49 protein-coding genes and 1 tRNA gene (1 of these 50 running past the window's edge) are annotated in these 57,671 nt (G+C 69.8%); 24 read left to right on the top strand and 26 right to left on the bottom strand.

All coding sequences use genetic code 11. The annotated features are described in order from the left end of the window. From metK to FRADC12_RS00220, 3 genes are all read right to left on the bottom strand, one after another. Nucleotides 1–978, bottom strand: partial view of a methionine adenosyltransferase gene (gene metK, locus FRADC12_RS00230; RefSeq protein WP_045875104.1) — the 5' portion only. The gene continues 276 nt to the left of window position 1, outside the view; 978 of the gene's 1,254 nt are visible here — the first part of the coding sequence; its start codon is at nt 976–978; its stop codon lies beyond the left edge, outside the window. Between the two features lie 428 nt (nt 979–1,406). Beyond that, entirely contained in the window at nt 1,407–1,817 is a 411-nt protein-coding gene (locus tag FRADC12_RS00225) for a nitroreductase/quinone reductase family protein (protein ID WP_045875103.1), read from the bottom strand. Between the two features lie 142 nt (nt 1,818–1,959). Next, complete coding sequence (locus tag FRADC12_RS00220; RefSeq protein WP_232303499.1) at nt 1,960–2,388, bottom strand: pyridoxamine 5'-phosphate oxidase family protein; 429 nt, start codon at nt 2,386–2,388, stop codon at nt 1,960–1,962. 454 nt (nt 2,389–2,842) lie between these two features. On the opposite strand from FRADC12_RS00220, the gene FRADC12_RS00215 reads away from it, so the two are divergent. Together FRADC12_RS00215 and FRADC12_RS00210 are read left to right on the top strand one after the other, a co-directional pair. Next, the gene (locus FRADC12_RS00215) at nt 2,843–3,751 is read left to right on the top strand and encodes a Dyp-type peroxidase (protein ID WP_045875102.1); all 909 of its coding nucleotides are present in this window, start codon (nt 2,843–2,845) and stop codon (nt 3,749–3,751) included. 49 nt (nt 3,752–3,800) lie between these two features. After that, nucleotides 3,801–4,274 carry a nuclear transport factor 2 family protein gene (locus FRADC12_RS00210; RefSeq protein ID WP_045875101.1) on the top strand — a complete coding sequence of 158 codons (474 nt, stop codon included), beginning with the start codon at nt 3,801–3,803 and terminating at the stop codon, nt 4,272–4,274. A gap of 14 nt (nt 4,275–4,288) precedes the next feature. Here the strand turns inward: FRADC12_RS00210 and FRADC12_RS00205 are convergent, their stop codons facing one another. From FRADC12_RS00205 to FRADC12_RS00195, 4 genes are all read right to left on the bottom strand, one after another. Next, nucleotides 4,289–5,128, bottom strand: a complete 840-nt coding sequence (locus FRADC12_RS00205) for a DUF427 domain-containing protein (protein WP_084010357.1) — start codon at nt 5,126–5,128, stop codon at nt 4,289–4,291. Between the two features lie 86 nt (nt 5,129–5,214). Further along, on the bottom strand, nt 5,215–6,084 hold the full coding sequence (locus FRADC12_RS34660; RefSeq protein WP_283215135.1) for an AMP-binding protein: 870 nt from the start codon (nt 6,082–6,084) through the stop codon (nt 5,215–5,217). Then, nucleotides 6,027–7,025 (bottom strand): AMP-binding protein, encoded by a 999-nt coding sequence (locus tag FRADC12_RS34655; protein WP_283215111.1) that lies wholly within the window; start codon nt 7,023–7,025, stop codon nt 6,027–6,029. The genes FRADC12_RS34660 and FRADC12_RS34655 overlap by 58 nt, the downstream gene beginning before the upstream one ends. A gap of 74 nt (nt 7,026–7,099) precedes the next feature. Continuing rightward, nucleotides 7,100–7,633 (bottom strand): cupin domain-containing protein, encoded by a 534-nt coding sequence (locus FRADC12_RS00195; protein ID WP_045875100.1) that lies wholly within the window; start codon nt 7,631–7,633, stop codon nt 7,100–7,102. Nucleotides 7,634–7,770: 137 nt separating this feature from the next. Here FRADC12_RS00195 and FRADC12_RS00190 point away from each other — a divergent pair, with 137 nt between their 5' ends. Both FRADC12_RS00190 and FRADC12_RS00185 read left to right on the top strand, forming a co-directional pair. Then, complete coding sequence (locus FRADC12_RS00190; protein ID WP_045875099.1) at nt 7,771–9,024, top strand: amidohydrolase family protein; 1,254 nt, start codon at nt 7,771–7,773, stop codon at nt 9,022–9,024. A gap of 18 nt (nt 9,025–9,042) precedes the next feature. Then, complete coding sequence (locus tag FRADC12_RS00185) at nt 9,043–9,579, top strand: MarR family winged helix-turn-helix transcriptional regulator (protein ID WP_045875098.1); 537 nt, start codon at nt 9,043–9,045, stop codon at nt 9,577–9,579. A gap of 29 nt (nt 9,580–9,608) precedes the next feature. Here the strand turns inward: FRADC12_RS00185 and FRADC12_RS00180 are convergent, their stop codons facing one another. Further along, nucleotides 9,609–10,400 carry a GNAT family N-acetyltransferase gene (locus FRADC12_RS00180; protein ID WP_045875097.1) on the bottom strand — a complete coding sequence of 264 codons (792 nt, stop codon included), beginning with the start codon at nt 10,398–10,400 and terminating at the stop codon, nt 9,609–9,611. 148 nt (nt 10,401–10,548) lie between these two features. Between FRADC12_RS00180 and FRADC12_RS00175 the strand changes: the two genes are divergently transcribed. The 3 genes from FRADC12_RS00175 to FRADC12_RS31895 all read left to right on the top strand — a co-directional run bounded on the left by FRADC12_RS00175 (nt 10,549) and on the right by FRADC12_RS31895 (nt 12,368). Next, on the top strand, nt 10,549–10,974 hold the full coding sequence (locus tag FRADC12_RS00175; protein WP_045875096.1) for a cupin domain-containing protein: 426 nt from the start codon (nt 10,549–10,551) through the stop codon (nt 10,972–10,974). Nucleotides 10,975–11,255: 281 nt separating this feature from the next. Continuing rightward, complete coding sequence (locus tag FRADC12_RS00170) at nt 11,256–11,723, top strand: NUDIX hydrolase (RefSeq protein WP_045875095.1); 468 nt, start codon at nt 11,256–11,258, stop codon at nt 11,721–11,723. A 453-nt stretch (nt 11,724–12,176) separates the two neighbouring features. Further along, on the top strand, nt 12,177–12,368 hold the full coding sequence (locus FRADC12_RS31895; protein ID WP_232303498.1) for a hypothetical protein: 192 nt from the start codon (nt 12,177–12,179) through the stop codon (nt 12,366–12,368). Between the two features lie 585 nt (nt 12,369–12,953). On the opposite strand, the gene FRADC12_RS31890 is transcribed toward FRADC12_RS31895, so the two are convergent. Continuing rightward, nucleotides 12,954–13,823 carry a hypothetical protein gene (locus FRADC12_RS31890; RefSeq protein WP_502685297.1) on the bottom strand — a complete coding sequence of 290 codons (870 nt, stop codon included), beginning with the start codon at nt 13,821–13,823 and terminating at the stop codon, nt 12,954–12,956. 457 nt (nt 13,824–14,280) lie between these two features. Continuing rightward, a complete protein-coding gene (locus FRADC12_RS33710; protein ID WP_255355158.1) occupies nt 14,281–14,412 on the bottom strand; it encodes a hypothetical protein in 132 nt (43 codons plus the stop codon). A gap of 289 nt (nt 14,413–14,701) precedes the next feature. Here FRADC12_RS33710 and FRADC12_RS00155 point away from each other — a divergent pair, with 289 nt between their 5' ends. Together FRADC12_RS00155 and FRADC12_RS00150 are read left to right on the top strand one after the other, a co-directional pair. Then, complete coding sequence (locus FRADC12_RS00155) at nt 14,702–15,499, top strand: P-loop NTPase family protein (protein ID WP_232303497.1); 798 nt, start codon at nt 14,702–14,704, stop codon at nt 15,497–15,499. A 212-nt stretch (nt 15,500–15,711) separates the two neighbouring features. After that, a complete protein-coding gene (locus tag FRADC12_RS00150) occupies nt 15,712–16,434 on the top strand; it encodes a ribose-phosphate diphosphokinase (protein WP_045878840.1) in 723 nt (240 codons plus the stop codon). A gap of 9 nt (nt 16,435–16,443) precedes the next feature. On the opposite strand, the gene FRADC12_RS00145 is transcribed toward FRADC12_RS00150, so the two are convergent. After that, nucleotides 16,444–18,288: a hypothetical protein gene (locus tag FRADC12_RS00145; protein ID WP_045875092.1), complete on the bottom strand. Its 1,845-nt coding sequence runs from the start codon at nt 18,286–18,288 to the stop codon at nt 16,444–16,446. Between the two features lie 209 nt (nt 18,289–18,497). On the opposite strand from FRADC12_RS00145, the gene FRADC12_RS28900 reads away from it, so the two are divergent. From FRADC12_RS28900 to FRADC12_RS00125, 5 genes are all read left to right on the top strand, one after another. Then, nucleotides 18,498–18,752 (top strand): ribose-phosphate diphosphokinase, encoded by a 255-nt coding sequence (locus FRADC12_RS28900; RefSeq protein ID WP_198153072.1) that lies wholly within the window; start codon nt 18,498–18,500, stop codon nt 18,750–18,752. 529 nt (nt 18,753–19,281) lie between these two features. Further along, nucleotides 19,282–20,280 (top strand): IS30 family transposase, encoded by a 999-nt coding sequence (locus FRADC12_RS00140; protein WP_045875091.1) that lies wholly within the window; start codon nt 19,282–19,284, stop codon nt 20,278–20,280. A 770-nt stretch (nt 20,281–21,050) separates the two neighbouring features. Continuing rightward, complete coding sequence (locus FRADC12_RS00135) at nt 21,051–21,311, top strand: hypothetical protein (RefSeq protein ID WP_045875090.1); 261 nt, start codon at nt 21,051–21,053, stop codon at nt 21,309–21,311. A 124-nt stretch (nt 21,312–21,435) separates the two neighbouring features. Next, nucleotides 21,436–21,864 carry a hypothetical protein gene (locus FRADC12_RS00130; protein WP_045875089.1) on the top strand — a complete coding sequence of 143 codons (429 nt, stop codon included), beginning with the start codon at nt 21,436–21,438 and terminating at the stop codon, nt 21,862–21,864. Between the two features lie 88 nt (nt 21,865–21,952). After that, the gene (locus tag FRADC12_RS00125; RefSeq protein WP_232303495.1) at nt 21,953–23,488 is read left to right on the top strand and encodes a hypothetical protein; all 1,536 of its coding nucleotides are present in this window, start codon (nt 21,953–21,955) and stop codon (nt 23,486–23,488) included. Nucleotides 23,489–23,900: 412 nt separating this feature from the next. On the opposite strand, the gene FRADC12_RS00120 is transcribed toward FRADC12_RS00125, so the two are convergent. Continuing rightward, entirely contained in the window at nt 23,901–24,353 is a 453-nt protein-coding gene (locus tag FRADC12_RS00120) for a type 1 periplasmic-binding domain-containing protein (RefSeq protein ID WP_198152733.1), read from the bottom strand. A gap of 528 nt (nt 24,354–24,881) precedes the next feature. Here FRADC12_RS00120 and FRADC12_RS00115 point away from each other — a divergent pair. Beyond that, nucleotides 24,882–24,955: transfer RNA gene (locus tag FRADC12_RS00115), tRNA-Ile, on the top strand. A gap of 146 nt (nt 24,956–25,101) precedes the next feature. On the opposite strand, the gene FRADC12_RS00110 is transcribed toward FRADC12_RS00115, so the two are convergent. The 4 genes from FRADC12_RS00110 to FRADC12_RS00095 form a co-directional block, all read right to left on the bottom strand. After that, a complete protein-coding gene (locus FRADC12_RS00110) occupies nt 25,102–25,569 on the bottom strand; it encodes a hypothetical protein (protein ID WP_157488641.1) in 468 nt (155 codons plus the stop codon). 130 nt (nt 25,570–25,699) lie between these two features. Then, nucleotides 25,700–26,995: a tyrosine-type recombinase/integrase gene (locus tag FRADC12_RS00105; RefSeq protein ID WP_045875087.1), complete on the bottom strand. Its 1,296-nt coding sequence runs from the start codon at nt 26,993–26,995 to the stop codon at nt 25,700–25,702. After that, on the bottom strand, nt 26,995–27,258 hold the full coding sequence (locus FRADC12_RS00100) for a hypothetical protein (RefSeq protein WP_045875086.1): 264 nt from the start codon (nt 27,256–27,258) through the stop codon (nt 26,995–26,997). The genes FRADC12_RS00105 and FRADC12_RS00100 overlap by 1 nt, the downstream gene beginning before the upstream one ends. Nucleotides 27,259–27,514: 256 nt before the next feature. After that, nucleotides 27,515–27,811, bottom strand: coding sequence for a hypothetical protein (locus tag FRADC12_RS00095; protein WP_045875085.1), 297 nt, complete (start codon nt 27,809–27,811; stop codon nt 27,515–27,517). A gap of 122 nt (nt 27,812–27,933) precedes the next feature. On the opposite strand from FRADC12_RS00095, the gene FRADC12_RS00090 reads away from it, so the two are divergent. Next, nucleotides 27,934–28,293 carry a helix-turn-helix transcriptional regulator gene (locus FRADC12_RS00090; protein WP_045875084.1) on the top strand — a complete coding sequence of 120 codons (360 nt, stop codon included), beginning with the start codon at nt 27,934–27,936 and terminating at the stop codon, nt 28,291–28,293. 74 nt (nt 28,294–28,367) lie between these two features. Here FRADC12_RS00090 and FRADC12_RS00085 read toward each other — a convergent pair whose 3' ends face one another. From FRADC12_RS00085 to FRADC12_RS00065, 5 genes are all read right to left on the bottom strand, one after another. Beyond that, nucleotides 28,368–28,559, bottom strand: a complete 192-nt coding sequence (locus tag FRADC12_RS00085) for a helix-turn-helix domain-containing protein (protein ID WP_045875083.1) — start codon at nt 28,557–28,559, stop codon at nt 28,368–28,370. Then, nucleotides 28,556–30,316 (bottom strand): replication initiator, encoded by a 1,761-nt coding sequence (locus FRADC12_RS00080; protein ID WP_045875082.1) that lies wholly within the window; start codon nt 30,314–30,316, stop codon nt 28,556–28,558. Before FRADC12_RS00080 ends, FRADC12_RS00085 begins: the two co-directional genes overlap by 4 nt. Continuing rightward, the gene (locus FRADC12_RS00075) at nt 30,313–32,010 is read right to left on the bottom strand and encodes an FtsK/SpoIIIE domain-containing protein (RefSeq protein WP_045875081.1); all 1,698 of its coding nucleotides are present in this window, start codon (nt 32,008–32,010) and stop codon (nt 30,313–30,315) included. The genes FRADC12_RS00080 and FRADC12_RS00075 overlap by 4 nt, the downstream gene beginning before the upstream one ends. 133 nt (nt 32,011–32,143) lie before the next feature. Then, nucleotides 32,144–32,497 carry a hypothetical protein gene (locus FRADC12_RS00070; RefSeq protein WP_045875080.1) on the bottom strand — a complete coding sequence of 118 codons (354 nt, stop codon included), beginning with the start codon at nt 32,495–32,497 and terminating at the stop codon, nt 32,144–32,146. Then, the gene (locus FRADC12_RS00065; protein WP_045878837.1) at nt 32,494–32,907 is read right to left on the bottom strand and encodes a hypothetical protein; all 414 of its coding nucleotides are present in this window, start codon (nt 32,905–32,907) and stop codon (nt 32,494–32,496) included. Before FRADC12_RS00065 ends, FRADC12_RS00070 begins: the two co-directional genes overlap by 4 nt. Before the next feature lie 251 nt (nt 32,908–33,158). On the opposite strand from FRADC12_RS00065, the gene FRADC12_RS00060 reads away from it, so the two are divergent. Continuing rightward, the gene (locus FRADC12_RS00060) at nt 33,159–33,467 is read left to right on the top strand and encodes a helix-turn-helix domain-containing protein (RefSeq protein WP_232303493.1); all 309 of its coding nucleotides are present in this window, start codon (nt 33,159–33,161) and stop codon (nt 33,465–33,467) included. Nucleotides 33,468–33,563: 96 nt separating this feature from the next. Here the strand turns inward: FRADC12_RS00060 and FRADC12_RS00055 are convergent, their stop codons facing one another. Beyond that, the gene (locus FRADC12_RS00055) at nt 33,564–34,070 is read right to left on the bottom strand and encodes a hypothetical protein (protein ID WP_045875078.1); all 507 of its coding nucleotides are present in this window, start codon (nt 34,068–34,070) and stop codon (nt 33,564–33,566) included. Nucleotides 34,071–34,267: 197 nt separating this feature from the next. On the opposite strand from FRADC12_RS00055, the gene FRADC12_RS00050 reads away from it, so the two are divergent. The 3 genes from FRADC12_RS00050 (at nt 34,268) to FRADC12_RS28890 (ending at nt 37,825) form a co-directional block, all read left to right on the top strand. Then, a complete protein-coding gene (locus tag FRADC12_RS00050; protein ID WP_045875077.1) occupies nt 34,268–35,635 on the top strand; it encodes a helix-turn-helix domain-containing protein in 1,368 nt (455 codons plus the stop codon). A 136-nt stretch (nt 35,636–35,771) separates the two neighbouring features. Further along, entirely contained in the window at nt 35,772–36,446 is a 675-nt protein-coding gene (locus FRADC12_RS00045; RefSeq protein WP_045875076.1) for a PhzF family phenazine biosynthesis protein, read from the top strand. A gap of 536 nt (nt 36,447–36,982) precedes the next feature. Continuing rightward, nucleotides 36,983–37,825, top strand: a complete 843-nt coding sequence (locus FRADC12_RS28890) for a toll/interleukin-1 receptor domain-containing protein (protein ID WP_084010354.1) — start codon at nt 36,983–36,985, stop codon at nt 37,823–37,825. A 618-nt stretch (nt 37,826–38,443) separates the two neighbouring features. On the opposite strand, the gene FRADC12_RS00035 is transcribed toward FRADC12_RS28890, so the two are convergent. Further along, entirely contained in the window at nt 38,444–40,051 is a 1,608-nt protein-coding gene (locus FRADC12_RS00035) for a site-specific integrase (RefSeq protein ID WP_052710589.1), read from the bottom strand. A gap of 1,230 nt (nt 40,052–41,281) precedes the next feature. Here FRADC12_RS00035 and FRADC12_RS00030 point away from each other — a divergent pair. Continuing rightward, nucleotides 41,282–41,647, top strand: a complete 366-nt coding sequence (locus FRADC12_RS00030) for a hypothetical protein (protein ID WP_045875074.1) — start codon at nt 41,282–41,284, stop codon at nt 41,645–41,647. Nucleotides 41,648–41,666: 19 nt separating this feature from the next. After that, nucleotides 41,667–43,301 (top strand): hypothetical protein, encoded by a 1,635-nt coding sequence (locus tag FRADC12_RS00025; RefSeq protein WP_045875073.1) that lies wholly within the window; start codon nt 41,667–41,669, stop codon nt 43,299–43,301. A gap of 207 nt (nt 43,302–43,508) precedes the next feature. Here FRADC12_RS00025 and FRADC12_RS33705 read toward each other — a convergent pair whose 3' ends face one another. Together FRADC12_RS33705 and FRADC12_RS27920 are read right to left on the bottom strand one after the other, a co-directional pair. Beyond that, a complete protein-coding gene (locus tag FRADC12_RS33705) occupies nt 43,509–44,657 on the bottom strand; it encodes a hypothetical protein (RefSeq protein WP_157488640.1) in 1,149 nt (382 codons plus the stop codon). Nucleotides 44,658–44,853: 196 nt separating this feature from the next. Continuing rightward, on the bottom strand, nt 44,854–46,350 hold the full coding sequence (locus tag FRADC12_RS27920) for a lytic transglycosylase domain-containing protein (protein WP_052710588.1): 1,497 nt from the start codon (nt 46,348–46,350) through the stop codon (nt 44,854–44,856). A 1,099-nt stretch (nt 46,351–47,449) separates the two neighbouring features. Between FRADC12_RS27920 and FRADC12_RS00010 the strand changes: the two genes are divergently transcribed. Beyond that, nucleotides 47,450–56,932, top strand: a complete 9,483-nt coding sequence (locus FRADC12_RS00010) for a DNRLRE domain-containing protein (RefSeq protein WP_198152730.1) — start codon at nt 47,450–47,452, stop codon at nt 56,930–56,932. Then, nucleotides 56,929–57,210, top strand: coding sequence for a hypothetical protein (locus FRADC12_RS00005; protein ID WP_045875071.1), 282 nt, complete (start codon nt 56,929–56,931; stop codon nt 57,208–57,210). The genes FRADC12_RS00010 and FRADC12_RS00005 overlap by 4 nt, the downstream gene beginning before the upstream one ends. 223 nt (nt 57,211–57,433) lie before the next feature. Here FRADC12_RS00005 and FRADC12_RS30735 read toward each other — a convergent pair whose 3' ends face one another. Then, nucleotides 57,434–57,622 (bottom strand): hypothetical protein, encoded by a 189-nt coding sequence (locus FRADC12_RS30735; protein WP_157488639.1) that lies wholly within the window; start codon nt 57,620–57,622, stop codon nt 57,434–57,436. Nucleotides 57,623–57,671: the final 49 nt, after the last annotated feature.

Here is a 57,671-nt window from a genome sequence, read left to right as displayed (position 1 = left end):
CCGGCGGGCGAGGCCGGCCGTCACCACGTTGCGGGCCACCCAGCGCAGCGCGTAGGCCGCCGACCGGTCGACCTTCGACGGGTCCTTGCCCGAGAACGCCCCGCCGCCGTGGCGCGCCGACCCGCCGTAGGTGTCAATAATGATCTTGCGGCCGGTGAGGCCCGCGTCGGCCGCGGGGCCGCCGAGCTCGAAGCGGCCGGTCGGGTTCACCAGCAGCCGGTAGCCGTCGACCTCCAGTCCGGCCCGGCCGCCGAGCTCCTCGGCGAGGCGCTTGAGCTCCGGCTCGACGACGTGGGCGCGGATGTCCGGGGCGAGCCGGCCGTCGAGGTCCAGTCCCGGCTCGTGGTGGGCCGAGACGACGACCGTGTCCAGCCGCGCCGGCCGGTCGCCGTCGTACTCGATCGTCACCTGGGTCTTGCCGTCCGGGCGCAGGTACGGCAGGGACTGGTCGTGCCGGACGGCGGCGAGCCGGATCGCCAGCCGGTGCGCGAGCGTGATGGGCAGCGGCATCAGGGCGGGTGTCTCGTCGCTGGCGTAGCCGAACATGATTCCCTGGTCGCCGGCGCCCTGGCGGGAGAGGTCGTCGGCCCGGCTATTGGTCCCGCGCGCGCCGCGCTGGGCTGACGGTCCCAGCCCGGTACGGGTCTCGTAGGCGTTGTCGACACCCTGGGCGATGTCCAGCGACTGCTGGCCGATGGACACCAGCACGTCGACCTTCGCCGCGTCGAAGCCGGTCGCCGCGTCATACCCGATGTCGGCGAGCGTGCGCCGCACCGTGCCGACGACGTCCACGTCGGCGTCGCTCGTCACCTCGCCGGCGACGTGCACCCTCCCGTTCGCGACGAGCGTCTCGACCGCCACCCGGGACCACCGGTCGGCGGCCAGATAGGCGTCCAGCAGGGCGTCGCTGACCTGGTCGGCCGCTTTGTCGGGATGGCCCTCGGTAACGGATTCGGACGTGAAAAGGCGCCTGGACATAAAACCTTCCTTCGGCCGGTGGGACAGCGCTGTCAGGTGCCCATCGTCACCCCGGCCACCCGCCTGGCCTGGGATTCGTCACGGCCCGGTCTCGGGTTCGTCAGCCCGGTCACCGGCGTTCCGCCCACCCGTGCCGAAGCGGCGAGATATACCTCGGTGAAGTGCTATCCCGGGTCGTCTCTCCGGAATGCCCGACCGCCGCCGGCAGGGCTCCGGCAAGAAAGCAATACGCCCTTTTGTCCGTTCTCGCGCTCCACTCGAGAGTGCATTGCGGCCGGCGACTTGGTTGATCCAAGCGTGCGACGCGGGCTCCCGGCGAGCCACCGAAACCAGGGCAGAAGGAGAACATGCCGGAGCCCGGCCGCCGCCGCCGGGGGCCTCCCGCCAGAGGAATCGCGCGACGGCCGTCAGACGGTGCTACGGCTGGCTCAGCCGCGTCGGCGCAGGCGGACCAGCGGGATCTTCCGGTCGCCCGCCTTCTTCTGGTATTCGGCGAAGGTCTGCGACTGCCCGACGAAGCCGGCCCATTCACGGTCGTAGTCGGGCCCGGTGAGCTCGCTGGCAGTGACCGGCACGGTCCCCTGATCGGCGGTCTCGATCGTGGTGTCCGGGTGGGCGACCAGGTTGTGGTACCAGGCCGGGTGCGAGGGCGCTCCGGCGAACGACGCGGCGACGACCCAGCCGTCCCCGGAACGGCGCCCGAGCACCGGGTTCACCCGTTCCACACCGCTCTTCGCCCCGACGCTGTGCAGCAGCACCAGGGCCCGGCCGAAACCACCGGTCGTCACCTCGCCGTGGTTCGCGCGGAACTCGGCAATGACGGTGTCGTTCCAGCTCATCGGAACGCTCCTCGCTCTCGGATGCCAGCACGGGTTCGGACGCCCAACGCCGCGGGCGGGAGAGCACCGCGCCGTCCGGTCGTCCTGGACCGTAACGCCGCGAGCCGCCCAAGCCGTCCCGCGCCACGGCGACGCCCGTCGACTACGCGAACGCCCAGCGGGTCGGCGAGCCGGTGAAGTTGGAGTCGGTGAGGGCGAAGGCGGTGCTGGGGCGCAGCCGGAAGGTCGCGTTGGCGGAGAAGAATGCGACTGGATAGTCGGTCCGGTACTTCGTGTTCACCGCGGCGGTGAACACGGCCGATCGTGGTGGCGCGCGAATCCGGTCGGTACGGCCCTCGACCATGACGGGTTCGGCCGCGTTGTCGGTGGTGAGCGTCGCGAAGGGGCGGATCGAGAGGTTGCGGGCCTTGCGGGACGCCTCGCCGGAGCTGAACCACAGGGCGTCGCCGAGCCAGACGCCCCAGACCGGCATGACATGCGGGCGCCCGTCCGGCCGGACCGTGGCCAGCCAGTAGTCGTGCGACGCGGCCAGTCGTTCGACGCGGCCAGTCGTTCGACCGCCCAGCTCCACGGCAGCAGACCGCCGCCCTCTTCGGCCGGCAGCGTCCCATAGCCCGGCATGTACGGCCTGCTCGCGATCGGTTCCTACTGCCTACCCATGATCGCCCCTCCCCGGCGGGATGTCGGCTCGAGGCCATCATGGCGCGCCGAGCCGCCTGGCGGTCGATATCCGGCGGATGGTTTGGCAGCCGCCCAGATCTTGCCCAGAGACCTGGGAGTACCCGGCTTCCAGCGGCCACGACGGCCAATCCGCGGCGCCCGGTGCGCTCGGGCCCGATTGCCCGCGCCGACGTCGCCGTGACGATCTCCATGCCCCCGGCGGACCTCGTCGGGCGCTGTGTAGCGTCGGCGCTGGGTGCCCCCGCGCCAGGTGTCCGGGCGTGCGCGGCCGTCGACGCCCCGGGGAGCCCGTGTCGGAACGCGCGCGCGGCCGAAGGCCGCCAGCGGAGGGAGCGGATGGGCACGTGACGCAAGCGGGGATCTTCGGGCTGGGCGCGCCGGAGCACAGCTACCTGGAACTGGACCTCGTCGACGGCGCGTCCGCCGTCGACCTCGTGAAGGCGGTCGCCGGTCTCGCCGGCCCGTTGTCGACCGGTGGCGGCGTCAACCTCGTCGCCGGTTTCCGGCCCGAGCTGTGGGCCGAGGCCGTGGCCGCTGGGCTGCCAGCCGGCGTCACCGGGTTCAACACGCCGATCGTCGGCGCCGACGGCTTCCAGATGCCCGCCACCCAGCATGACGCCTGGCTGTGGATCGCCGGCAGCGATCGGACCACGGTCTACACGAACTCCCGCGACGTGCTCGCCGCGGTCGTCGACGTGGCCACGGTCGCCACCGAGACCGGTGGCTGGGTCTACGCGCACAACCGGGACCTGACCGGCTTCGTCGACGGCACCGAGAACCCGTCGCTGCTGGACGCGCCGGGCGTCGTGATCGTCGCAGACGGGCCCGGTGCCGGCGGCAGCGTTCTCCTCTACCAGAAGTGGACGCACGCCACCGGCAGCTGGGAGGCGCTGCCCGTCGCCGAGCAGGAGAAGGTGATCGGCCGGACCAAGGCCGACAGCGTCGAGCTGGCCGAGGACGTCATGCCGGCGACGTCGCACGTCTCCCGCAACGTGGTCGAGGAGGACGGCGAGGAGCTGAAGATCTTCCGCCGCAACGTCGCGTACGGCACCGCGACCGACCACGGCACGATGTTCGTCGGCTTCGCCGCCCAGCAGCGCATCCTCGACCTGATGCTTCGGCGCATGGCCGGCGCCACCGAGGATGGCCTCCGGGACGCGCTGACCCTCTACACGACCCCGGTCAGCGGCGCCTACTACTTCATCCCCCCGGTCACCGCTCTGGCCGGCTTCGCGCCCGAGGACGACGACTAGGGCACAAGCCGCGCGACTGGGGGACGGCGGCGTCCTAGGCTGACCTGCCATGGAGCCCTGGGAACTGATCGCTCGCGAGCAGGTGCGGGACACTGTCGCCGCCTACAACCACAGCGGCGACCGGTTCCTGCTCGACGAGCTGGCCGCCTGCTTCACTGCCGACGGCGTGCTGGAGTCCAAGGGCTGGGCCGCGCACGGCCGGGCGGAGATCGTGCGGACCCTGTCGGGCGTCCGCGCGACCGAGCCGGCCGCCGCTGACGATGCCGCCGACGGCGACGCGGCCGCCGGCGCGCGCCGGCCGCCGTTCGTCCGGCACTTCGTGACGAACCTGCGGTTCGACGAGGTCACCCCGGAGCGCATTCGAGCGTCGGCCTACTTCGCGGTCCTGACCGCGGCGGGCCTCGACCACTGGGGCCGCTACCGCGACGTGCTGGTTCCCGCCGAGGGACGTTGGCTGTTCGCGCACCGCGTCGTGCGGACCGACGCGATGGTTCCCGACTCACTGTTCCAGCGGCGGGACTGACCCCAGGGCCCGGCTCAGGTGTGGACGCCGTCGACGAAGACGTCGACCTTCTCGTCGTAGAAGCAGACCAGGCCGGCCACCTTGATGCTCTCGGGCAGCGGGGTGCGGTAGATCCAGACGACGTCGTCGTGGACCGCGCCGTCGACCTCGACCGAGAAATACCCGGCGGTGCCCTTGTAGGGGCAGTGGGTGGCCGAGTCGGAGGGGCGCAACAGCTCGGTCTTCACGTCGGTCAGCGGCAGGTAGTACCGGGGCCGCAGGCCGGTCTCGAACAGGACCACCGGGCGGACCGAATCGGCGACCGCCACCCCGCCGATCTCGACGGTCACGTGCCGCGAGCTGGCCATGATGTCGACCCGGTGATACGGGTTGCGCGCGTGGCCGTAGACGATCTCGTCCTCCTCCAGCCAGGTGTCCATCGCGTCCCAGTCGAGGCGGACCAAGCCCTGGAACTCGGGGACCGGGGAGTCGGGGTAGGTGCCGGCCGCGTCCTGCGCCCGGTGGCCGCCGATCACCACGTCGTGGCGGGCTGCGTCGCCCCGGCTCGGTGACCGCACGGTCTTCCCGTTCGGCTCCAGGGTGGCCCGGACGTCCTCGGCGGGCACGTAGTACACGGGGTAGTGCGGGCCCTCCCAGACCAGGACCGGCCGGATCGTGTCGACGACGACGTGGCCGCCGAGCAGCGCCCGGACCCGCTTGTGCGCCTGCTCGGCGTGCACCCGGCCGCGGGCGTTCGCCGCCGACGGCTTGGCCGTGCCGGCCTCCGGCAGCGACCCCGCGCCGGTCGGGCCGGCGGCCGGCGCAGTACGGGTGGTCGAGTCGCTCGTGGTAGCTGAGCCGGTCGTGGTCGTCATGAGTGCCTCATCTCTGCCCTCGTCCGCTCCCTTGCGCAACCGCCGGCCCGCCCGCGTCGTTCCCGCACGACCCTGGCCGGCCCGGTTCAGCCCTTGAGCTCGGGGAACTGGTCGTCACGCCACTCGGCCGCGTCCGGCCCGCCCGCGTCGGAGCGCGCGGTCTCCTGCTCGCGCAGGTCGACCCGGCGGATCTTGCCGGAGATCGTCTTGGGCAGCTCGGCGAACTCCAGGCGGCGGACCCGCTGGAACGGGGTCAGGTGCTCGCGGGCGTACCGCAGGATCGACAGCGCGGTCTCCCGGTCCGGCGGGTGCCCTGCGCTCAGGGTGACGTACGCCTTCGGCACCGCGAGCCGCAGCGGGTCCGGAGCCGGCACGACAGCCGCCTCGGCGACCGCCGGATGCTCGATGAGCACGCTTTCCAGCTCGAACGGGCTGATCTTGTAGTCGGACGCCTTGAACACGTCGTCGGTGCGGCCGATGAAGGTGATGTAGCCGTCCTCGTCGCGGCTGGCGACGTCGCCGGTGTGGAAGAAGCCGCCGGCGTTCGCCTCGGCGTCGCGGGCCGGGTCGTCGGCGTAGCCGGTCATCAGCGGCAGCGGCCGGCCAGCGGGCCGCAGGTCGAGGCAGATCTCGCCCTCGGCCCCGTTCACGGCCCCGGTGAGCGGATCGACGAGCACGACCGGGTAGCCCGGCGACGGACGGCCCATCGAGCCCGGCTTCACCGCCGAACCGGGAGTGTTGCCGACGGCCAGCGTCATCTCGGTCTGGCCGAAGCCGTCGCGGATTGTCAGCCCCCAGGCGGCGCGGACCTGCTCGATGACCTCGGGGTTCAGCGGTTCGCCCGCACCGAGCAGCTCCCGCAGCGCGGCCGGCCGCCCGGCGGACAGGTCGGCCTGGATCAGCATCCGCCATACGGTCGGCGGGGCGCAGAACGACGAGACGGCCTCGGTGCGCAGCTGGCCGAGCAGCGCCGCCGCGTCGAACCGCGCGTGTAGTTGTAGACGAAGATCGTCGCCTCGGCGCTCCACGGCGCGAAGAAGGAGCTCCAGGCGTGCTTGGCCCAGCCCGGTGAGCTGATGTTGAGGTGCACGTCCCCGGGCCGCAGCCCGATCCAGTACATCGTCGTGAGGTGGCCGACCGGGTAGGAGACCTGGGTGTGCTCGACGAGCTTGGGCCGGCTGGTCGTGCCCGAGGTGAAGTAGAGCAACAAGGTGTCGCCCGGCGCGGTCCCGGGATGGCCGACGTTCGGCGCCGCGATCGCGTAGGCGTCCTCGTAGCGCAGCCATCCAGGTTCCGGCACCGCGTCACCGCGCACCACGACCCGCGTCAGCTCGGCCGGGGCGATCCCGGCGGGCGCCAAGCTGCCTGGCGGGAGTGGCGCGCGGGTGGCGTCGCCGGGATCGGCACGCAGGCTGTCGAACTTGGCCCGGCTGGACGCGTCGACGATCACGTGACGGGCGCCGGTGCGGGCGAGGCGCTCGGCGAGGTCGGCCGGGCCGAGCGCGGTCGTCGTCGGCATGATGACCGCGCCCAGCTTCATGATCGCGAGCATCGATTCCCAGAGCTCGACCTGGTTGCCGAGCATGAGCATGACCCGGTCGCCCCGGCTGACCCCGGCCTGGGAGAGCCATCGGGCCACCTGGCTCGACCGGTGGCTCATCTCGGCGTAGGTCAGCGACGCGCGCCGGCCGTCCTCCTCGACGACGACGAGCGCCAGCGCGTCGGGCCGCTCCCGGGCCACCCCGTCGAACCAGTCGACCGCCCAGTTGAAGGTCGCGCCCAAATCCGGCCAGCGGAAGGCCTCGACCGCCCGCTGGTAGTCGTGACCGAGCGCGACCAGCTGGTCGCGGGCCTGCCGGTAGGCCCCGGTCGCCGGGTTCGCCGCCACCTGGCTCATGAACGTGCCTCCTCGACCCCGGGACCGGCCGGGCCCGAGCTGGTGGCTGGTCGTCCGGTCACGCGCGGCCGACGCTACCCGCCGAGGTCGCTACGCGGGTCGTTTCCGGCTGCCGCACCACCGGCGGGACTGCTCGCCCGCGGGCCCGCCTGGTGGTCGGTGCGGGGGGCGAGCCAGCCGGGCCAGGGGACCGGGGGATTGGGCAGCGGCTCGATGCCCCGGGAGGCGAGAAGCTCGGCGAACCCTGCCGGATCGGCCGGGAGCGCGCGTGGGTCCCCGGTCATCACCTCGTAGAGGGTCGCGCCCTCAGGCCCCGCGACCAGGGGGCCGAACGCGGCGCCGTGCTCGAGGGTGAGGTGTGTGCCAGCGGGGCACGGCCGGTCGCCGACGAGCACCTCACCGGCGAGGACGAAGACGAAGTGGTCGCTGCCGTGGCCATGCCGTTCGACGACCATGCCGGGGTCGTAGCGGGCGTAGATGGCCATCCGCTCCGGCGACCACTCCAGGAACTTCTCCCATACCGACACCCGCCGCCCGCCCGGATGGGCCTGCGCCTTCACCTCGTGCCACGGGACATCTCCCACCGAAACGATCTTCAGCTCCGCCATGCCGCCTTACCTCCTGTCCGCGACCCGCTGACAGAGAGAGGGCCGCCGGGTAGCTTGGTGAAAAGTAGCTTTCTGGAAAGCGATCGGCAATCCAGCTCTGATCAGGGCCTCCGCGCCCGGGACCGAGGGGCCGCCCGATGACCGTGACCGACGACAGCACCGCGCCCGGGACCGTCACTCCGGCGCCGGAGGACTTCCCGAAGATCATCTCGGTGGACGACCACATCCTGGAGCCGCGCGAGTTATGGCAGCGCGAGCTCCCGGCGTCGATGCGCGGCCGCGGCCCGAAGGTCGTCCGTGACCGGCTGACGCTGCACTTCTCCGGCGGCCACTACGGCTTCGAGCGCGGCGCCCCCGACGGCCGCTGGTGCGACCTGTGGCTCTACGACGACCTCGTCTACCCGACCGGCCTGCTGCACGCGTCCGCGGGCATCCCACCTGCGGAGGTGAAGAACCTGCCGGCCGTGTACGAGGACTTCCGCCCCGGCACCTACGACCGGGACGCGCGCCTGGCCGACATGGACACCAACCACGTCGAGGCGGCGGTCAACTTCCCGAACACGTTCCCCCGGTTCTGTGGCCAGGGCTTCTCCGAGCGGCCGGACAAGGAGGTCGCGCTCGCCTGCATCCAGATCTACAACGACTGGATGATCGACGAGTGGGCCGGCGGCGCGGGCCGGGGCCGGCTGGTCCCGCTCACCCTCATCCCGCTGTGGGACCCGGCGCTCGCCGCCGCCGAGGTGCGCCGCTGCGCGGCCAAGGGCTCGTACGCGGTGTCGTTCTCGGAGAACCCGAGCAGGCTCGGCTTCGCCTCGATCCACTCCGGCGCCTGGGATGTGCTCTTCGGGGCCTGCGAGGAGACCGGCACGGTCGTAACGATGCACATCGGCTCGTCCTCGACGCTGCCCTCGACGTCGCCGGACGCGCCGCTGGCCGTCAGCATGTCGCTGTCGTCGCAGAACGCCGAGGGCTCGCTGTGCGACTGGATCTTCTCCGGCACGCTCGACCGGTTCCCCGGCCTGACGATCGTCTACGCCGAGAGCCAGGTCGGCTGGATGCCGTACCTGCTGGAGCGGATGGACCTCGTCTGGAAGGGCGACGTCGGCGGCGGCGCCCGGCTGCCGAACCCGCCGAGCAGCTACGTCACGGGGCGCGTCTACGGCTGCCTGTTCGACGACCAGCACGGCCTGCTGTCCCGGGGCGAGGTCGGCCTCGACCAGATCGTCTTCGAGACCGACTACCCGCACACCGACGGCACCTGGCCGAACTCGCTGGCCGTCGCCCACCGGCTGTGCGCTGGCGCCGGCATGACCGCACCGGAGGTCTACAAGTTCGTCCGCGGCAATGCCATCCGCGCCTTCGGCCTGGAACGGTTCGGCATCAAGGAATGAATCCGTAGAGTCGCGAGAATGCCGAACGGGCGGGCCGTCGCCCGCGGTGCGCACACCCCGGGCCCGCCGCCGCGCCCCGGGGCCACCGTCAGCGAGCCTGGCTGGGTCGACGAGGTCGGCCTGACCGGGCACGCCGGCCTGCTCGCCCGCCTCGTCCGGCTCAACATGCTCGTCTCGGCTGCGCTCGACGGCCTGGTCGAACCGTATGGCGTGACCGTCGCGGACTACCTGGTGATCGGTGCGATCCGGCGCTCGCCGGGGGGCCGGGGCGCGCCGAGCCGGCTGTGCCGGGTACTCGGGCGCACCAGCGGCGGCATGACCCTGACGCTCGACCGGCTCGTCGCCGCCGGCCTGGTCCTGCGGGCCCCCGACCCGTCCGACCGGCGCCGGGTCACCGTCGAGCTGACACCGGCCGGCGACGCGCTCAGTCGTCGCGTCAACGACCGGCTGCACGCGTGGGAATCCGCGCTCGGCCTCCCGGAGCCGCTGCGCGCCGAGCTGAACGGCGCCCTCGACACCGTCCTGGAGGCGGTGGCGCCCGGCGCGGACCGGTAGTCGGCCCGCGCCGGGCGTCGGCGCCCCTGTCAGTTCACGGTCTCGGCGCTGAGGTAGGGGACGGTTCCGCCGACGACGTGCAGGCCGAGGCGGCGCAGGATCGGACGGCTGTCGTCGGAGGCGTCGACCTGCAGCAGCGGGTAGCCGAGCGCGACGGCCCGGGCGGCGCGGTGCGCGACGAGAGCCCGGTAGAGCCCGCGGCGGCGGTAGGCCGCCAGCGTGCTGCCGCCCCACAGGCCCGCGACCCGGGTGCCGGCCAGCGGCACCAGCCAGGCCGCGCTCACCATCGCGCCGCCGTCCTCGACGGCGAAGATCTCGACCGGCTCCCGCGCGCCGGCCAGCCGGTTCTCCAGGTCGTCCGCGAGCCACGACCAGTCGGCGGCCCAGACCATGCTGGCCAGCTCCGCGACGCGTTCCAGGTCGGCACGGGCCGAGACCTGGCGCAGGGTCAGCCCGGCGGGCAGGACCGGCACGCCCGCGAGGGCCGCGGACTCGCCGAGCACCAGCGCCTCATGAGCCTCGGCCACCGCGCCGCGGGCCGTCAGCATCGGGCGTGGGTCCGCGCGGTCGTGGTCGAACGTCTTCCACTCGAAGCCGAGGCCACGCGCGTCGTAGTAGGCGAAGGTCCGGTCGACCAGCGACTCCAGCGCGTCACCGTCGAGGCCCCCCGCGTCCTCGGTGAGCATGGCGAAGCCGCCGTTGATGGTCAGGCACCGGGTCAGCGGCCCGTCCCGCTCGCCGAGCCAACCGGCCGGCAGCCGGCTCGGGAAGGACCCCCGGACCTGCGCGTCGTACACGGCCAGCAGCTTCTCGGCACTCACGCGGACGAGCGTCGTACAGCCGGGCGTGCCGCCCGAAATGGTTTGCCTTCGCCGGAGCGGATCGCTGCGGCGGCCGGGTTTCCGCAAGGCGCGGCCCTGTTCGTGCAACGCCGGGCGGCGGCCGGCGGCGCGGCGCGATGATGACGTCGTGAGCATCGAAGAGAACGGCCCAGTGAAGCTCGCGGAGGCACTCGAGACATTCGAGGACCTGCGGAGCCCGCGGATCGTGACCCGGGTGAACGACTACGACGTGCGTATCGCGAAGGTTGTTGGCAAGCATGTCTGGCACGTCCACGACGACACCGACGAGTTCTTCCTGGTCATTGATGGAGAACTCCGGATCGCCCTGCGCGGGCCGGGTGCCGGTGCGACCGAGGCCGGCGAGGGGGAACGGGCCGTGGTTCTGCCGAAGGGCGCCGTCTTCGTTGTCCCCCGTGGCGTCGAACACCGCCCGTCGTCTCGCGACGGAGCCTCGGTCCTCCTCTTCGAGCCAACCGGGACCTCGACCGTCGGCGACCGCCACGAGTCGATTCCCGACCACGTCGATGTCACCACCGGCCACCCGCTGGCCTGACGCGATCGGGCCCCGGTGGGTCGGTCCGGAACGGCCGGACGGATATCCGACACGTTGAAGCCCGGTACGGCTCGGGCCCGGTCCGCGCCGGGCTGCTCCGGGACCTCCGCGCGGCCGAGGCGACGCCCGCACCGCCCGAGGTGCAGCCACCGGACTGACTGAGGGCGGCGGGTGCCCTTAGGCCGGCGGTGCGGCGCAGCCCGGCCGTGGCGGGTGCGGCCCGGGACCGGCCACGCCGAATCCACGGCCGCCGCCGCGCACACCGGTGGACAATGCACCGTGTGCGACGCATCGATTACTACCACGTGCCCGCGGCGCCCGCGCCGAACTCGCTGGTGGTCGGCGGCTGCGCGGTCGTGCCGGACCAGGACGGGCGGATCCTGCTGCAGCGGCGGGCCGACAACGGCGAATGGGCGCTGCCCGGCGGCGGGATGGACCTCGGCGAGACGTTCGCCGGCTGCGTCGTCCGGGAGGTCCGCGAGGAGACCGGGTTCGACGTCGTCGTCGACCGGATCGTCGGGATCTACTCCGACCCGGGGCACGTCTTCGCCTACGAGAATGGCGAGGTCCGCCAGCAGTTCTCGATCTGTTGTGCGTGCACCCTCGTCGGCGGCGGACTGGCGGTGAGCGACGAGTCGACCGCCGTCGCCTTCTTCACGCTCGACGAGATCGCGGACCTCGGTATGCACCCCTCGCACCGCATCCGGATCGGCGACTACCTGGCGGACGCGGCACCGTTTCTCCGTTAGGTCACCGGCGGACGGCGCGCGCGGGGCGGAGGACCCATCCCTGGCGATCAAGATGACGCTGGCCGCCAGGCGGGAGACCCCGCCCCGGCCAGGGTTCGACGGGCCCGACGGCGCCGCGCCGGCACCGCGTGACGATCCGGAATCACCAAGGTCTGGACAAATGGCCCGTTGGCGGCAAAGCTGGCCATTGCTCGCGAGTCCCTTGGGGTGACTGAGCGGAGGCAACCGTGTTTCTGACGCCCAGGACATCCTCGCCATCCGCGCGCCGGAGAGTTCGGCTGCGCCCGCCGCGGCGGGCCTAGCCTATAGGTGCCAACGAGGACCCTTCCGTCCTACGCCGCGCTTGACCCAGGGTGGCCTGCAAAGTCTTTCTGCGCAGGTCGTGGGTCTGGTCGGGTTTGAGGAGGGCTGGGTGGGGAACGACGTGCCCGTTTTGAGATGATCTCGGGTTTGGTGACGTTCCCGGTGCCGGCGCCGGAACAGACGACGGCGCGCGGGGCCCCTGAGCCCGCGGCGGACCAGCCGGTCTTCGTCGGCTGCGAGAGCGCGCTGGACTTCCTGCGCGAGGCGGCGAAGGCGTCGTGCTGGTCGTGCTGGTCGTGCTGGTGGACGGCGAGCCGGGCGTCGGCAAGACGAGCCTGCTGAGGCGGTTCCGCGCGACCGCCGACGTGCCGGTCGGCTGGGGGTCGAGTCCCGGCCACGAGACCGCACCCGCCCTGTGGCCCTGGGAACGGGTCCTGCGCGACCTCGCCGCCACGGCCCCGCAGGACACCCTGCCCGACGAGGTGGGCAGGGTGTCCTGCGGGGCGGGCTGGAGGCGATCCCGGCGTCCGACGCGCAGGGGGCGCGGCTGCGGTTCTTCGAGGCGGTCGGCGCGTTCCTGGCTGCCGCCGGCCCGTTGATCGTCGTGCTGGAGGACATCCACGCGGCGGACGACGCGACGCTGCGGCTACTGGTCCACGTGGCGTCCATCGCCCGGCCGGGCCTGCTGCTGGTGGCGACCTTGAGGCGGCACGAGGCGTCGGCGCTCATCGGCACGCTGTCGGCGCTGTCGCGGCCCGGCGCGCGCAGGCTCGGGCTCGACGGGCTCGCCACCGAGGAGGTCCGGGTGCTCGTCCGGGAGCTGTCCGGCCGCGACCCGGGCGGCGACAAGGCCGAGCAGCTGCGCTCGCGCACCGTCGGGAACCCGTTCTTCCTCACAGAGCTAGGGCGCTGTGACTCGCTGGATGGTCACACTGCCGTGCAGCGGGCGTTGGCGTCGCCGAATCCGGGCCTGGCGAGATCGATGTCGATCGCGCCGGTGATGAGAGAGCGGCCGATGATGCACTGCTGGTGCGTGACTGTGTCCAGGATGTAGAGCTGCTGCCCGCCGGCGTACATCGCGCCGCTGTCCCAGCGGTCGGTGCCCGTGCTGGTGACGACCGCGAACGAGGCGATCCGGTAGCCGGTGGACGAGTGCGCCTCACCGCCGAAGATCGTGATCCGGGCGCGGCCCGGCGCGACGGCCCGGCCGGCGTCCGTCAGCCGCCCGCCAAAGTGCGTGGTGCCCGGATCGGCGAGTGTGGCCAGGGTGATGCGGCCCACGGCCGGCGAGTACGCCCAGCCGTTGGCGTAGTGGTCGAACCGGCTGACGTCGAACCGGGGGTGGACGTACACGGAGTCGAGGTCCTGCTGTGGGTAGAACTCGACCGACAGGGCGGTGGCGCGTGCTCCCCAGTTGGTGGTCAGCATTCCGCCACGCACCAGATCGGGCTGTGTGTTGCCCATGAAGTAGCCGTGCGGGAACAACAGCCCGCCGCCGACGGGGAACCGGGTGTAGGTGGCGTAGCTGCTCGGGGTCTGGCAGGCGTTCACGAACGTGTCGCCGGTGCCGGTGGACGGATTGAATTTCTGACATGGCAGATACTGGTTCGAGCCCGACCCGAACACCAGGTCGACGCCGACGGCGCCGCTTATCGGCACCGGGTTTCCGTGCTGGTCGGTGTATCCCTCGAAGGGAATCGCCACACCATTCCCGCGGGTTGGATCGAGGGCGTACTGGGTCGTGTCGGCGGCCAGCGCCGTGCTGGGCAGCAGGACGAGAAGGGCGACCGAGGCCATCAGCAGTGGCACCGTTTTTCGCAGCACTGAGACCACCAGCGAAATCCTCCCTGTTCGCACGTTCGATGTCGTCGGCGAGTACATGCGAACGACTGGGGCGCATGGCCATACTTCCGCTGCTGGACACCGAATCGTCGGCCTGACGCCATCTACACCGATGGAGTGGTCACGTCCGCCTCGCCCGCCAGGTAGATCGATATCGAATTCAGCCGTCGCCACCTGCGCAGCATAGCCACCGAGGCGTAGGTGCTATCGCAGACACAGCTCGGCCGCCGGTGCTCACGATCAGGAGACGTGAGGCCCGGTGCCGGCTGATCAGATTCAGGACCGGCGCCAGATCGCGAAGTGCTGGAAATACGCGACGTTTGGTTTATCAGCCAACTGGCAACGGTGGCGCCGAGAATGCCGGGTACGTCCGGTGACGACGCCTCGGGTCGGCGGGCGTGGCCACTTTCGCTCAGAACACGACGCTGCCCGGTCTGTTCGCGCCACCCAGCCAGGCCGCCAACGGCAGCTCGACCCGGTACCGGACGAAGGTCTCGCCGACGGGCCGGCGGCCGTCCGGGCCCGGCTCGGCGACCGGGTTCACGCTCGGGTGCCGGTAGTTGGCCTCGACGGTCCGCTCGGTGCGGTGGACCGCGGTTCGACCGCCGGCACGTCGGCGCTGCCGAAGGTGTCGGTGTGCAGGACCAAGAAATGGCCGATGTCGCAGAAGGAACATCAAGGTGGGTGCTGGGTCCGTCAGAGGCTCGCCGTCGTCGTCGCTCCCAGTGTGCGGTCTGTCATGACTGATCCCGCGGGCCAATGACCACAACGGGGTCCCACCACAGGTTGCGTAGAGTCGCGATCAGTGGTACGCGTCCGGAAGGCGGTGGGTGGTGGCCCGCTCGTTCAACACGACGGGGCCGTGTGTGCTGAGCGATCACTACATGATCCCGGCCTCGGCGCGGCTACCCGAAGTCCCTGATCTCGTTGGGCACAGGAAGTATTTCGTCCTGCACGCTCCCCGCCAGACGGGCAGGACGACGGCGCTGCGTGCGCTGGCGGCCGAGTTGACCGCGAGTGGCCGCTATGCGGCGGTGGTGCTGTCGATGGAGGCCGGCCAGCCTTGGCCGGACGATATCGGCGCGGCCACTCGAGCGATCCTGACAGGCGCCGGTCGAACGGCACGAACCAACCTGCCGGTCGATCTGCGGCCACCGCCCTGGCCGGACAGCTGGGACGAAGGCCCGCTCTCGGACGCGTTCGCCGTCTGGGCGGAGACCTGCCCGCGCCCGCTCGTGCTCTTCCTCGATGAGATCGACTCTTTGGGCGGACGCACGTTGCTCAGCGTGCTTCGTCAACTGCGCGGCGGTTTCGCCGACCGCCCGACCGGCTTTCCGGCGTCTGTGGCGCTCTGCGGCCTGCGCGACGTCCGTGACTACAAAATCGCCTCCAGCGGCGACCCGACCACTCTGACGTCCCCGAGTCCGTTCAACATCGCGGTGGCGTCGCTGCGGCTGAGTGACTTCAACCTCGACGAGGTTCGCGAGCTCTACGGCCAGCACGCGACGGAGACCGGTCAGCGGCTCACTTCAGAGGCCGTGCAGCACGCCAATGCGTTGACGATGGGCCAGCCAGGGCTGGTCAACGCGGTGGACGCGTCGGGCACCTACCGCGGCTTCGGCGACGGCTGAGACCCGGCAGGCTGGCCGCGACTGTGGCGCCGAGCCCCATCCTGCCTCGCCCGCCGCGGCGTCTCCATGTCGCCGATTCAGCCCTCCGGCGGTCGTAGCTGAGCCTGTTTCGTGACCACCAGGGACACCGCCACCGATCACGCGACGGGCTAACCTCGGCGGTCGTGGCACCAGCGTGTGCATGGACTCGAGTCGATCAAGCGAGGAGTGTCGTGCGAGAGATCGCCGTGTTCAGCGGTAGTGCTCACCCCGAGCTGGCGGCGGAGGTGTGCGCTCACCTGGGGGTCCCTCTGAGTCCGGTCCGGGTGAACCGGTTCGCGAACGATTGTCTCGAGGTGCAACTGCAGGCGAACTGCCGTGAACGGGATGTCTTCCTGGTCCAGCCGTTGGTCACTCCCGTGCAGGAGCACCTCGTCGAGCTGTTGCTGATGTGTGACGCCGCTCGCGGGGCGTCCGCCAGCCGTATCACCGTGGTGATGCCGCACTACGCCTATGCCCGCTCCGACAAGAAGGACGCGCCGAGAATCTCTATCGGCGGGCGCCTGGTGGCGGACCTGCTGGTCACCTCTGGAGCGAGCCGTGTTCTGGCGCTGACGCTGCACTCGCCGCAGGTGCACGGGTTTTTCTCTGTTCCGGTGGACCATCTCCATGCGCTGAGGGAACTCGCGCAGCACTTCCGCCGCTACGACCTGACCAACATGACGGTCGTGTCCCCGGATCTGGGCAACGCAAAGGAGGCGGCAGCCTTCGCCCGGCTGTTGGGCGCGAAGGTGGCCGCCGGGGCCAAGCAGCGCTTCGCCGATGACCGGGTGAGCATCAGCTCGGTCATCGGCGACATCGCCGACCGGGATGTCATCGTGTTGGACGACGAAATCGCCAAGGGCAGCACGGTCCTTGAGCTCCTGGAGCGCCCAATGCCAGTGAAACTCTCTTGATCGCGTGGGTCAGGCTGCCATGGCTGGCTGAGTGTGGTCACGTTCGGTGACATCGGGAAGCGTGAGTGTTGGGGCCGCCGTGGTGAGGGTGTCGGTGATCGGTCCGCAGATCCGGGTCTCGTAGACGACCTTGCGGGTGGTGAGGCCGGGTCCGGCGTGGGGGAACTCCGAGACGCTCTTCGCCCGGCGTTCGCGGGTGCGGTTGCGGTCGGGGGTGTTGCGCCGCCGGCTGAGTGCGCTGTGGATGGCGGCGAGCCGGTGTGCGACGACCTCGTCGGGCAGGCCGGGGGTCGCCGCGCCGAGGTGGCGGGTGAGCGCGAGCACCGTGGCCTTGGTGGACAGTTCCCGGGCCAGGACCGGCTGCCCGGCGCGGGCGCCGCGCTGGGCGGGGGTGGCCTGCGCGGCGGCGCTGCGCTGCACCGCGCGCAGGAGAGCCGCCCCGAGCAGGAGAGCGGGGATCTCCTGGTCGACCTCGAACGGGTCGGTGGCGCGCAGCATCGGCCCGGCTCCGGGTCCGGAGTCGTTCAGGGTGGCCTTGGTCTCGCGGATCGGGGTCTCGGTCGCGCCCCATCGGGCCCGGTAGCCGGCGGTGAGAGCGAGCGCGGGCAGCGCGGCGGGGTCGGTGATGTTCGTGGCCACGGCGAACGTCTCACCGGTGTGGACGCCGTCGGCGAACACGTCCCACTCGACGTCGCGCCAGCCGTGCAGCACGTCGTCGGTGCCGAGGTCGACGAGCGCCGAGCCGTCGGGCAGCCACGTGTCGACGTCGACGGTGATCCCGGCGCGCAGCCGCACCGCGAGGTTCATCCCGGCGCCGGTCAGCCGCCTCAGCCGCTCGGCGCCGGGGAAGTTACGGTCCCCGACGTGCAGGAGCCCAGGGTGACAGATCGCCGGGGTGGCGGTCGCGACCTGCTCGAGCAGCGTCTGCTCACCGGCGTCCTTCGCGCCCGAGGACGGGCCGTGGGCGTAGCCGAGCGGGGTCTTCGTCCCAGCGTCGACGTCGATCAGAAGGCGGACGTGCGGGAACGGCGCCGGGTCGGTGCCCGCCCCGAAGCGCTCCCGGTTCGCCGCCGTGTCGGGCAGCCGCAGGAGGGTCCCGTCGAAGCCGGCGACCCGGAACGCTCCCGCGGCCAGCGCCTGTGGGTCGTGCGGGTCGAGGAGCTCCGCGCGCAGCACCACCAGGACCGCCTCGCACACCGCGGCGACCACCACCCCCGGCACGCCGCGCCGCGCCCGGGAGAACGCCGGCCCGCCGGGCGTGGCGGAGCAGCGGGTGAACGGGACGTCCGCGACCGGCGCGAACAACGCCGCCAGCACGTCGTCCCACCCGGTGCCCGCCATCCACGACCCCAGGACCAGCGCCCGCACGACGACCCCCCGGGTCAACGCCAACGCCGTCTCCTGCCCGCGCACGGCGTCATCAGGTGCGGCGTCGTCGCTGCCGGGCGGTGTCGTCGCCTGGAACTGGGTGAACGCCTCGGCGATCAGCCGGTCGAGCGCGCCGGGGCCGAGCCGCCGGTCGAGCTCGGCCTCCGCCGCTCCCAGCGACACGTGGTCCGCCGCCCGGCCCGACAGGGCCAGATCCCCGTTGTCGTAGGCCCTGAGCGTCCCGGCCAGCACCGGCCGGTAGACGATCACCTGGTCGCCGTGGCGGGCCGGGAGCGCGCCCTCAGCCAGCGTGAGCAGGCCGCGGCGGTCGCGGGCCGGCGCCCGGCCGCCGCCGCGGCGCCCGGCCGTGCGAACCGGCCCCGCGGCCAGGTCCTCGGCACGCACCGCCAGCAGCCCGGCACCGACCCGGCCGAAGGCCACCCCGGGCAGCGCGACCGACGGGACGACAGGATAGAAACAGGACACGGCGGACTCCGGGTCAGGGAACTGGCTTCGACACCCTTCACCTCACCCGGAGATCCGCTCAAACCCCGCAATCCGGGCACTCCCAGCACCCAAATCCTCCGCTCCGGCGACCTCCCACCCCACCCCCGACCGTCACCCAACGTCACCGTTAGCTCAGGCGCGGCCGGGTACCTCACACCTCGCGATCAAGCGCCTTACAACGGCATTGCCTGGAGCGCCTGCGCGAGTTGGGAGCGCGTTCGATCCGTGTTGCCTGCACGCACGGACTGTTTTCGGCGGGAGCCCTCAACCGGTTGTCAGACCAGCCTGATGTGCTGGAGATCGTGTGCACCAACACCGTGCCGATTCCGATGGAGCACCGCACCGACAAGCTGCGGGTCCTCTCGATTGCCCCGGCGTTGGCCGAAGCAGTCCGGCGCATCCACAACGGCGAATCAGTGAGCGCGCTGTTCGACGCGCCGTGATCGCGATAGACGGTCAGTTGTCCTCCGTGATGTGGCTGAAGTGGTGCGGCTGAAGTGGTGCCTCCCGCTGGTTTCTCGGGATGCAGACTCAACGCTGGGAACCTTGAGCCGGCGTTGGACGGGTGTCGCCGCGCCGCGGGCGCGTCGCCGCGCGGCCCGCGGCGGTGGCCAGCCGGCGAAGCCCATTCGCGTAGCGCCTTGCGGTAGGCGACGCCGAGGGCGTCGAACGCGCGGTGCGTCTCGGTGGCGGCGAACACCCTGGCCGGGCGCTGCGATTCGACGATCTTCTGGTCGGCGCCCGGATCCGGCCCTCGACGGCTCGCAGGCCGACGCCCTCGACGGGCCATCGCCGTGGACCGCCGGGTCGAACGCGCTCATCCAGTAGAGGCGCAGGGCGGTCGCCGAGGTCGGGGCGCTCACCGAGAACATCACCGAGCCGGGGCCGTTCGCGCCACCCAGGGCGGCATCAAACGGTCGTAGCGACGCCCCGATAGGATGATCGCGATGGTGTCGAGGGGCTGGATGGTGGATGGGCGTACGGGAGCGGTTGACGGTGGAGGACCGCGAGGTCATCTCGCGGGAGTTGAGTCAGGAGCGTTCGGCTCGGTATATCGCCGCTGTGCTCGGTCGTCATCATTCGGGGATCTCCCGGGAGATCGAGCGTAACGGCGGTGCCGCGGCGTATCGGGCGGTGGATGCGCAGGCACGGTGTGATCTGATGTGCGCCCGCCCGAAGGAACGGAAACTCGTCGCGTCGAAGGAGCTGCACGACGCGGTGAACACCGGCCTGGTCGAGAAGTGGTCGCCGAAGCAGATCAGCGAGAGACTGCGCACGGACTTTCCCGACGACGAGAGCATGCGCGTGAGCCACGAAACAATCTACGAGTGCCTCTACCTCCAGGCGCGCGGCGAGCTGCGGACGGAACTGAAGATCGCGCTGCGTAAGGGCCGGGCCAGGCGGGTCAACCGGTCGCGCAGCACCCTGACCAGGGGCGGGATCGTCGGCATGGTCAACATCAGCGAGCGGCCGAAGGAGGCCGAGGACCGCGCCGTCCCCGGTTTCTGGGAGGGCGACCTGATCATCGGGAAGGGCAACAAGTCGCAGATCGCCACGCTGGTCGAGCGCACGACCCGGTTCGTGATGTTGGTGCGAATACCGTACGACCGTAACGCCGACAAGGTCGCCTACCTGCTGGGCAAGAAGATGGAGACCCTGCCCGAGTTCATGCGGAACTCGGTGACCTGGGACCAGGGAAAGGAGATGGCCCGGCACGCCGATTTCACCGTCCGCACCGGTATTCCCGTGTATTTCTGCGACCCGCACTCACCGTGGCAGCGCGGCTCGAACGAGAACACCAACGGGTTGCTGCGCCAGTACTTCCCGAAGGGCACCGACCTGTCCTTGCACACGCAGGAAGAACTTGATATGGTGGCCACGCAGCTGAATGGGCGGCCACGGCAGACGCTCAAATGGGCGACGCCGCTCGAGGTCTTTACCGAGCTGCTGGAAAGTCATGTGTCGCCATGACCGCTTGATTCCGCCCAGTGACTCGGCCGGCGGTCCGCTTGCGTGTCCCGTGACGCGCTGCAGCGTGTTTCGCACCTTGTCGACCATGCTCATCGCGGACTCGTTCATTGGATGACAATTCGCGTGAGACCCCGCAGCGACCTGCTTATCAACCCCAGATCGCCGCCACAGTTGTTCGATAATTCGCCGATGATATTGACGCCCTGTCCGCCGGCGCCGACCCAAAACCAAAGGCTCACGGAGCCGGAGGTCGGTTCGGCCGTCGGCGCGGACGACCGGCGGGTGAAGGCCGGCCTGAAGCGGTTCAAGGCATTCATCGAGGAGCGTGGCACCGAGTCCGGGGCGTGGAGCGGCCAGGTCGACCGGCCCTGACCCGCGTCCGGCTCCGGTCGGCGGCGTCGGCCGCCCGAGTCGGGCGGCCGGCCTGACCGGCCGGAGCCGGCAGCCTCGGGCGCGCAGGCCGGCGGCCCTGGCCGCAGCGGCGCAGGGTCGCCGGCCGCCCCAGGGAGAGCCGCGAGATGCCGAACGGTGTCCCCTCCGGGGCGGGCAACATCGCTTTGCGGTCCGTCGTGGCCGGGCCTAGGGTCCTGATGTACCGGCCGGATGCCGCGGGCCAGGAAGTCCGTCCTGATACCGGGGCGACTTCTGCGGTGGCGCCCGCATCACCAGCCGAGGCATATGCGTCACAAATCGTCGCGAGCCACCAGCCGTGCCCTCATGACAGTCAACGCGGGCGCGGTTCGGGGACCGAACGTGGGGATGGTGGGGTAATGGATCTGACGGAGACAGTCCGGCCCGGGATGGACGTGGCCGAGCTGGCGGCAGAATATGTCGAGCTCTTGCCTGACCGGATCACGCTGATGGTGTTCCAGAACGGTCAGTCCGTGGGTACCGGTAACAACTCACCGGTCAACTCACCGGCCAGCAACAACGTCGTCACCGGCAACAGCTCGATGGTGCAGGCGATCGGCAACGCCGGTGCGTACATCAATTCCGTCGCCCTTGGTGACACCTTCCTCAACCAGTGGTGACCGGCGGGCAGGAGTAAATTCCCGGCTCGGCGACACGCCCGCGCAGATGTTTCACTCTCCTTCCCTGGTCCGCTAGCCTCACTCATTGAGGACTGTCGCGGAGGCACTTTACGGGGAGACGGAAATGAGTGACGCCGGCATGAACCACTGGGGCAATCGCGGAGAGCTGACCGACGAGTGGGCGGAGCTGCTTCCCGACCGGACGACGCTCGCCGCGGTCGGGACCAGCCGGTATGGGTTCTCCCCCACCAACGCCGCGGTCAACTCGCCCACTTCAAGCAACTTCCCAATCGGATCGCCCGCTTCGAACAATGCGGTGGTAAACACCGTCTCGCAGCCGCAGGTCAGCGGCGGCTACATGCCGGTCGTGATTACCTTCATGCCGACGATCAACATCATAGTCCAGCAGTCGAGCCCGGACAGCTTTGCCGCCGGGCACCACGCCGGCGACTCGCCTGCCGCCAGCGCTCCTGGCAGCGATCTCCACCCGGAGAGCGCACAGCCAGGCGGCGGTCAATGGCTGGATCTCATTCGGCGGCTGTTCGGTATGTGATTCCCGGTTCGACGAACAGGCCAGTCGACGAGCAGGCACTGTCGGGCGCCTCGCCGCGCGGATCACCATGGCGCTGAGAGGACGTTCGATGAACGAGCCCGCGCTCCCGCACGCGTCAGCAGGCGCGGGCAGCGCCGAGCCGGGTCGGGCCGCGCTGCCCGCCCGGCCGGTCCGGGCCGACGGCCTGGCGTTGCTCGGCGAGTTCGCCGGGTCGGGCCTCGCGCGGCCCGTCTTCCTGGCGCGTCGGGCCGACGGCCAGGCCGTGGCGCTCACCGAGCTGCTCGCGCGGATCCTCGAGGCGGCGGACGGCAGCCGCGACCTCGCCGCGATCGCCGGGCACGCCGGGACGCGCTGCGGTCGCCAGGTGAGCGGCGACGACGTCGCGTACCTGCTGGCGCACCGGCTCATGCCGCTCGGTCTGATCGCCGCCCCGACCGGGGTCACCCCCGCGCCGCGGGCGAACTCGCTGCTGCTGCTCGCCGGCAGGCGGACCCTGCTGCCCGCGCCGGTCGTCCACCGGATCAGCGGGGCGCTCGCGGTGCTCTTCCGGCCGGCGGCCATGGCAGTCCTGCTGGCCGGGCTGGTGTCCGCCGATGTCTGGCTGTTCGGTCGGCACAGCGCCCGGGACAGCGCGGCCGCGGTGCTGGCCACCCCGTGGATGATCCTGGCGCTGGTCGGGCTGACCCTCGTCTGCGCGTTGTTCCACGAGTGCGGCCACGCGGCGGCCTGCCGCTACGGCGGTGCGCGGCCGGGTGTGATCGGCGTCGGCATGTACCTCGTCTGGCCGGCCTTCTTCACCGACGTCACCGACTCCTACCGGCTGCCTCGCCGGGGGCGGCTGCGCACCGACCTGGGGGGTGTCTACTTCAACGGGATCTTCGCGCTGCTCGTCATCGGCGCGTTCGCCATCACCCGGGCCGAGGTGCTCGTGACAGCCGCGGTCCTCGTTCACCTGGACGCGGTGCGGCAGCTCGCACCGTTCGTCCGGCTGGACGGTTACTACGTCGTCAGCGATCTCGTCGGGGTGCCGGACCTGTTCGACCGAATGGGTCCGGCCATGCGCTCGGCGGCCCGGGCGGCGGCGCGCGCGATCCCGTTCCGGCGGCGAGCTCGGCCAGGCACGAGATCGGCCCCGAATCCGCCGCTGGCCGGCCTGACCAGACGGGCCCAGGTCATGGTGACCGCCTGGGCGCTGTTCGCCGGACCGGTGATCGTGGTCAACCTCGTCATGGTGGTGGTCTACGCGCCCTTCGTGCTGCCCCGGACGGCCTCGGCGGTGCGCGGCGAGTTCAGCCAGGTGTGCCGGGCACTGTCCAGCGGAGAGGTGGTCGCCGCACTCGCCGGGGCCGTCAGCATGGTCCTGGTCGCGTTGCCGGCCGCCGGAATGATCGTCATGCTGCTCCGGATCTCCCGCCGAGTGCCGCGGGTCGCGGTGGCTCTCCTGACGGCGCGCCGACGCCCCGGCGGCGGTCGACGGACTTCAGATCGGCTCGACGAGAACGTCGGCGCGGTCGAGTGTGGCGGTGTAGGCGGCGATGTCATCGGGGCCGCTGGTAAGGATCTGAGCGGGTCCGGGAAGCGCGGCCGCGATGTGGCGGCCCAGGCCGGGGTCGCCGCCGACTGATGACCAGTCCGGCCTCGGCGCGGTCGTCGCAGCCAAAAGCCGGATGCAGCCGGCAGGCGGCGGCCGCCACGGTCCCGGCCATGGAGGTTCGTCACGAGCGGCGCGGCGATCACGCTCAGTAGCGTGTGACAACTCAAGGTAGTCGGATTCGGTCGGCACGGATAGGCCGACAGCGACGTGAACCGCCTGTGGTTACTGGGTTTCCTGATCAACTCTAAGCACTTCCTCAGGCGCGATCAGACTGGAAGTGTAGTTTGATCAATCCGGGCTGTTATCTTGCCGCGGCCCTGCTTCCAGGGCCTGCGTCTTCCCACCTACCAGCCGTGGATGACCGGGACACTGGTCTACGCGGAACAGTTTCTGGCGCCACGACGCGGTCGGGCTCCGCGACCCCGGCGCGTAGTCAGCCCGGCTATGAGCCTGAAAGCACCTGGCCACACCAGAACCCAGCGTGGTTGAGCGCCGCAGGTGGGGGAACCATGCTGAAACCGCGTCCGGTCGGGTCGACCCTGACGAAGTTCTTGCAGACCTGCGGTTTCTTGGGCTTGGACAGGTCTACCGGGGCCATCAGGCCACTGCTGGTGAAGTCCGTTACCTGGCGTAGGTTCCGGATGAACGTGGCACGGGTCGGGCACGGGCTCGCCAACCGGAGGCCCTGGATCATCTCGTCCGCCGCCACGTAGGGCGCGGTCGCGATCTCGTCGCTCGGATCCAGCAGCTTTGGCGCATAGCTGCTCATCGCGTTGTCGTAGGTGGTCATCGCGGCGGATTTCGGCGCGACGAAGGTTGAGGCGCTCGACAGCCCGGCAGTTTTTGAGCCGAACGTGTCGAGGAGCGAGGTGCTGAAGCCACCGGCGTTCAGCACAACCTTGATCGGGACTCCAAGGGCCAGCCAGCGCCTAGAAGGCTTGGTCGGCGAAAGCCGTGAAGATCGAGTCAAATTGACGTAGCGTGACGAACATCCGCTCCACGGCGCGCGACGCAAGCGCACCTGACCAGCAGTTTCGGCGATAAGCTTTGGTCATCATCACTAGGCGTAGCGGATGGCGGCGATCGGCCGGCAGATCGCAGGTCCCTGCGTGAGCCTGCCCTCGGTCCGGAACCAGCGCGCATGCCTCGTCGGGCTGGGGCGGAGCCCCGTTAGGAGTAGATGTCGACGAAGTCAGCGCCCTGGGCGGTACCGATCAGGGCGCCGGCACGCCCTCGAGGCCGTACGAACCGGCTCCACGGAGCGTGAGCAACCGCGTGTGGCCAGTCTGAGGCCAAAAGGCCGACACAGCGCGACACAGGGCGTTCATTGGCACCACCAACGGTCCGCGTCGCGAGACGGATGTGCCTACAGCGCAGGCGCCTACGTCCCCAGTCGACCGCAGCCGGTAGACTGCGTCAGCCCGGGGCGGTAGCTCAGCCGGTCAGAGCAGGGGACTCATAATCCTCCGGTCGTGGGTTCGAGCCCCACCCGCCCCACAGTCACGCTATGTAGTTTTTGCAGGTCGCCGCCCCCGAGTGGATCAGGGACGGCGACCTTTGATCGTTTCTGGCAGCCACGCTGGCAGCCACCCGCGCGGATGCGGCCGCCCGGATGCCGTGTGATCGTGGTCAGCTCCATGCGGTCATCCGACGTCCGATCCCCATCCGTCCAGCGGCGAGCCTGTGCGAGCGACGGCTGCGATGAGCTCAGGAGAGCCGGTGCTATCGGCCCAGTCCCGCAGCGTCCGGACAGCTTGGACGAATGCGTTCTCAAGGTCGAGCAACGGGACCCGGACGTCCACCCCGACGACGGGGTTGTCCTCGTCGTGGTCGTCGAGTCCCACGACCCGGACGATCGGCGCGGAGCCAGCCTCCGCGGTATCAGGCAGCAGCTTGACGAAGTAGGAGCCATCGAAGAAGTAGAAGTCCCATTCCTCTTCCTCGCCCGTGCGGATGCGGTCGATGGCGGTGCCCATCGAACCGATGACCGAGAGCGGTTCGTCTGTCCAGCCCTGACAGGGGAAGGCCGTGTTCCCCGCCTGGAGCCAGACTCTGCCGCCGACGAAGAGCGGCGAGATCCGGTCGAGCGTGAGGGAGTCACGGTCGACCATCATGCGAAGCGTCACCGATCGACCATTTCACGTCCTAACCCGATCAGGCATCCGTGCCTGCCGGGGCGGCCGACGTCACGGTCAGGGACTGCTGGCACCGCGCAGTCCAGCCCCAACGAGCAGCCCGGATTCAGGACCTCTGCTCGTCCTGGTCGTCGTCGCCGACCGGTTCGTCGTTCTTGTCACGCTCGCCCGTGTCGTCTCCCCAGAGAGCCGAGCCGATGCGGTCGGCCGCGTCGCGTTGCAGTTCGGGGACGACGTGGCTGTAGGTGTCGAGGGTCAGGCTGATCTGGGAGTGGCCGAGGATCTCCATGGCGACGCGGGCCGGGGTTCCCTGGGCCAGGAGCAGCGTGGCCGCGGTGTGCCGGGCGTCGTGCAGCCGGGCGTGCGGAACGCCGGCCAGTTCGAGCAGGCGTTTCCAGGTGGCCCAGTCGCGGGCCGGATCGATGGGACGGCCGTTTGGTTGAGTGAAGACGAGGTTTCCTTCGTTCTTCCACAGGTCGCCGGCCTGCTCCGCGGCTTTCTGCTGTCGGTCGCGCTGGGCGCGCAGCGCGCGGATAAGGGGCTTCGGTAGCGTGATCGTGCGTCGGCCCGCGCGACTCTTGGGCGCGACGAGGACCAAGCCCCCGCCGACGCGGGCCGGGCAGCTTCCCGCACGCTTCTTCCCGCACGGCGTCTCGCCGCATCCGTGCCGCCAGGGTCGGCGCTGGAGGGCTTGCCGGACCGCGAGGGTTCCGCGGACGAGGTCGACCGCGTCCCAGGCCAAGCCGAGCGCTTCGCCCTGACGCAGTCCCAGCGAAAGCGCGACCGACCACCGGGCCGGGTTGAAGTCGTCGGCCGCGACCTTGAGGATTTGACGGGCCTGCCCTGCCGTCAGCGCCTGGATTTCGTCGCGTTCCACCGACGGCGCATCGACGAGCGCGCAGACGTTCCGGGCGACCTTTCCGCGCTGCACCGCGACCTTGAGCGCCCGACTGAGAATGCGGAAGCACTGCCGAACGGTCGCCGGAGCGAGGCCCTCGGCGAGCAGCTCGTCTCGCCAGGCTTCGACGTTCTCCGGCTGGAGCGCTTCGAGCTTGTAGCCGCCCAGCGCCGGAATGATCCGATGATTGACCTTGCTGCGGTACCCGTCGAGCGTGGAGGGCCGGACGCGCGCCGGGGCGATGTGCCCAACCCAGAACGTGAGCCACTGGTCGACCGTCAACGGCTTCTTGCCGGACGTCACCACGACGACCACGCCGTCCTCTTGCTGCCGCCGTACCTTCCGGAGCTTCTCGGCGACCTCGGCGCGGGTCTGGCCGGAAAGGTACTTCCGTTGCCGCTTGCCGTTCTTCCAGCCGAGGTCGACAACGGCGCGCCAGCGGCCGGTGGCGTCCTTGTAGATCGCGCCCTCGCCAGCGCCACGGCGGCCCTTGCGCGCGGGCATCAGATGGCCTCCGTCCGGTCGATGGGGGTTTCGCGGGCTGCTTGGGCGAGGGCGAGTGCGTAGCGGGCAGCGGCGACGGTGGCTGTGTCGACGCGTGCTGTGGCCACTTCTTGGGCGACGTAGCGCAGGGCGCCGCAGGCGTAGACGTAGCGCTGATCGGCCGAGTAGCTGGCCATTTCGGCGTGTGCTCTGGCCAGCTCGGCCGGGGTGGAGCGGTAGTACGCCGAGTCGCTGGCCGGAGGGTTGGCGCTGTTTTCGGGCATGACGGATCAGGGCTCCTTGCCGGAAGAGAGCGGAACAGAATGGCGCCGGGTGCGGCTGTCGCTGCCGGGCGCAGGTTCGGGGTTCCGTTTCTCTGGCGTGGGAGGGTCCGTCGGGGAGCCGGCCGCGTCCAGGGCGCTATCGCGTCGCTTGCGCGATCGACCTTCGGTCGACCCTGGACACGTCCGACTCCCCGACGGCTTGGAACGCCACCAGAGGAACGGAAGAAAAATGGGGGTGGAGCAGGCAGAGATACCGCTACGGGCGGGCGATGCTCGCCGCTGCCGGTTCCGCGGGCGGGGTCGCGCCGGCCCGGACGAGTGCGGGGTCTTCGGGCACGTTGCGGAAGACCAGGACCGCGTCGACGTCGCCGAAGTGCTCGGTAAAGAAGGCGTCGGCCGGAAGGTCCGCGAGGATCGCGGCCAGGTCGCCGATGTCGGCGCCGGGGCGGATCGTCAGCTCATGGCCGGTGGCCGTCGCGTGCACCGCGACGAGCGGCGAGTTGCCGCCGGGGGTGCGCCACGCGCCGAAGCCGCCAGACGAGAAGATGTCCATAGGTCTCGCTCCTGTGTCGTCAGGACTGGGATCTAGGTCTCGGCGGGTGTTACAGCACCCGCCGGGGCCGCTAACGCCTACAGTAGCCATTAGCTACTGGCTCGTCAAGCTATGATCCGACCATGCCGACGATCAAACTCATGGGCGCCGCGGAGATCGCGCAGCTCCTAGACGTGAGCCCGTCGCGGGTCCATCAGATCCTTCGCGACGACTCCGCGTTTCCCGAGCCCGTGGCGGTGCTGAGCATGGGGAAGGTGTGGAGCGCCGAGGACGTCGAGCGATGGAACGCCGCCCGCAAGGCGCCGAGGCCAGCTAAGGATCAAGCTGAGCGATGGACCCTTGACGACCTGCACCAGGCGCTTGCTCGGTACGAGCAACTTCTGCTGACCGGCGGGAAATCGTCGACCGCGGTTCAGACCTCCATCGACCGTCCGCGCAGGTTTCTGCGATGGCTTGCCGGCGACTACGACCCGTTGGCCTGAGCAGCACTTGATTAACCGGCGCCGCCCCTGTCCCGGGGCAGGAGGCCCGCGCGTCTGCTGTAGCGCTTCGGGTCTCATGCGGCCGAGCCGTTCTGCTGGCCGCGTAGGCGTTCGATGTAGGCGGCCAGTGCATCGCAGGGGATGCGCCGCGCCCGTCCGATGCACAGCGATTCCAGCTCGCCGGCGGCCATGAGTTCGTAGACGGTGGAGCGGCCGAGGCCGAGTTGGTCGGCCGCCTCTGCCGGGGTCAGAAGGAGCTTGGTCACGGTCCCTCCTCGGTACGAGCGTGCAGCGGATCGGAGGATCGAGCCTCGTCGGGCGGGCCGCCTGGTGGCGGTCCGGTGGCCGCGGGATCGGCGAGTTGGGTCCGCCAGCGTTGCCGCTCGGCGACGGCGTGCAGGATCAGGTGCTCGCGCCGCGGCGCGTCCGGGTCGCCGGGACGGACCAGCTCCCAGGCGACACGCCGCGCGTCGGCCCGGGTCTCGTCGGCCGCTCGCGCCGCTGGGCTGTTCGGGTCGGCGTGCTTGCCGAGTGCTTGCAACTGTTCGCGGACGAAGTCGACGCGGTCGGCTCTGTGGTCGCCGAGGGTCTTGCCGGACCATTTGCGGGAGACCAGGACGCGCCGGCCGCCGAACCCGAGCGTCTCCCGCCTGTGCGCCTTGCCTTTGCACCGGCCGGGTACGAGGCCGGGCCGGGCGTTCTTCGGGGCGATGCCGTGCAGCAGCCAGTTGGCGCAGCTCGGCGAGCACGGCTCGTGCCGCAGCGTCGCGGCCAGGCGGTCGACGTGGGCGCGTTGCCGGTCGGTCGTAATGGCGTGACAGCCATCGAGTGACTTGGTGAGGTACTTGGTCAGGTAGCCGATCAGCCGGCCGGCGGTGTCGCTGTTCGAGGTGACGCCGTCCGCGCGGATCTGCGGCCCGAACCGCACGACGTGCGCCGGTTCGTCATCCGGTCCGATCGCGTCGAGCGCCTCTTCCCACGAGACCAGCTCGGCGCCGGTCGTCGGGTCGACGTAGCCGCCGGTCTGCTCGTCCCAGGCGGGTAGCCCTGGACCTGCGGCCGGGTAGATGGGTCGATCGGTGGGTGGCCACCAGACCTGGTGATAGGTCGCGGCCGCGACCTGCCGAAGTAGTACGCGCGGGACCGTTCCGCGGAACGCGGCATGCAGATGCGGAGCGAGCCGCCGCTGCGGTTCCAGGGCCGCGAAGTACTGCACCTCCCAGCCGACCGCGCGCCGCAGGTTCTGCCAGAACCGGTCGACGAGCTTCGGGAAGTGGATCGCATCCCGCGCAGCCCGCCCGTAGTCGTAGGTGTCCGGGTCCATCGGCGTGCCGTCCGCGAACACGCGGCCGTAGGTGTCACAGGTCAGCGTGAGGAACATCGACGGCCGCCAGGCCGTGCCATCCGGCGCGGTGAAGGTCCGCCCGATCGTCCGCTTGTCGACAGGCAGCCGAGGCAGATCCGGAGCGTCCTGACGCCGCCGAGTCGAACGCGTCCGCCGAGGTCGTTCCCGATCGTCCGGCGCAGCCTTCCCACGGACGCCGAGGTCGGCCAGGTGCTCGTCGACTTGTCCGATCATCTCGTCGGCATCAGCGACCCCGGCCGTGTCGCCGGTCTTTTCGGCTTCGGTGCGGATCGCTTCGAGGTCAGCGCGTAGCCGGCCGAGTTGTTTGGCCTCGTCGTCGGGCGGGTCCGGCGGGGGCAAGGGTTCGTCGTCGAGATGCCAGCCGGTCTTGCATTGCGCCATCCGCAGCCGACGAGCCCGTTCCGCGCAGGGCGGGCATTTCGAGGCCAGCGTCGCGCCGCACGGTGCGGGAACGATGGCGGTTTCGCCGGTGTCGAGGTCGACGCGGCGCAACGCGACCGGCCGCACGCACACGCCCTCCTCGACCGCGACCGCCTCCACAACCTGACGCGCCAAGGGCATCCGCATCCGGGCCGCCCGAGATCCGGGCCGCGGTTCCTCGCCCGCTCCCGTGGCGGCGGGTCCGGGGTCGGCGTCGTCCTGGTCCGGGCCGGTCACTTCTCGGCCCAGGGATCGCCGTACTCGGTGAGATCCGGCACCCAGCCGTCGACCGGTCGATCGGTGTCCGGCACCCAGCCCCCCGCCGGCCCGCCCAGACGGAGACGCGGTACGTCTCCCTTGCGCCAGGGCCAGGCGAGCCGCCGACGCCGAGCCGGCCCGTCGAGGCCGAGGAGATGCCCCATGCCACGGGCACGCAGGATGTCAGCGATCTCCGGTGCGATCGTCGGTCCGGGCAGTTCCAGCCGTGGTGGGACCGGGCGCAGCACCGCCAGCGCGCCGGCCGCCGGAGCGCTGTGGCGGTCGATGGTCCGACGGATTTCCGCGTCGTCGGGCCAGGACGCGCGGACCCGGACAGGGTCGCCGCCGCCGTCCTCGGCCACGTAGCCGGTGCCTTGCAGGTTCGGTGGGATGTCCTGGCAGCGGGCGCCCTTGTCGTGGGATCCGGCCCCAAGCACGAGGTCGACTTGCTCGGCTTCCACCAGGCGCAGCGCGACCCGGACCGGGAACAGGTCCCGGAACGGCAACGTCTCCTTACGCGGGTCCTGGACCGCAGCCACAACGACAACGCCCGGCGCGCGGCCCTGGGACAGCAGGAGGCCCAGTGACGCCGAGAGGCGCCGCTTGAGATCGCGATCTGTCACGTAGGCAGTCAGGGCGGCGATCTCGTCGACCAGGACCACGATGAGCGGATCGCCCACCGTCGGCGTGTGAAGCCGGGCCACACCGCGTAGCCCGTCGGCACGGGTCTGCATGCGGGCTACGGCGTCGTCGAGGAGATCGGCGATGGCAGGCAGGTCGTAGGCGAACCGGGCGAACAGCGGTGCTCCCGCGGCCATCTCCATTCCGCCTTTGGGATCGCACACCCATAGCTCGGCGAGACCTGTGGCGACGGCGGGGCCGAGTGCGCGGATCAGCGACCACAGCACCGAGCCCTTCCCCGACCCTGTCGCCCCGGCGACCAGGACGTGAGATCCGCGAAGGGGCAGCAGCCACGGGCCGCCGTCCTCACGCCGTCCAATCGGAAGATGGTCGAGACCGTCGGGTCCGTCGGGTCCGTCGACATCGGCCGGGGTCACGGGCCGGTCGAGGGGGTCGCGGCGGTAGAAGTCGAGCCAGATGAATCCGACCTGGTCGCTGCGGACCCGGCATGCCCGTGCCCGGTAGACGTGCCGTAGCGCTTCGGCCTGCTCTGCCCACAGCTCCGGTGTCTGACCCGGGAGCAGTTCGACGCGCAGCGACTCGACCGCGGGCGAGGCGCGGAAGCCACGGATACGGGGGAAGTACTCGTGGAAGCTGACCGTCTCGGCGTTGGACGCGGGGATCTGGATCGCCAGGCCGCAATGCAACGTCGCCGGCCGCCACTTCCGCCGATACACCGCCACCAGGCGCAGCCGGCCCCAGCTCCACCAGGCCGCCCGGTCAAACGACGCCCGATGCGCCAGCCGCCAGGCCCCCGACACGAGCACGACGAAGCCGGCCAGCGCGCCGAGGCCGAGCACGCCGGTCTGGCGGTAGAACGCCGTCAGGATCACGAGCACGCCGACCGCGACCGGATGGCGCAACACGACAAGCAGGCAGCGGCCGGCGAGGCGGCCGAGCATGCCGACGACGACCCACCACAGCGGGATGCGGATCTTGTCGTGACGTGCGGGCAGGGACGGGAAACGGCGGTCCCCGTTGATTCTGCGCATGACAAATACCACCCGTTTCACGGCAGGGCAAAGCCAGGGGCAAGAAAGGAAGAGAAGAAATGGGGGGCAGGTCCCGGGGCAGCCGACGCCTTATGTCAGGCCGGCGGCCCCGGGACGCCCGTAAGAAACGTGCCTATGCGGCGCGTGAGCCCCGAGAACGACCCGCCCCACGCGAGGAGGGCGAGGCCAGTCCGGACGCCGGGTTAACCGGTTCCGCCGCTGGGTCGGTGTCAGGGTTGGCGTTGAGGGCGAAGCGGGTGCAGTCCTCGGCGAACCGGGCCGCCGCGTCCGCGAGGTCACGGGCGAACTGCATCGCCGTCGCGTCGAGGTCGGTGGTCGACATCGCGATCGTCACCGAGACGTCCCCTGTGGTCAGGGTCAGGATCGGGGAGCGCTCCGGGTAGATGTTGAGGTGGACCGAGGCCCCGCCGCAGACCGACAGGTGGGACGACAGGCGGGTGCGCGACTTGACCGTACGGCCGCTCACGCCGCAGCCCCCGAGTTCCGCCGGCCCACCGCAGGCGACGCCGGACGCAGGCCCGAGGCCCGCAGCGCGAACATCTGCTTCGGCCGCGCTCCGTTCGAGTCCACCCACGGAATCACCTGCACGTCGACCAGCTCGACCGGTCGGAACGGCGTGCCCGGGATCGGGTCCGGCATGACCGGCGCCGTCTCGGCGGCGATCTTCACTTTCAGTTCCGCGGTCCGCGCCGTCGGGTCCGCGTCCATGATCCGCACCACCCACATCGGGAGGTTCGAGTCACGGTCACGCTCCTGGACCGGAGGTGACCCCGGCCGGGACTTCTCGAAGTCGTTGGACTGCTCGACGCCGAGCACGTAGGCACCGTTCGGGAACGCATCCGCGAACGCGATAGGAATACGACGAGGAATCGCCACCGTGCACACCTCCTGTACCCGTACCCGGACCATCCGGGCGTTTGGGGTGTGTGCTAACGATGCGCCCTCCGCGAACCTCTCGCCAACCTACTATGCGCCTGTGTATGACGTGACCGTATAAATAGCGATGTTGTTTGCTTACGCGCTAAAAGCCGGGTTGACTCTGGCCCATGGGGATGACGAATGATGGCCCGAGTCAGCCATACACCGCGCGTGGATCGGCTTCCGACGAGGACTGGGGCGCTGTCGCGGTGGCCCTCAACCACCGGATGGCGAAGCTCCGCATCGGACAGCAGCGGCTCTCCGACCGGTCCGGGGTCTCCGTGACGACCGTGCGCGCGCTCCAGCGCGGAAGCAGAGGCCGCCGGGTCCAGAACCCCACACTGGCCGCGATCTGCCGTGCCCTGGACTGGCCCGCCGATCACCTGCTGCGGGTCCTGGTAGGCGATCCAGTCGCGACCGACTTCGCCGACGTCAGCGTGGCCCAGGAGGTCCTCGCAGCGATCGTGCGCATCGAGCGCTACGTCGAGGAGATCGCCCGCGTGATCGGGGCGTCCTAGCCGCGGTCGGGCGTCATCAAGCCGGGAACGACGGAGGGCCGGACCCGCGGGTTGTTCGCCCGCCAGGTCCGGCCCGTCTGCTGTCCGATGTGGTTACTACGACGCGATCGGCACACCGTGGCCGTTGGGCCGTGCGTCGGCCTCTCCCGTCAGCGCGCGTCGCATCCTGCCGAGCGCATCGGCCTGCCCAGCGGCGAACGCGGCCCGTTCCGCAGCGGTTCGGTACTGCTCGCCGGTCGACAGACCGCCCGGACCAACGGAGCCAACGAGCGTCCCGCCGTGCCGCACCGCCTGGTCCACGAGCGCGCCGAGCGGTCCGGCCGACGTCGCCGCCGTGCCCGCCGGCCGGTAGACCAGGACGAGATCGACATCGCCGAATGCCTCGACGAACGCCAGGCCCGTCGGGAGGCCCGCGATTCCGTCGTACAGCTCCGCGAGGTCCGAGCCCGATCCGACGACGAGTGCCCAGTCATCGCCGTCCCACGGCGTAGCCACGACCCCAGGCGACGAGTCCCGCAGTTCGGGCATCGCACCGCCGGCCGAGGTCCCGTGTTCGCCGTTCTCAGCGACTTCTACCAGGCCGTTCGCGAGGTCCCGCGTCATCTGACACTCTCCGTTCTGCTCACAGGCCATTTCCGGCCCCGCCGCGACGAGCGCCGCCGCGGCGGGGTTGGCCGAAGCCTTTCCGCGACCAGATCGTGTTGGAAGGGCTATGGGCGTATACGAAGGGTGGCTACACTCCCGCATAGCGCCACGACTGGCAGGTCAGGGATAAAGCGCCCCCACGGAAGGCCGCGCACATGACCCCACGCAGCCCCCGCCCCGTCACCCCGCCCGACTTCTGGCAACGCCCCGAGGTCACAGAAGCCCTGGCCAGACGCGATATCGGCGCTCTGCTGAAGACCTACCAGCGGTGGACCGGCGCGACCCAAACCCAGATCGCCACCCTGTGCGAGGTCCCCCAGTCGCACATCTCGCACATTCTCAGGGGAAAGCGCCAGGTCACCAGCCTGGATATGTATGAGCGGTTCGCGAACGGTCTGGACATCCCGCGCGCCCTGCTCGGACTCGCCGAGACCGCAAGCCCCACCGCCGCGCCGGCCCCGCCCGTGGTGCTCGACGAGCCGGCCAAGCCCGACCGGCGAATCGTCCTCGCCGGTGCCGCCGGAGCGATGGCCGCTGCGAGCACTGACGTCGATCTGGGAACCGCGGCCGCCACGCACGCCCTCGCGTTCCTGGACCGGTACGGCATGGCCAGGCTGGACCCGCTCACCGTCGAGCAGTTCGCCGACGACACCCGCCGCCTTGCCATCGACTACATGTCCGCCGCGCCCGAGGCGATCCTGTCCCAGGCCGTCCCGCTCCGCGCCCGAGTGTTCGCCGCGATCGACCGGCCGAACCGGCCCGACCAGCTCCGCGACCTGCACCTGATCGCCGGCCAGCTCTCCGGCATCCTCGCCTACGCCACCATGGACGTCGGCCGGACCAACGTCGCGATGACGAACGCCCGCGCGGCCCTGCTGTGCGCCGACCTCGCCGGACACCGCGACCTCGCCGTCTGGGCACGCGGCACCCAAAGCCTGATCGCCCGCCTGGACGGCCGCTACACCGAAGCCGCCCGCTACATCAACGCCGGCATGGAACTACACCCGACCGGAACCGCTTTCGCCCGCCTCGTCTGCGGCCAGGCCCAGTGTCACGCGAATCTGGGGAACCTTGCCGGAACCCATAAGGCGCTCGACGCGGCGAAGCACGCCACCGACCAGGCCAAGCCCGACGAGTTCGCCGTCGGCCTGTTCGGCTTCCCCCGAACGAAGGTCCACTTCTACGGCACGAGCGCTCTGATCTGGTTCGCCGACCGGGACAGCGCCCGCATCTCCGACCGTGAAGCAACGACCGCTATCGAGATGTTCGAGACCGGGCCTGCCGAGGAGCGGTACGTCGGCGACGAGCTGCTCGGCCACATCTACCAGGCCACGTCACGCCTGCACCTCGGCGACGTCGAGGCCGCCCGCGAATCTCTGCGCCCCGTCCTGACGATCCCGGAACCACAGCGGGTCGAGTGGCACCGTCGCAGCCTCGGCCGCATGTCCACCCTCCTCACCACCGGCCCTTACCGCGGGATATCGCTCGCCGCCGACCTGCGCGAAGAGATCACCGCCTTCTAACAGGGCGCCGGCCCGCGCCGGCCCAGCGGATCATGACCGCTCGTCAACCTTCCGCGAACCCGCCAAGTCCCAGGACAACGCCCGTCGCGGCAGGCATCGTGGACCCCGGAACGCCACACCCGGGGAGGCACGCCGAGTGGTCACAGCACACGTCGTCCGCGTGTTCAGCGACGCCAACGGCCACGGCGGCAACCCGCTCGGCCTCATCGAAGACCCCGTCAACCTCGGCCCCGACGAGCGCCAGGCCATCGCCAAGACCCTCGGCTACAGCGAGACCATCTTCCTCGACGACGTCGAGAAGGCCGAGATCTCGATCCACAACCTCTCGCGCCAGATCCCGTTCGCCGGACACGCCGCGGTCGGCGCCGCCTGGACCATCGCCCGCCTCACCGGACACCACCCGTCCGTCCTGCGCACGACCGGCCGGGAGGCCGAGAGCTGGACCGATGCGGCCGGGGTCTGGGTCCGCGCGCCTCTGTCGATGACCCCGCCGTGGTGGGCCGAACGCCTCGACGACCCGCGCCAGGTCGACGACCTCGACGGCCCGCTCAGCCCTACCCAGGACTTCACCCAACTGTGGGCCTGGATCGACGAGGCCGCCGGCATCGCCCGCATGCGCACCTACGCCGCCCGCGTCGGCATCCCCGAAGACGAAGCCTGCGGCACCGGAGCCATGCGCCTCGCCGCCGCCCTCGGCCGCCGCATGACCATCCACCACGGCGAAGGCTCCATCATCCACGCCGCACCAGGACCCGCCGGCTACGCCGACATCGGCGGCCACGTCACCGAAGACCCACCCCGCCAGCTCTGACAGGCGCCCCGCCGGGAAGACCTCAGGGGGCTTCGCCCCCCGAACCCCCCGCCGGCTCCCAAAGGGGTGGGAGGAACAGAACAGGTCCGCGTGATCACTTCGGTATGCCGACGCCCGAGGGCTACCACCGGAACCCCGACCGCACAAGATCCGCACAGCTGTTCGTGGATCAAGGCTCTACGGCGGATCTTGCACGGCCGAGAACCCGGAGGTAGGGCAAGCCCGCCGGCACACCGAAGGGATCACGCTCGCCACAGCCATGGGAGGGCAAGCCCTCGTTGGCCAGGTCCGAGATGATCGGCATGCGTGCCGCGCAGCCATGATGCGCTGCCGAATTGCTCGTTTTGAGATCAAGAACCGCGCCGCGCGACGGCTGCGCGCGGCCCTGGCGGGCCGTGCTCGCCGGAGCGTCGCAGTGGACCCATATCGATCCCACCGCATCACGATCGTCTAGCCAAACGATATCGTCTATCCACTCGCGGTAGAGGGCCGACGACTCAGATCGAGACCCGCGCCAACCTCATGAAAGGGCAGCCGTGCCACGACGCTCCGACAATCACACGTTCATCAGCTACAGCTCAAAGGACCGGCCTGTCGTCTGGCGTATAGTGGAGGATTTGAAAAGCGAAGGGCTTGACGTCTGGTGGGATCAGACTCACTTGCAATTCGGCGCTCGCATACGCGAGGAGATTAACAATGGAATACGCTCAAGCGTGTCAGCCCTCGTCTTTATATCCGAAGCTTCACTTCAATCGAGGTGGGTGCTCAACGAGCTTGACGCGGCGATGCTGCGCGAGATATCGAACGAATCTCACGTCGTGATTCCAGTACTGCTTGGAAACTTCAATGATTCCTTGGTGCCAGCAGATCTAAGGGGCAAAAAGTACCTAGATCTGCGAGGTGATGATTGGATTGGAAGTTACTCACGTTCCAGGGCTGGCCTACTGGTCACCTTGAAAACGCTCGCCAACCTAGATGTCCACGACTCTCCCTCACCAGGAGTCTTGGTGGGAGACGCTTTGGTAGGTTACTTCGCAACTTATTCGTTTAGGAATCCCGCTCGCGTCGCAAACCTTCGACCATTCTTTCACAACATGCTGTCGTCGCTAAGAAGCGCCGGCCGCGATGACAGTTGGCAGACCCAGGCTCTGGTTCGATTTCTGGATCGCTATGGGATTTTCATCGGAGAGCAGATTCTCCTACAGGCAGCCGAAGAGAAGGACTTTGATGGAAATGGATTCACAGAAGACGAGCTGACAGGGCTCGCAGAAGACCTCAGGACGATAGCCATTATCTTTCAATTTCAATCCAGCGAGCCAAACGAGAAGATGGAGATGTTCATTAAGGACGGAGAAATGCGGTTCCGCAGGGTCGTCTAATAGCATCGCGACCGACATTTGTAGCTGGGCAATAGCGTGCTGCCGCGCCGCTTCCGTTCCTCGGCGCTGGCGCGCCTGCGGTACGGGTCGGCTTGCCAACGAAGATCCGCAGCCAGGAGCCGTGGGCGGTAGCGGCCAACGTTGAGTTCTGCTCGCAGCGGCGCCCTAGACCGGTCTACCGGTGAATGGCAGCCAGTTTGGCAGCCAAGCCGGCGGACGACAGTGGACGAGCGTGGACGCCCGGGACTGTCGCCAGAGGTGTGACCTGCACCGGTGGACAGTGGCGAACACCCGCGGACGGAACACTCAAGATCTCATAATCCTCCGGTCGTGGGTTCGAGCCCCACCCGCCCCACACACCCACTTCCCCTGTGCCGCAGGGGTTTCCCCGATGGGTCAAGATCCCGATCGGGCCAGAGAATGGCGTTGCTGCTGACGAACCGCTGACGTTGCGACCGCAACTACTTTTGGAGCCTCGCCTGCTGGTTGCAGAGAGTGACGAACGTGGGCTGGCGGGGTCCGGAGTGTGTGCTGCCGTCCGTGTGCGGTTGATCGGTGCCGGGCGGCAAGCAAAACGCGCCGGCCCTGTTCAGAGCCGGCGCGCTGGGTTGGGAACGGTCAGAGGCCGAGGTCGGGGCCTTCAATGCCTGGCGGTTTTGTTTCGCCTGGATCTGGCGCGGCGGCTTCGGTCGTGTCGGAGCTGTTCTGGAAGTCCGCCCAACCGTCGGGGAGGTTGGTTCTGGGAACGAGGCCGGCGGCCGCTTCCGCGGCGTCGCGGTCGGCTTCTTCGAACAGGGTGGTGTAGATGTCACCGGTGAACTGGATCGAGGCGTGGCCGAGCAGGTTCTGGACAGCCTTCATGTCGCGGGTGGCGTGGTAGGTGAGGCTGGCCGCGTTGTGCCGCATGTCGTGAAACCGGATCGGTGGGAGCGGTCCTTGTTCGAGCGCGGCCCGGATGGAGGCTGCGGGCATGCGGTGGTAGGCGGCGAGACGGTCGATGTCCCAGCCGTGCTCGGCGTGTTCGCGGCGAATGGTGGTGTAGCGGGTGACGAGCCGGTCGAATCGCTGGCTGACGCCGTCTGGTGTGAGCGGTCGTCCGTCGGGGTGGGTAAAGACCTTGCCGCATTCGACCCATTGGTCGCCGGCGGCTGTTCGTTCGGCGTTCTGCCGGCGCTGCCAGATCTTCAGTACGGTGACGGTCGTGCGGTCGAGGGTGATGGTTCGGTCGCTGGCGCGGCTTTTCGTCGTCTCGTCCTCGGCGTCGCCGTAGTCGTCGAACGGGTCGTCGATGCCAGGGTCGTTGTCGGCGATGAACGCCGTCGCGGCGTCCAGGTCGACCTCCGGCCAGCCGAGACCGACGGCCTCGCCGCGCCGCGGGCCACGGTGGGCGACCAGATGCCACAGCGGGTAGAGCCGGTCGGCGGCGGCGAAGTCGAGAAACGCCCCGGTCTGCGCCGGCGTCCAGACCATCACCGGCGACGGGATTCGGCCCGTGCGTTCCCACGCGGCGACCCGCGGCGTGGTCCACAGCAGGGCGGGGCGACGACGGGGCTTTGGCCTCTCGGCGTGCATCGATGGGTTCGCTCGCAGCGGCATGCTGGGCCGGCGTACCGCGTCGTTGAGAGCTTTTCGCGCGGTCGCGTGGACCCGGGCGATGGTCGTCGCGCCAAGTGGTCGGCGCCGTGCTGGATCGTCTCGGCGTACTTCGAGTAGCCGCTGCAGCATGAACGACGGACGCCTGGTGCCCTGGTCTCGGCCGACTTGCCGCATCGCCTTGTAGAGCTCGTCGAAGTGGTCGTCGCGCAGTTCGATGAGCTTTAGGTGCCCCAGCCCGGGCTTCAGATAGATCTCGATGTGTTTGGAATAGCCGCGCCGGGTCGACGGCTTCAGGTCCGCCCGGTTCTCGATCCACCAGTCCAGGTAACGGCCGAACGTGAGATCCCGATTATCCGGCGTGGTTCCCGCTCCAGGGTTCAGCTGGGCGAGCGAGTCCGCCAGGGCCTGATCCGCCTCCGTAGAGGTCGCATACGGACCGAGAGACGCACGGCGCCGCCGCCCACCTGGCCCTGGCGGAATATCGTGCATCGCCCACCAGGAACCATGATCGGACCTGGACAGCTTCGGGCACCGCTTCCGCAACTCCTTCCTCGTCACCGGGTCCGTGCAGTTGCACCGCTTGTAGACGGTGCCCTTCACCGGACGGCGCTCCGACTCGCGGTGCTGCACGGCCGCTGGCTCGTTTCCTCGGGGGCATCGCTGGCCGCGATCCGTTGACCAGGCCTGTCAGCTGAGACATGTGACGAGATCGCCATAACCGGGCACGGTCCGCACCGACAACACCGCGACTGTCACTCTGCGAGTCACCGCCAGTGCCCCGGAGACAGACTGGGTCACCACCGCGGTCATCCCGCAGGCGCGACCGCCAGCATCGCAGGCTACGGGGGTGATCATTACCGCGTTCGAGGGTTTTCAGGACCGCTGTGAGCTGAAGTGCCGTCGGCCGTGCTTTTGGTCGCCTTCGCACTCGCGGATGTCTGCTTCCTGCGTCGCCCGGTCGGCTCGCCGCTTCTCTCGCACGGAGGAGGCCAGGGGTTCGAGTCCCCTCACCTCCACCCCTGATGTCCACAGCCGCAGTCTTGATCATATTTTTTGATCAAGGCTTTTGATTGTTTGTCCGTCGTTTGTCCGTGGGACTTGCCGGCAGCTCACGGCATCAGACGCCACGGAGTGGCAGTGATCCGCGTCATGATCCGGCTGGGGATCGGGCTCCCGAGGGTGATCGGGCCTTCAGGCCGGCTCCGGGGCCTTGCGGTTGGCGTCCGCCGGACTCTCCGGCCGTAGCGCGACAGGCGGGGTCTGCTCGGCGAGGCTTCTGCGGCGCTGCCCCCGATCGTTGATGCGGCCTGGCGTGACGACGCGCCGGCAGAGGTCGGTGGTGATAGCTCGCAACCGGCCCGGCGGCGGGACACTCGTGGCTGCGCGCACTGTCCTTGTTGCTCTGGTCTGGAAAGTGGCGGGGACGCCCTTTGCCGGTTTCGTCGATGCGGTACATGACGGGCTGGCCGCGGGCCGCCGTACGACTGACATTCGCCGGCATCTGTAGCGGCTGCGCTGTTCGCTTCCCGGAGCGCGGAGACGTGGCTGTCGCCGTCCGGCTTGCCTACCGAATTGCGACGTATCCCCCTCGGAGCGTTGGTGGGTGGGGCGCACGTAGGACCAGGAGGCACGCCAACGTGCCACGGTGGGTCACTGGCCGATGAAACGGCGTCCGTCAGCTACCTCATGTGAGCCGTCCGGGGAAAGGTCGACCTCGCGGCGGCTCGGGTGATCGGCGCTGTGACGTTTGTGGTGTCCACAGGTCCGAACCTGTCCACAGGCTGTCGCGCCTTGTGGGCTGACGGCTTTGGCTGGTGGTGCACTCGGCTGGTTGATCTCGCCGCTGTAGGGAGGTGCCGAATGGGCTGGCATGCGCGGACAGAAGAGCTTGTGGTGTGGGACGGGCCGGTGTTGGACGCGGCGTTGATGTTGTTGGAGCATGCGGCGTCCGGTCTGTTGCACTGGCCGGTGTTCGACGCCTATGGGTCGTCGTCGGCGTTGGCGGATGTGCATCTGGCGGTGTTCTGTCTGGAGGACTGTGGGCTGGAGGCGCCGCCGTCGTGTCCGGTCGGTGGCGAGCGGGTGGCGGCCTGCGATGTCCGGGGGGTGTTGGCCACTGCCGCGGCCCGGCTGGTGGCCGGCCTGGTGGTGGCGGTGGAGCCGGGGTTGGTGGCGCGCGCGGCGCTGTTCACGCGCGAGGCGCTGGCGGCGTTGGGTGATGGCTGACGGGCCTGGGGAGGGCCGGTTGACCTATGGCTGGCTGCTGGGGGAGGCCGAGCGGTCGGCGGCGTTCGCGGCTGGGGCGGCACGGGAGCGGATGTCGCTGGCGCAGTTGGAGCAGGACGCGGCGGGGCTGGTGGCGTTGGTCGAGGTGGCGCATCGTCACGCCGGCTTCTTGGCCACGGGGATGGATTCCCAGCATCCCGCGCGGGTGTTGGCAGGGCTGGTCGACGGCGTGCGCCGGAGGTTGCGCGGTCTTGGGCGCCCCGCTACCGGGTTGGCCGGGGTGAGTCTGTGGGATGGCGCGGTTGAGCGTCTGGCGGTTGCGCATGATCTGTTGGCGGCGCAGCGCGGACCGGACGGTGAGCCGCGCGGGCCGGACGCCTGGCTGTTGGCGGACCCCGGCGCCCTCGCGGCGGCGGCGGGCCGTCTGGCCGCGGTCACGGGGCTCGCCGCCGCCGGTGCGCGGGACCTGATGCAACGCTCCGCGCCGTCGGCGGGCGGCTGGTACGCGGTGGACGATCTCGGGATCGTCCAGCCGGCGGCGTTGCGCGTCCTGCGCCTGGTCGCGGGGTTGGCCGGCGCGGCGGACGAGGTGGCCGCCCAGCGCGGCGAACCGCACCGGCCGGGGGTGTTGGACGAGGTCGGTCCGCTGTTCAGCGATGTGGGCGCTTCGTCGTTCGAGCGGCGACTCGACCGGCTCCGCGAAGCTGCGCACGCGCTCAGCCGGCCTGGCTACGAGCCTGGTCATGGTCTTCTGGTCGGGTTCGGGGACCTGGCGATGGTCGTGTGCCAACAGGCCGGGTGGATCGCGTGGCGGACGCTCGCCCGGCTGCCGGCGTCCCAGCGTGACCTGCTGATGGTGGCGCGGGCGCAGGCTGTCGCGGCCCGGGTGTCCTGGCGGTCGGTGCTGACCGAGTTGCGGGACGTCCAGTCGCTGGGACGCGACGGCGCCCCAGTGATCAGGCTGGCGCTGGACGTGCGCCGCCAGTTCATCGGGCTGGTCGGGGCTGACGATCGGCCAGACGCCCCGCTGCCGGCGGGTGCGATGACCGAGGTCCGCCGTGTGCTGCTGGTCGTGCCGGAGTTGGCCGCCTGCGGAGCGGCGACCGCGGCCAGGCTGTTGGACCGTGGCCTGCTGACCAGCCGCACCGAAAAAGGAAGTTACGGACCGCTGACGTCACACCACGCCGCGGCCCTCCTGGCGAGGTATGCGGCCGCGGCGACCGCGTCGCGAGAACTGCTTGCCCGCTATCGGCTCCTGCCTGGCCTCCAGCCGCAGCCCCACAAGGCGGCTTACCTCGCCGCCACCCCGACGCCGCTGGCGACGCGGGCCACGCCGGTCCGTCCGCATCCCGGTGACCTGGCCGCGGCCCGCCTGGCCCAACCGCGCTGGGTGGAGATCCGCGACCGCGATCATGGCCTGCTGCGTTGCCGCTCCCTGGAGATGACCGCTGCCCTGCGCCGTACCGGCGAGGACCTTCGGTCGCTGCTGGAGGCCTCCGGCGGTGTGCGCCTGACAGGCAGGGAACCGCTTGTCACCCTCGCGGCGCTGGCTACGAACTACCTGCCCTACGACGCCTATGCCGCGCTTGGGCAGGGCTCCGCGCCCGTCGATACCGGCAGCCCCCCGGACGTCGAGCCCGACTTCGGGCTGTGATCAGCCGACCCGCTGCCGGGCAGGGCCAGAATGGGGAACGGTCAGGAGCGAGTGAGGCCGCCCAAATTCCACGGCGCAGCGCGCCATGGGTCGGGAAGATCGACGGTGGCGTCGCGTCGGTCCCGGTCCCGGGGACTGGCCCAGTTGCGGCGTGCCAAGAAGCGCCTGGAAATAGGACGTTCAGCGCTCCCCCCGATGACGCGGTGGTCACCGTGACGACCCACCAGCATTTATGATCATGATGGTGGCGAGGGTTGTCGGTGCGCAGCTGGTAGGGGTGACGGTGAGGGTCAGAGTGAGGGTGTTCGGGGTGGGGTTTGGGAGTTGGTCGAGGTCGACGAATGCGAGGGCGGCCGGGGTCATGGCTGGTTCGGTGGGGACGGTGGTGTCGGACTGTTCGAGTGGGGTGTCGTCCGTTTCGGCGGGGGCGCGGACGTCGGTGTGGATGGTGGTCTGGTCGGGTGTGCTGGTGGAGGGAGCGGTGTAGGTGCCGCTGACGGTCAGGGTGGTGTGGCCGCCGGTGTGGTCGATGGTGGCGGTGAGGCTGGCCGGGTCGAGGGTGATCGTGTTGCAGGTGGTGTAGGGGGTGAGGCTGATGATCGGGATCGGTGTCATCGTGAGGCTGGCGGTCGAGCTTGGTCTGGGACTTGGGGTGGGACTTGGGGTGGGGGTCTGGGTTGTGGGGTCGTCGGGGGTGCTGGCGGTGATGGTGACGGTGGGCGCGGCCTCGGGTGTGGCTGAGGCGAGCGCGGTGGTGGTGGATGCCGGACCGTTGGTGATGAGGGCGATGAGGGGGATGGTGATCAGGGGCGTGGGGCTGGCCCGGGTAGCGGGTGCTGAGGGTGTAGTCGGTGTCGGGTCGGGTGTGCTGGTGGCTGACGGTTGGGGCGGTGTCGCCGCCGGGTAGGCGCTGGTCGCGGCCTGTTCGCTGGTGCTTGGTGTGGCGAGCGCGAAGGGGGTGGCGGCGACGGTGGCGTCGGTGTCGGGCCGGGTGGATGGTGTCGGGTAGCTGGCTGGGGTCGCCGGCTGGTTAGCGCGGGGTGTGGTGAGGCTGCTGGTGTGGTCGTCGCCGGGTTGGTGGAGGTCGTCGCCGAGGAGTAGCAGGAGGCCGATCAGCGGCAGCGCGAGGAGTTGAACCGGGCCGAGGTTTCGGTGGGTGGTGGGTCGGGTTCGGCGGTGGGCGCCCGCGCGTGGGCCAGTCGGCTTTGTCTCCGCCGTGCCGGCGGGCACGGCGGGGCGGCGTTCAGGCTTGACCGCTGGCGGGACGGCGGGCAGCGGCCGGGTGGCCACGGCGCGCCCCGGGCGGGCGGTCGTGGCGGTGGTGCGTCGGGGGTGGGGGCGTCGGTGCCGGCTCACCGGGTGGCTCCTTCCCGGGTCGGGGCGCTGCCGAGTTGTGGGTGCCGGCGGCGTCGTCGAGCGGTCAGAGTAGCGCCGAAACCTGGACGATTCGGACCACGACGCGAGGGAGACCGGCGAGTCGTAGGCCTGGGTTTGGTCGCGGGCGCATTGGTGGAGGCATGCGCGGCGTGATCCGGCGTGTGAGGTGGCGCGGTCATGGTGCCGTAGGCGTCACGGTGGGGCTGACGGTCGGGTGCGGGCTCGCGCTGGGGGTGGGACTGGCTGACCGGGTGGGGCTGGTGGTTGGGGTCGGGGTGCTGGTGGCGGCCGGGGTCGTGGTGGGGGTGGTGGCGGGTCGGGTGATGTTGGTGATGGTGAGGGTGGTGAGGGTTTGGGTGGGGCAGCCGGGTGGGGTTGTGGTGAGGGTGAGGGTGATGGTGGTGGTGTGGCCGGGGTCGGTGAGCTGGTCGAGGGGGAGCTGGGTGAGCAGGACGGGTAGGTCGTCGCTGGGCTTGAGGGGTAGCGGCCGGTCGGTGTCGGCGAGGGCCTCACCTGCGGGATTGCGGGCGAGGGTGTGGAGGGTGATCGTTCCGTCGGGGTCTGAGCCGGTGGGGGTGGTGTAGCGGGCGGTGAGGTTGAGGGTGGTCGTGGTGAGGGTGGCGGTGAGGCTGCCGGTCGTGATCGTGAGGGCGTTACAGGCGGCTGGTGTCGGGGAGGCGGATGAGGTCTCGGGGGCGGTGCCGATCGGGGTGAGGGCGAACACGGGGTAGGGGCCGGCCCCGCTGGTCTGTGCATCGCCCTCAGTCGGACCGGTGGCGGCGGTCGGCGGGGTGATCGGGGTGGGTGTGGTGGTGGTGTAGCCGGTGGTCCAGGCGAGGACGGCGCGGACGTAGGCGTCGGAGGGGTTGTAGGCGCGGATGGCGGCGGCGAGTTGCGCTGGGTTGGTGAGGTCGCGGTGGTGGGCGCACAGGTAGCTGCCGGCGGCGAGGGCGGCGTCGTGGATGTTGTTGGGGTCCTTGTGGCCGTCGTTGTTGCCGTCGCGTCCGGCGCCGGTCCAGGTGGAGGGCAGGAACTGCAGCGGGCCCACGGCGCGGTCGTAGGTCGTGTCGCCGTCGAGGGCGCCGTGGTCGGTGTCGAGGATCCGTGCGAAGCCGCCGCCGGTGAGGCGGGGGCCCAGGATGGTGGGGGAGACCGTGCCGTTGGGGCTGATCTGGCGGCCGGTGGCGTTGCCGGACTCGACCTTGCCGATCCCGGCGAGGAGCTGCCAGCGCAGGTGACAGCCCGGTAGCTCGCCGGCGAGGGCGGTGGCGGCCTGCTGGTAGGCGGCGAGGACCGGTGCGGGGATCCGGCGGTCGGAGCTGGTGAGGGTGACCAGGCCGGTGCTCGTGCCGGGCCCGGCCGCGGCGGTCGCGAGTGCGCCCGTGGGTACCTGCGCGTCGCCGGCATCGCCGGGGCTTGGGGTGGTGTAGCCGGCGGGCAGGCTGTCCGGGTCGAGCGACGGCATTGGATAGCTCGTGCCCGTGGCCGGCGGGACGGCCTGGCCGCCGGCCGAGGTGTCGCCGCTGTGCTGCGGTGACTGGCAGACGATCAGCAACGCGAGCACGGCGGGTAGTCCGACGGTCGGTAGGCCGATGGTCCGCAGCCGGTGGACGGCTTCCGTGTGTGCCTGGATCCTGCGGTGGCGTCCCTGTGGCCGTCGGACCTGCCGCACGACCTGCTCAGCGGGCGCGGGCGTGTTCGCCAGAGGGTCCGCGGCCGGTTGTGCCTGGGGCGAGACGGTGGCGTCGCCGGGAGATGGGGCAGGCGGAGTCGCCTGTGCCCTCGAAGCCGTCGGCGATGCCAGTTCGGACGCCGATGATTCGGGCACGGATGTTTTCCGTCTCACGTTCGGCCCGTTTCTTCTCCGCGACCCTCAGGGAGGGTGTGGCCCCGACGCGCGTGCAGCCGTCAGCCGGATTTACACGCACGACGGATAGCGGGCTCGCCCTAGCGGCAGAGCCCGGCGACTAGCCGGTCTGAAGAACTCCTGTGGTGACGTCTGTTCGAAGCCTTCTCCGAGGTTGAAGTTTGTTTTTAGGACATGGCTGCGCCGACACCGTGCGAGGGCTTGTGAAAATCGTGATCAGGCGCGCGTCGAGAAGATCGTCTCTGGGCATGTGGAGAACGTTGCGCCTGAGTTTTTCGGCTCGGCCGGAGGGGTGGTTCTGGGGTGGGGGACGCCATCGTGCCATTCCGTCGATGCCTCCGCAAAGGAAACTCACAGAAAATCTTGAGACGGCGAGAGAGTAGCAGGTCAGAGGGCTACCGGGTCAACTGGCGGCGGTGCTCCGGGTACCGCGCGCGCACCTCGGTAACGCGTGCGCCTGTGGATAGTCACTCGATGTTATCGCGAACCGTGGTCCTCGGCGTGGTGATCGTTCCGCATGCAGCCTGTCCTGGTCTGCTGCATCGATCCGCTGGCTGAGCGCCGTTCCTGGGTGTTGGATGCGACGCTTGACGTGGGGTCGTTGGGCCGCCATAGTATGCTCCGCAGTAGAACTTCACCACTGTGGGCCCGTGACCTGTATCTGGGGTGGGCCCGCGGTTTCGCCGGGCGCAATGAAGCGTCAGGAGCGCGTTCCCCCACCCCGGGAATCGCCCTGTGTCCGGTCTTCACCGCATGGCCGCCGTTGCCTTTCTCGGGTGCGACTTGCCCTGCGGGCTTCTTCCTTTTATTGGCGCCGTGGGCGGTGTTTCTGTGCCTGACGGTGCTGGTCCGGTGTGTTCTCTTACGTGTTCGGAGCTGCGTGATGCCCGGCTGGCTCTCGCCTGTGCGACGTTCGTTGACCTTCGGCCAGAAGATGTGGCGGCGTCGTGCCCGCGCGCAGCGGGTCGCGCTCCTGCTCGTGCCGGTGCTGATCCTGACCGGACTGTCGCTGGTCGTCTACGACCGCGTGACCTCGCCGAAGCTGGTGCCGCTCTCGGAGCAGAACCCGTTCAAGGATGTGAAGCTGCCGGAGTCGACGAACGGGACGGCGGCGGGCCGGGACAGTCTGGTCCCGGCGTCGGCGACGTCGCGGGACGGCGCTCCGAAGGTCGCCGATGTGGTGGCGAAAGCGGGCGCGGTCGCCGACGCGGTGCCGGACACCCCGCAGCCGGTGCCGCATCGGGTGGTGTACCCGGCGGCGGCGGACGCGCCGGCCGGGGAGGTGGTCCTGCCGGAGGTGCCGGCGGACGCGGACCAGCCGTCAGCCGATGAGCTCGCGCCGGCGCTGACCGACACCGATGTGGCCGCGCAGGCGGGCCGGACCGAGGTCACCTCCGCTCGCTCGTCGAACGCGACCGTGTTCCACAACCCTGATGGCACGTACACGACGGAGCTGACCGCGGCGCCGACCCGGCTGCGCGACGATTCCGGCCAGTGGGTCGATGTGGACACCCAGCTGGTCGACGCGGCCGACGGCCGGCACGAGACGGCGGCCGCGCCGGCGCCGGTGGACATCGCGGCAAGGGCGGATGACCCGCAGCTCGCGCAGGTCGAGGTCGGCCAGGGCCAGTCGGTCGCCTTCGCGCTGGATGGCGCGACAACAGTACCGGGAATGGTGGACGACAACGCCGTTACGTTCACCGGGGCGCGGGCTGGCGCGGACGTGGAGCTGTCCGCGGCGGCCACCGGCCTGAAGGAGTCCCTGATCCTGCGGTCGGCGTCGGCGCCGACGAGCTGGGCGTTCCCGCTCACCCTGGAAGGGCTCACGGCGAGCCTGGACAAGACCGGCCAGGTGCTCCTCGTCGACCAGAGCGGCAAGACCGTCGCCCTGATCCCCCGCGGTTGGATGGAAGACGCCTCGGGAGTGAAGTCCGAAGGGGTCTCTTACAGCCTGATCGCCGACGCCGGCACGCAGGTGCTGCACGTAGAGCTCGACCCGGCGTGGCTCGCCGCGCCGGGACGGGCGTTCCCCGTACGGGTGGACCCGACGGTGACCCAGATCGCGGCGACGACGGATGACACGTATGTGTCGGCGGCGACGCCGAGCACGTCGCACGCGACCGACGGCGCGCTGCGGGCTGGCCTGGCGGTGTCCGGTGATGAGAACCGGGCCTACGTGCATTTCCCGAACAACAGCGCGCTGGCGAACGCGAACATCCTCTCGGCCCAGGTGTCGCTGTACAACACGGCGTCGCATGACGCGTGTACGGCGCATCCGGTGTCGCTGTACGGGGTGACGGCGGCGTGGAACGGCACGACGATGGTCTGGCCGGGCGCGACGATCGGTGGTGAGGTCGCGCAGTCGACGTTCTCTCACCAGACCGGTACCTCGGGTTGTGACGCGGGTTGGGAGTCGTTCAGCGACTCGCGGCTGACGGCGCTGGTGCAGGGGTGGAACGACGGGTCGACGACGAACAACGGCCTGTCGATCCGAGCGTCGGCGATCGACGTCGCGCAGTACAAGGAGTTCGCCTCCCAGGACTGCGCCTGCGGCGCGGCGGGGTCGGGTACCGATTACCGGCCGAAGCTGTCGATCACCTGGTCGCCGTATGGCGCGTCGTACACGTGGCCGACGGGGTCACCGGTCTGGGACCAGGCGTTGACCGCGACCCAGCCGGGGAAGATCAAGGTTCGGGTGACGAACCTGGGCCAGTCGACGTGGCCGGCGAACGGGAACTACAAGCTGTCCTACCACGTGTACGACGCGACGGGGACCACGCAGATCGTCGCGCAGGGCTATCAGACGAACCTGCCGGTCGCGGTGGCCCGAGGCCAGACGGTGGATGTGCAGGCGACGGTGAGCCCGCCGCCGGCGGGTAGCTACATCGTCAAGTTCGACATGCAGGACACCGGCACGGGTGGGGCGTTCTTCTCGACGCACGGGATCGCGATGCTGCCGGTCGCGCTGGTCGCCCCGCCCGCGGGTGGGGTCGCGGTGACGGGGTCGGCGCCGCTGGACGCTGAGCGGGTCGGGACGCTGCGCCCGGTGCTGTCGCTGACGGGTAGCGGTTCGGGCCTGTCGTATGAGTTCGAGATCTGCTCCGGTACGGATGCGAACAGCGGTTTCTGTGCGTCGTCGGGTGGTCTGATCTCGAGTTCGTCGTGGCAGGTGCCGGTGAACGCGCTGGCCTGGGGATACCCGTACTACTGGCGGGGCCGGGTCGCGTCGGGTGGGACGTACAGCGCGTGGACGGCGCCGATGACGATCTACGCCCAGGTCCCGGCGCCGACGACGAGCGCGCATTTCGGTGGTGACCCCTATGTGCCGTCGGTGGACTCGGTGTCGCCGCTGATCAGGAGCTATGCGTCCTCGACGACCGATGTGTCGGTCGCCGGCACGGGGCCGAGCCTGGCATTGTCCCGGACCTACAACAGTGCCAACTCGGCGGTTGGTCTGTTCGGGACGGGCTGGTCGTCGCAGTGGGATCAGAACGTCCGGGTCGACGACTCCGGTGAGGGCAACCTGGTCGCGCGGTATCCGGACGGGCGGGAGAGCAGGTTTGGCCGGAACTGGTCGGGCACGTTCACCCCGCAGGATGGTTACTACTCGCTGGTGCAGGCGCCGAGCCCGTCGGTGGCGTCGTTCACCGCGCCGAACTCGACCAGCTCGCTGGGCGCCGCGGACACCGGGGAGTCCTGGCAGGTCCTGTCCGGCACCTGGGGGATCAACGGCAACGCTGCCTACGCGGTCTCGGGAACGAATTCCTTCGCGGTCATCCCGGCGCCGTCGGACGGGACGGTGCGGTTCACCGCGCCGGTCGCGCAGGACTCGACGGGTATCGCGTTCCGGGTCCAGGACGCCTCGAACCTGTGGGTCCTGCAGGTCATGCCGTCGACGAACTCGCTGGTGCTGACCAAGCGGGTCAACTCGGCGTGGACGAACGTCGCGACGTTCGCCGGGGCGTGTTGCGCGGCGAGTGACAGCTACGCGGTCCGGATGTCCGGGTCGACGCTGACGGTCTACCGCAACGACCAGGTGGTCGGCACGGTGACGGATGCGACGTTGTCGACGGCGACGAAGGCCGGGCTGTACTCCTACCAGACCGGCGCGGGCCGGATCGGCTCGATCACGATCCTCGACGACGCGCACCGCGACTCCTTCACCCGCGCCGACTCCTCGACGTCGCTGGGGGCCACCGACACCGGTGAGCAGTGGCAGACGCAGCCGCTTCCGGGGCTGGGCAACGGCACCTGGGGCATTTCCGGGAACGCGGCGTACCTTGCCACCGCGTCCGGGAACCGGAACGCGGCGACGGTGTCGGCTGCCGCGGACGGCACGTTCTCGTTCAAAATGCCGGTCGTGCAGGCGGGCCTGGGCCTGGCGTTCCGGTATGCGGGCGGGAACGACTACTGGCGGGTCGTGGCCCAGCCGTCGGCGGGGACCTGGCAGCTGATCAAACGCGTCGCCGGTACCGAGACCGTCGTCGCGACCTCCAGCGCCGGTCTGTGCTGCACCGCGTCGGACACCATGACGGTGATCACGAACGGGCCCAACATCTACCTGCAGCGCAACGGCACCCAGATCCTCTCGGTGAACGACCCGGCGCTGTTCTACGGCAGCCGCGCCGGCCCGTTCGCGGAGGCGACCGGGTCCGGGCGGCTCGACGACTTCACCGCGATCGCCGCTACCACGCTGACCGAGAAGTCCGGGACCGCGTACACCTTCCGTTCCGACGGACGGCTCACGCGGGTCACCGACGTGGCCGGCCGGCAGCTGGACCTGACCTACAACAGCAGTGCCCAGCTGACGACGGTGGCGAACCTGACCACGCTGCGGTCACTGTCACTGACCTGGACCGGCAGCCACGTCACATCCGTCGCCACGCAGAACGTCGCCGCGTATTCCAGCCCGCTGACCTGGAGCTACGCCTATTCCGGCGACAGCCTGACTTCGGTCACCGCCCCGCACACGACCAATCCGACGGCCTACGACTACGCCTACAACGGCAAGCTAGGCAAGATTACGTTGCCCGCGGGCAACGTCGACGCGATCATCGGCTACAACACCGACGGCACCGTGGCCTGGCGCGAAGACGGTATGAGTAACCGCACCACCTACGCCGTGACCGCGACCAGCCCGAACACGGTCGTGCGGGTCACCGACCCGCGGAGCAACGCCGTCGACTACGAGTACCACGACGGCCAGCTGATCTCCCAGCGCGACAGCATCGGCAACCGGCAGTTCGTCTACAACGACCGCGGCTTCCTGCGCCAGGTCATCGACGAGAACGGCAACATCGTCCAGACCGAGACCGACACCCGCGGCAACGTCCTGTCCCGCTCCCAGGCCCGCGCCTACTACGGCGGCACGCTGTTCGTGAACACCGAGTACTACAGTTACTATCTCGCCGCGCCGGGTGATCCGCGCAATGACATGATCACCATCTATCGCGACGGCCGGTCTGCGTCGGCGTCGGACAACACTTACGCGACCTTCTTCAGCTACAACAGCTTCGGTCAGCTGGTCGCGCGCACGGACCCGGCGACACCGGGCTACCCCTCTGGGCGCACCGAGAGCTGGGCCTTCTCGAACGGCACTGAGGCGGCGGCGACCGGGGGCGGGACGATCCCACGCGGCCTGCAAATCTCGCACACCGACCAGCGCGGCAAGACGGATACGATCGGCTACGACGCCAAGGGTGACCTGCGCCGCGACCAGAACACCGCCGGGCTGGTGCATGACTACACCTACGACGAACTGGGCCGCCGCCTCACATCAAAGGAGACCTCCGACACCTTCCCCTCTGGGCTGACGACGTCGTACGCCTACACGAAGCTCGGGCAGGTCGCGCAGGTCACCGAACCCGGTGTGACCAACCTGATCACCTCTGTGGTGCACACCCCGGTCACGACGAACACCTACGACGCCAACGGCCGCCTGACCCAGGTGACCATCTCCGACGCCACCGGCGGCGATACCGCCCGCACGACCACCTACAGCTACGACAACGACGACCGGCAGACCTACCAGACCGCCGGCGCGGGCAGCTTCCCCTGGTCGACCTATGCGACGACGTATGACCCGAACGGCAACATCGCGACGAAGACCGACCCGATTGGCACGATCACCTCCTACACCTACACCGCCCACAACCAGCTCGCGACGACCACCCTGCAGGACTTCGTCGACGACCCCGTCGCCGGCACCACCCCCCGCGACGTCGTTCTCGAGTCTCGGGCCTACGACCCGGCCGGCCGGGTCGCGACGGTCACCGACGCCGAGGGCCGCACCGTCCAGCACCTGTACTGGCTCGACGGTCTGCCGTTCCGGGAGGTCCTCCAGGGCTTCCGGCCGCCGGCGCCGGCCTACGGGGTCCTGAACGCCTCCGGCGCCTACGACATCGTTCTGGCCGAGCACGCCTACGACGGCGCCGGCGAGGAGATCACTACCACCACCGGCGGTGGGCTGCGCACGAGTGCGACCGAGTACGACGCGGCCGGGCGGACAACCGCGACGATCGTCGACCCGCAGGGGGTGGCGCGGCGGACCGACCTCAGCTATGACGCGGGCGACAACGTCATCGCCCGCCAGTCCTCCGCCGCGGGCACGAGTGCGACCGAACGCACCGAGTACACCTACGACGACGCGTCCCGGCCGTCGTCGACCACCGTGTTCGGTGACGGGGTGGCGCGCTACACGAGCGCGGTCAGCTACGACCAGCGCAGTCACGTGACCAGCACTGTCGACCCTCGCGGCTATGTCTCCGGTGGCACGCTGAACTCCGCCTACGTCACGAACCTGGTCAACGACGCGGCCGGTAACCCCGTCCAGCGGATTCTCCCGCCGGTCCAGGTCGAGGAGAACGGCGGTACGGCCACCACCGACCGGCCATCCGAAGAGGTCGGATACAACACGTTCGGCGAGGTGACGCAGGTCCGCGACGCCCGTAACCAGGTGACGACCACGACCTACGACCATCTCGGCAGGGTCACCCAGAAGACCTACCCGTCCTACACCCCACCCGCCGGCGGCGCCGCGATCACCCCGACCGAGCAGTGGACCTACGACGACGCCGCCCGGCCGCTCACCCACGTCGACACCCGCGGCCAGACCACCACCACCGTCTACGACAAGCTCGACCGGCCCGTCGCCGTCACCGACCCGACGGTCCCCGGCCACACGACCGGCGGGGTACGGCGGATGGCGTACGACGACGCCGGGAACCTCACTACCGAGGTCAACCAGGACGGCGCCTGGACGTTCCACGCCTATGACGACCTCGACCGTGTCTGGGCTACGACGCGTACCGAGCAGTGGCTCACCCAGGTCTTCAACACCTACACGTCCTACAACGACGCCGGCGACCTCACCGGGGTGACGCTGCCCGACAACTTCGCCGCCGGCGCGTCGAGCACGTCGGACTACAACGGCGCCGGCGACGTCACGGCGACCCACGACGAGCTCGGCAAAACCACCACGTACACGTATGACGTCGCCGGCCGGCGCGCCTCGACGACCGACCCGCTCGGCCGCAAGACGACCACCACCTACGACCGCGCCGGCCGGGCGGTCACCGCCGGCGAGTACTCACCCAGCAACACCCTGCTGCGCAGCACCTCGACCGGCTACGACGACGCGGGCAACATCGTTTCGCAGACGGACGCGAACGGCCACACGACCACGGCCACGTTCGACGCGCGCAACCAGCGGCGCACCATCACCGTCCCGGTTTCCTCCAGCAGCAACATCTCCACGTCGGTCGGCTACGACCTGGGTGGCAACGTCACCCGGGTCACCGACGGCCGGGGTAACCCGACGGTCACGACGTACAACTCGCTGGGCCTGGTCGAGAAGGTCATCGAACCCTCGACCACCGCGTATCCGAATCTGGCCGACCGGACCTGGACGACCAGCTACGACGCCGCCGCCGAGCCCGTCACCGTCGTCGCCCCCGGCGGGGTCACGCGCACCTCCACCTACGACGCCCTCGGCCGTCTCACCGGCGAGACCGGCTCCGGGGTGGGGACCGCGTCGGCGTCACGGACGCTGTCCTACGACCTCGTCGGCCAGCTCACCGGCGCCGACGCGCCGGGTGGGACGCAGGCGTTCACCTACAACGACCGTGGCCTGGTCACCGGCGCGTCCGGCCCGGACGGGACCAGCAGTTTCACCTACGACTCGACCGGGCGGATGTCCGGGCGCACCGACCCGGCCGGGACGACGAGCTTCACCTACAACGCCCGCAGCGACCTGGCCACCGTGACCGGCACCGTCACCGGCGGGACCAGGACGCTGGGTTACGACGACGCGGATGAGATCACGTCGGTCACCTACGCCGGCGCCACCCGTACCTTCGGCTACGACAACCTGGGCCGGACCACCTCCGACACCCTCACCGGACCCGGCTCCACCGTCCTGCGCAGCCAGACCTACACCTACGACAACAACGACAACCGGCTGTCCACCACCATCAGCGGCACCGGCGTCGCCGGCGCCGGCACGCAGACCTACGCCTACGACTGGGCCAACCAACTGACGTCCTGGACCAACCAGGCGTCGGCGACGACGACCTACGGCTGGGACGCCGCCGGCAACCGGACCTCCAAGAACGGCGTCACCTCCACCTATGACGCCCGCAACCGGCTCACGTCGGACGGCGCGGCGACCTACACCTACACGGCGCGCGGCACGCTGGACACCAAGACCCAGGGCTCGACCGTCACCACCACGGTGTTCGACGCCTTCGGCCGGCTCCTCGCGGACAACGAGGGCGGCACGCTGCAGAACTACACCTACGACGGCCTCGACCGCCTCGCGACCCGTAACAGCGGCACGTTCACCTACGCCGGCCTGGAGAAGGAACCCGCGACCGACTACTCGTCGTCGTTCTCCCGCGACCCGGACGGCGACGTGGTCGCGGTCGGTTCCTCGGCCGGGAACTGGGCGACCGTCACCGACACCCACGGCGACCTGGTCGCCGCGTTCACCACCGCCGGCGCGCTGACGGACTCGCCTTCCTACGACCCGTTCGGTGATCCGGTCACCACGGGCAGCACGGCGGTGCACGTCGGGTTCCAGGGCAGTTGGACCGACCCCGCCACCAAGCGCGTCGACGCCCAAGCCCGCTGGTACACCCCCGCCACCGGCACGTTCGCCAGCCGCGACACGGCAAACCTGCCCATCACCGGCACCGCCGCGTCGAACCGGTACACCTACGCCGGCGCCAACCCGCTGGCCTACAACGACCCCACCGGTTTCAAGCTCGACGGGACGCCTGGCACCGGGCTGAGCGCGGAGGCGCAACGCCAGATCGCCCAGATGGGCGCGGACAACTTCTGGGCCGGCGTCACCGCGGCATTGGCGTTCCAGAAAGCCGGGGTGAAGCCGCCGGCACCGAAGGCCCCGGCTCCCGCGTCGCAGCTGAGCAAGGCCGCCCAGGCCCGGATCAAAGAGGTGGGCGGTGAGGCGAACTTCTGGGCCGGCGTCAGCGCCGCCCTCGCCTACCAGAAAGCCGGCGTACCCATCCCCACTACGACTCCCGTGCGCCCTGCTCCGGCGCCGGCACCGACCTCGACCCTGCCGAAGGCCGTGCAGGACCGGATCAAAGAGGTCGGCGGAGAGAAGAACTTCTGGGCCGGCGTCAGCGCCGCGCTCGCCGGGGTGAAACCACCCGCCGCACAGGCCCCGAAACCAACGACCCCGACGGCATCCAACACACCCAGCGCCGGCAAGCGTTTCGTCTGCGGCAACGCGTATATCGGGAACGACGCGAGGAACGGCACCTCGTACCAGTGCCTGCAGGAGAAGATCTTCGCACCAGGCGTGTTCGACCAGGCCTGGGGATCACTCAAATGCAATCCCAAATGCAACGACCGCGACCCGAAACACTTCAACACCTACTACGCCCAGCGAGACGCCTGCCAGAACAGCCGCGTCAAATGCGCGATCGGAGAAGCGGTCGCCTGGACGTTGATTGGGCTGGCGGCGCCGGAAGTCGACGGCGCCGAAGCGGTCGGAGCCATCGCGAGGGTCGTCGCCGGGGGTACAAAGGCCGAGGAAGCCGCAAGCGGCGGCGGGCGCTTGTTGTGGACCTCCTGGCAGAACTATCCAAAGGTGACGCAGGAAGGCCGGGAATACGCGCAGATCGGTGACCGCCTCTACACGCAGCACGCTGTAGACCGGCTACAACCGTCTGGTCTCGGCGCCCCCGCGGGAGCGCCCGGTGCCGGGCGGAGCATCTCGCCGAACTTCGTAGATGATGTTCTAACGAGTACGCGCGGCGCGCCAGTCAAGGGGCCGAACGGAGAGGCCCGACTCTCGTACAAAAGTGGTACAGTCGAGGTCATCACGGAAAACAACATCGTCATTACGGTGATCACACGATGAGCTTTAGCGAGTACAACCGGCGTCTTCTGGTCAATCTGCATGATTCCATGGCATTGTTCATGGAAGGCAAGCTAGATCTTGACGAGATCCAGTCAGTATTGCAAACGATCAGTTCGATACTTGAAAACGACGGGACGGGCGTAGCCAATTTCGTTCGTCTCGCGGAGGCTGATGTCGAGGGGATTCGCTTCACGCGGCTCCTTGGCGAACAGCGCTCCGCTGTGATCTTCCGTCTAGACCAACTAATTGAACTCCTGTCAAGAGGGGACGTGCTCTGAGTCCGACGCTTACCTGCGACTCCGAAGGTCGGCTCGCCGAACGTTCTGACGCCGAGATTTCGGTGAAAGTGCTCGACAATGGCGGCGGGGCGAGTGACATCGTAATCAGAGATCCTTCGAACCCGAGCGGACAGCCGACGACGGTTATGAAGAACATGCCAAACCGCCAGGTTCAGGCGCGAGTAGCGGACGGCCGGTGGTCCTAGTGCTCTTGAACGAGCGTCTACGCTGTTGCTTCTGCGGCAAGGGCGTGGAACAACCTGAGTATATAGAGATCGAACTCCGCATTGAAGGAACATCGGCAACCCAGTTTCTTGGCGCGCATAGGCGTCACCTCGTCGAACAACTTGCCCCAGGATTCTCGATCGAGCTTGAAGGCGAGCGCGACTCCGCTGGCGACATCGGAGGTCACTGAGCCTTTCCCTGCAACCGACCGTCACCCTGGGTGAGTATCAATAGTG

It is taken from the genome of Pseudofrankia sp. DC12, assembly GCF_000966285.1.
Lineage (GTDB): Bacteria > Actinomycetota > Actinomycetes > Frankiales > Frankiaceae > Pseudofrankia.
This window is presented reverse-complemented; position numbering and strand designations above follow the sequence as displayed.

What these genes read in the sequence shown, in the direction of transcription:
- FRADC12_RS00130 (WP_045875089.1), top strand. Translation starts at nt 21,436, where the DNA reads ATGAGTGACGCCGGCATGAACCACTGGGGCAATCGCGGAGAGCTGACC.
- FRADC12_RS00195 (WP_045875100.1), bottom strand. Translation starts at nt 7,633, where the DNA reads ATGGCGGAGCTGAAGATCGTTTCGGTGGGAGATGTCCCGTGGCACGAG.
- FRADC12_RS00055 (WP_045875078.1), bottom strand. Translation starts at nt 34,070, where the DNA reads ATGACGCGGGACCTCGCGAACGGCCTGGTAGAAGTCGCTGAGAACGGC.
- FRADC12_RS00110 (WP_157488641.1), bottom strand. Translation starts at nt 25,569, where the DNA reads ATGGTCGACCGTGACTCCCTCACGCTCGACCGGATCTCGCCGCTCTTC.
- FRADC12_RS00090 (WP_045875084.1), top strand. Translation starts at nt 27,934, where the DNA reads ATGCCGACGATCAAACTCATGGGCGCCGCGGAGATCGCGCAGCTCCTA.
- FRADC12_RS00005 (WP_045875071.1), top strand. Translation starts at nt 56,929, where the DNA reads ATGAGCTTTAGCGAGTACAACCGGCGTCTTCTGGTCAATCTGCATGAT.
- FRADC12_RS00185 (WP_045875098.1), top strand. Translation starts at nt 9,043, where the DNA reads ATGCCGAACGGGCGGGCCGTCGCCCGCGGTGCGCACACCCCGGGCCCG.
- FRADC12_RS00030 (WP_045875074.1), top strand. Translation starts at nt 41,282, where the DNA reads ATGGGCTGGCATGCGCGGACAGAAGAGCTTGTGGTGTGGGACGGGCCG.
- FRADC12_RS00125 (WP_232303495.1), top strand. Translation starts at nt 21,953, where the DNA reads ATGAACGAGCCCGCGCTCCCGCACGCGTCAGCAGGCGCGGGCAGCGCC.
- FRADC12_RS00205 (WP_084010357.1), bottom strand. Translation starts at nt 5,128, where the DNA reads ATGACGACCACGACCGGCTCAGCTACCACGAGCGACTCGACCACCCGT.
- FRADC12_RS00225 (WP_045875103.1), bottom strand. Translation starts at nt 1,817, where the DNA reads ATGAGCTGGAACGACACCGTCATTGCCGAGTTCCGCGCGAACCACGGC.
- FRADC12_RS00210 (WP_045875101.1), top strand. Translation starts at nt 3,801, where the DNA reads ATGGAGCCCTGGGAACTGATCGCTCGCGAGCAGGTGCGGGACACTGTC.
- FRADC12_RS00100 (WP_045875086.1), bottom strand. Translation starts at nt 27,258, where the DNA reads ATGCCCGAAAACAGCGCCAACCCTCCGGCCAGCGACTCGGCGTACTAC.
- FRADC12_RS00190 (WP_045875099.1), top strand. Translation starts at nt 7,771, where the DNA reads ATGACCGTGACCGACGACAGCACCGCGCCCGGGACCGTCACTCCGGCG.
- FRADC12_RS31890 (WP_502685297.1), bottom strand. Translation starts at nt 13,823, where the DNA reads ATGGCCTCGGTCGCCCTTCTCGTCCTGCTGCCCAGCACGGCGCTGGCC.
- FRADC12_RS00075 (WP_045875081.1), bottom strand. Translation starts at nt 32,010, where the DNA reads ATGCGCAGAATCAACGGGGACCGCCGTTTCCCGTCCCTGCCCGCACGT.
- FRADC12_RS00095 (WP_045875085.1), bottom strand. Translation starts at nt 27,811, where the DNA reads ATGGACATCTTCTCGTCTGGCGGCTTCGGCGCGTGGCGCACCCCCGGC.
- FRADC12_RS00135 (WP_045875090.1), top strand. Translation starts at nt 21,051, where the DNA reads ATGGATCTGACGGAGACAGTCCGGCCCGGGATGGACGTGGCCGAGCTG.
- FRADC12_RS00050 (WP_045875077.1), top strand. Translation starts at nt 34,268, where the DNA reads ATGACCCCACGCAGCCCCCGCCCCGTCACCCCGCCCGACTTCTGGCAA.
- FRADC12_RS00140 (WP_045875091.1), top strand. Translation starts at nt 19,282, where the DNA reads ATGGGCGTACGGGAGCGGTTGACGGTGGAGGACCGCGAGGTCATCTCG.
- FRADC12_RS34655 (WP_283215111.1), bottom strand. Translation starts at nt 7,025, where the DNA reads ATGAGCCAGGTGGCGGCGAACCCGGCGACCGGGGCCTACCGGCAGGCC.
- FRADC12_RS00105 (WP_045875087.1), bottom strand. Translation starts at nt 26,995, where the DNA reads ATGCCCGCGCGCAAGGGCCGCCGTGGCGCTGGCGAGGGCGCGATCTAC.